The 57,671-nt window shown below is 35.6% G+C and carries 46 protein-coding genes and 2 pseudogenes (1 of these 48 running past the window's edge); 29 read left to right on the forward strand and 19 right to left on the reverse strand.

Annotation, left to right across the window (positions count from 1 at the left end; genetic code table 11):
- Positions 1 to 883 precede the first annotated feature (883 nt).
- From JCM15579_RS15405 to JCM15579_RS22020, 5 genes are all read left to right on the forward strand, one after another.
- Positions 884 to 2,440 (forward strand): acyl-CoA carboxylase subunit beta, encoded by a 1,557-nt coding sequence (locus tag JCM15579_RS15405; protein WP_054721387.1) that lies wholly within the window; start codon positions 884 to 886, stop codon positions 2,438 to 2,440.
- 41 nt (positions 2,441 to 2,481) lie between these two features.
- Positions 2,482 to 2,670, forward strand: a complete 189-nt coding sequence (locus tag JCM15579_RS15410; RefSeq protein ID WP_054721389.1) for a hypothetical protein — start codon at positions 2,482 to 2,484, stop codon at positions 2,668 to 2,670.
- A gap of 51 nt (positions 2,671 to 2,721) precedes the next feature.
- The gene (locus tag JCM15579_RS15415; protein ID WP_054721467.1) at positions 2,722 to 4,626 is read left to right on the forward strand and encodes a pyruvate carboxylase subunit B; all 1,905 of its coding nucleotides are present in this window, start codon (positions 2,722 to 2,724) and stop codon (positions 4,624 to 4,626) included.
- A 246-nt stretch (positions 4,627 to 4,872) separates the two neighbouring features.
- Positions 4,873 to 5,565: an NAD(P)/FAD-dependent oxidoreductase gene (locus tag JCM15579_RS15420; RefSeq protein ID WP_262493527.1), complete on the forward strand. Its 693-nt coding sequence runs from the start codon at positions 4,873 to 4,875 to the stop codon at positions 5,563 to 5,565.
- Positions 5,544 to 5,864 carry an NAD(P)/FAD-dependent oxidoreductase gene (locus tag JCM15579_RS22020; protein WP_262493528.1) on the forward strand — a complete coding sequence of 107 codons (321 nt, stop codon included), beginning with the start codon at positions 5,544 to 5,546 and terminating at the stop codon, positions 5,862 to 5,864. The genes JCM15579_RS15420 and JCM15579_RS22020 overlap by 22 nt, the downstream gene beginning before the upstream one ends.
- A 227-nt stretch (positions 5,865 to 6,091) precedes the next feature.
- On the opposite strand, the gene JCM15579_RS15425 is transcribed toward JCM15579_RS22020, so the two are convergent.
- Positions 6,092 to 7,342: an aminotransferase class I/II-fold pyridoxal phosphate-dependent enzyme gene (locus JCM15579_RS15425; RefSeq protein ID WP_054721391.1), complete on the reverse strand. Its 1,251-nt coding sequence runs from the start codon at positions 7,340 to 7,342 to the stop codon at positions 6,092 to 6,094.
- Between the two features lie 168 nt (positions 7,343 to 7,510).
- Between JCM15579_RS15425 and JCM15579_RS15430 the strand changes: the two genes are divergently transcribed.
- From JCM15579_RS15430 to cysN, 9 genes are all read left to right on the forward strand, one after another.
- Positions 7,511 to 8,314, forward strand: coding sequence for an outer membrane protein assembly factor BamD (locus tag JCM15579_RS15430; protein ID WP_054721393.1), 804 nt, complete (start codon positions 7,511 to 7,513; stop codon positions 8,312 to 8,314).
- 23 nt (positions 8,315 to 8,337) lie between these two features.
- A complete protein-coding gene (locus tag JCM15579_RS15435; protein WP_054721395.1) occupies positions 8,338 to 8,673 on the forward strand; it encodes a DNA-directed RNA polymerase subunit omega in 336 nt (111 codons plus the stop codon).
- A 65-nt stretch (positions 8,674 to 8,738) separates the two neighbouring features.
- Positions 8,739 to 9,296, forward strand: coding sequence for a flavoprotein (locus tag JCM15579_RS21600; protein ID WP_245625938.1), 558 nt, complete (start codon positions 8,739 to 8,741; stop codon positions 9,294 to 9,296).
- A gap of 44 nt (positions 9,297 to 9,340) precedes the next feature.
- The gene (locus JCM15579_RS21605; protein ID WP_245625940.1) at positions 9,341 to 9,943 is read left to right on the forward strand and encodes a phosphopantothenoylcysteine decarboxylase domain-containing protein; all 603 of its coding nucleotides are present in this window, start codon (positions 9,341 to 9,343) and stop codon (positions 9,941 to 9,943) included.
- 58 nt (positions 9,944 to 10,001) lie between these two features.
- A complete protein-coding gene (gene porD / locus JCM15579_RS15445; protein ID WP_054721397.1) occupies positions 10,002 to 10,901 on the forward strand; it encodes a type IX secretion system protein PorD in 900 nt (299 codons plus the stop codon).
- A 68-nt stretch (positions 10,902 to 10,969) separates the two neighbouring features.
- A complete protein-coding gene (gene recN / locus JCM15579_RS15450; RefSeq protein ID WP_054721399.1) occupies positions 10,970 to 12,625 on the forward strand; it encodes a DNA repair protein RecN in 1,656 nt (551 codons plus the stop codon).
- A gap of 117 nt (positions 12,626 to 12,742) precedes the next feature.
- The gene (locus JCM15579_RS15455) at positions 12,743 to 13,582 is read left to right on the forward strand and encodes an enoyl-ACP reductase FabI (RefSeq protein WP_054721401.1); all 840 of its coding nucleotides are present in this window, start codon (positions 12,743 to 12,745) and stop codon (positions 13,580 to 13,582) included.
- Between the two features lie 320 nt (positions 13,583 to 13,902).
- Positions 13,903 to 14,808 (forward strand): sulfate adenylyltransferase subunit CysD, encoded by a 906-nt coding sequence (gene cysD / locus JCM15579_RS15460; protein WP_054721403.1) that lies wholly within the window; start codon positions 13,903 to 13,905, stop codon positions 14,806 to 14,808.
- A gap of 64 nt (positions 14,809 to 14,872) precedes the next feature.
- Positions 14,873 to 16,144: a sulfate adenylyltransferase subunit CysN gene (cysN, locus tag JCM15579_RS15465; protein ID WP_054721405.1), complete on the forward strand. Its 1,272-nt coding sequence runs from the start codon at positions 14,873 to 14,875 to the stop codon at positions 16,142 to 16,144.
- Between the two features lie 107 nt (positions 16,145 to 16,251).
- On the opposite strand, the gene JCM15579_RS15470 is transcribed toward cysN, so the two are convergent.
- Positions 16,252 to 17,742, reverse strand: a complete 1,491-nt coding sequence (locus tag JCM15579_RS15470) for an OmpP1/FadL family transporter (protein WP_054721408.1) — start codon at positions 17,740 to 17,742, stop codon at positions 16,252 to 16,254.
- A gap of 107 nt (positions 17,743 to 17,849) precedes the next feature.
- Positions 17,850 to 19,388: a hypothetical protein gene (locus tag JCM15579_RS15475; RefSeq protein ID WP_054721410.1), complete on the reverse strand. Its 1,539-nt coding sequence runs from the start codon at positions 19,386 to 19,388 to the stop codon at positions 17,850 to 17,852.
- A gap of 100 nt (positions 19,389 to 19,488) precedes the next feature.
- Here JCM15579_RS15475 and proS point away from each other — a divergent pair, with 100 nt between their 5' ends.
- The 4 genes from proS to ahr all read left to right on the forward strand — a co-directional run bounded on the left by proS (position 19,489) and on the right by ahr (position 24,409).
- Positions 19,489 to 20,964 (forward strand): proline--tRNA ligase, encoded by a 1,476-nt coding sequence (proS, locus tag JCM15579_RS15480; protein WP_054721412.1) that lies wholly within the window; start codon positions 19,489 to 19,491, stop codon positions 20,962 to 20,964.
- A gap of 95 nt (positions 20,965 to 21,059) precedes the next feature.
- Entirely contained in the window at positions 21,060 to 21,743 is a 684-nt protein-coding gene (locus JCM15579_RS15485) for a hypothetical protein (RefSeq protein WP_054721414.1), read from the forward strand.
- 145 nt (positions 21,744 to 21,888) lie between these two features.
- A complete protein-coding gene (gene pepT / locus JCM15579_RS15490) occupies positions 21,889 to 23,115 on the forward strand; it encodes a peptidase T (protein ID WP_054721416.1) in 1,227 nt (408 codons plus the stop codon).
- Between the two features lie 289 nt (positions 23,116 to 23,404).
- On the forward strand, positions 23,405 to 24,409 hold the full coding sequence (gene ahr, locus JCM15579_RS15495; protein ID WP_054721418.1) for an NADPH-dependent aldehyde reductase Ahr: 1,005 nt from the start codon (positions 23,405 to 23,407) through the stop codon (positions 24,407 to 24,409).
- Between the two features lie 69 nt (positions 24,410 to 24,478).
- Here ahr and JCM15579_RS15500 read toward each other — a convergent pair whose 3' ends face one another.
- Positions 24,479 to 24,796: a winged helix-turn-helix transcriptional regulator gene (locus JCM15579_RS15500; protein ID WP_054721420.1), complete on the reverse strand. Its 318-nt coding sequence runs from the start codon at positions 24,794 to 24,796 to the stop codon at positions 24,479 to 24,481.
- Positions 24,797 to 24,933: 137 nt separating this feature from the next.
- On the opposite strand from JCM15579_RS15500, the gene JCM15579_RS15505 reads away from it, so the two are divergent.
- The 3 genes and pseudogenes from JCM15579_RS15505 (at position 24,934) to JCM15579_RS15515 (ending at position 27,622) form a co-directional block, all read left to right on the forward strand.
- Positions 24,934 to 25,926: a YhdH/YhfP family quinone oxidoreductase gene (locus tag JCM15579_RS15505; protein ID WP_054721422.1), complete on the forward strand. Its 993-nt coding sequence runs from the start codon at positions 24,934 to 24,936 to the stop codon at positions 25,924 to 25,926.
- A 140-nt stretch (positions 25,927 to 26,066) separates the two neighbouring features.
- Positions 26,067 to 27,152 (forward strand): annotated as a pseudogene (locus JCM15579_RS22475) (SGNH/GDSL hydrolase family protein).
- 29 nt (positions 27,153 to 27,181) lie between these two features.
- A complete protein-coding gene (locus JCM15579_RS15515; RefSeq protein ID WP_054721424.1) occupies positions 27,182 to 27,622 on the forward strand; it encodes a DUF6265 family protein in 441 nt (146 codons plus the stop codon).
- Here the strand turns inward: JCM15579_RS15515 and JCM15579_RS20305 are convergent.
- On the reverse strand, positions 27,558 to 27,887 hold the full coding sequence (locus JCM15579_RS20305; protein ID WP_157471510.1) for a hypothetical protein: 330 nt from the start codon (positions 27,885 to 27,887) through the stop codon (positions 27,558 to 27,560). The two genes, JCM15579_RS15515 and JCM15579_RS20305, sit on opposite strands and share 65 nt — an antisense overlap.
- A gap of 292 nt (positions 27,888 to 28,179) precedes the next feature.
- On the opposite strand from JCM15579_RS20305, the gene pabB reads away from it, so the two are divergent.
- The 3 genes from pabB to JCM15579_RS15535 all read left to right on the forward strand — a co-directional run bounded on the left by pabB (position 28,180) and on the right by JCM15579_RS15535 (position 32,110).
- Complete coding sequence (pabB, locus tag JCM15579_RS15525; protein WP_054721427.1) at positions 28,180 to 29,472, forward strand: aminodeoxychorismate synthase component I; 1,293 nt, start codon at positions 28,180 to 28,182, stop codon at positions 29,470 to 29,472.
- 58 nt (positions 29,473 to 29,530) lie between these two features.
- Positions 29,531 to 30,853, forward strand: coding sequence for a tRNA lysidine(34) synthetase TilS (tilS, locus tag JCM15579_RS15530; protein ID WP_083464717.1), 1,323 nt, complete (start codon positions 29,531 to 29,533; stop codon positions 30,851 to 30,853).
- Positions 30,854 to 31,027: 174 nt separating this feature from the next.
- Complete coding sequence (locus JCM15579_RS15535) at positions 31,028 to 32,110, forward strand: alpha/beta hydrolase family protein (protein WP_083464718.1); 1,083 nt, start codon at positions 31,028 to 31,030, stop codon at positions 32,108 to 32,110.
- 61 nt (positions 32,111 to 32,171) lie between these two features.
- Here JCM15579_RS15535 and JCM15579_RS15540 read toward each other — a convergent pair whose 3' ends face one another.
- The 5 genes from JCM15579_RS15540 to JCM15579_RS15560 all read right to left on the reverse strand — a co-directional run bounded on the left by JCM15579_RS15540 (position 32,172) and on the right by JCM15579_RS15560 (position 37,500).
- Positions 32,172 to 33,707, reverse strand: a complete 1,536-nt coding sequence (locus JCM15579_RS15540) for an acyl-CoA carboxylase subunit beta (RefSeq protein WP_245625939.1) — start codon at positions 33,705 to 33,707, stop codon at positions 32,172 to 32,174.
- A 58-nt stretch (positions 33,708 to 33,765) separates the two neighbouring features.
- Positions 33,766 to 34,275: a biotin/lipoyl-containing protein gene (locus JCM15579_RS15545; RefSeq protein WP_054721429.1), complete on the reverse strand. Its 510-nt coding sequence runs from the start codon at positions 34,273 to 34,275 to the stop codon at positions 33,766 to 33,768.
- 27 nt (positions 34,276 to 34,302) lie between these two features.
- Positions 34,303 to 35,826 (reverse strand): acetyl-CoA carboxylase biotin carboxylase subunit, encoded by a 1,524-nt coding sequence (gene accC / locus JCM15579_RS15550; protein WP_054721431.1) that lies wholly within the window; start codon positions 35,824 to 35,826, stop codon positions 34,303 to 34,305.
- A gap of 361 nt (positions 35,827 to 36,187) precedes the next feature.
- Positions 36,188 to 36,655: a heavy-metal-associated domain-containing protein gene (locus tag JCM15579_RS15555; RefSeq protein WP_054721433.1), complete on the reverse strand. Its 468-nt coding sequence runs from the start codon at positions 36,653 to 36,655 to the stop codon at positions 36,188 to 36,190.
- On the reverse strand, positions 36,634 to 37,500 hold the full coding sequence (locus JCM15579_RS15560; protein ID WP_054721436.1) for an SO_0444 family Cu/Zn efflux transporter: 867 nt from the start codon (positions 37,498 to 37,500) through the stop codon (positions 36,634 to 36,636). Before JCM15579_RS15560 ends, JCM15579_RS15555 begins: the two co-directional genes overlap by 22 nt.
- Positions 37,501 to 37,702: 202 nt before the next feature.
- On the opposite strand from JCM15579_RS15560, the gene JCM15579_RS15565 reads away from it, so the two are divergent.
- Together JCM15579_RS15565 and JCM15579_RS15570 are read left to right on the forward strand one after the other, a co-directional pair.
- Positions 37,703 to 38,872 carry a putative porin gene (locus JCM15579_RS15565; RefSeq protein ID WP_054721438.1) on the forward strand — a complete coding sequence of 390 codons (1,170 nt, stop codon included), beginning with the start codon at positions 37,703 to 37,705 and terminating at the stop codon, positions 38,870 to 38,872.
- An 80-nt stretch (positions 38,873 to 38,952) separates the two neighbouring features.
- Positions 38,953 to 39,492 (forward strand): FMN-binding protein, encoded by a 540-nt coding sequence (locus tag JCM15579_RS15570; RefSeq protein WP_157471511.1) that lies wholly within the window; start codon positions 38,953 to 38,955, stop codon positions 39,490 to 39,492.
- Here the strand turns inward: JCM15579_RS15570 and JCM15579_RS15575 are convergent.
- From JCM15579_RS15575 to JCM15579_RS15600, 6 genes and pseudogenes are all read right to left on the reverse strand, one after another.
- Positions 39,489 to 40,049, reverse strand: coding sequence for a manganese efflux pump MntP (locus tag JCM15579_RS15575; RefSeq protein ID WP_054721442.1), 561 nt, complete (start codon positions 40,047 to 40,049; stop codon positions 39,489 to 39,491). The genes JCM15579_RS15570 and JCM15579_RS15575 overlap by 4 nt on opposite strands.
- A gap of 98 nt (positions 40,050 to 40,147) precedes the next feature.
- Positions 40,148 to 42,202: a tetratricopeptide repeat-containing sensor histidine kinase gene (locus JCM15579_RS15580; RefSeq protein ID WP_172677450.1), complete on the reverse strand. Its 2,055-nt coding sequence runs from the start codon at positions 42,200 to 42,202 to the stop codon at positions 40,148 to 40,150.
- Positions 42,203 to 42,530: 328 nt separating this feature from the next.
- Positions 42,531 to 43,457 (reverse strand): quinolinate synthase NadA, encoded by a 927-nt coding sequence (gene nadA, locus JCM15579_RS15585; protein ID WP_054721447.1) that lies wholly within the window; start codon positions 43,455 to 43,457, stop codon positions 42,531 to 42,533.
- A gap of 25 nt (positions 43,458 to 43,482) precedes the next feature.
- Complete coding sequence (nadC, locus tag JCM15579_RS15590; RefSeq protein WP_054721448.1) at positions 43,483 to 44,331, reverse strand: carboxylating nicotinate-nucleotide diphosphorylase; 849 nt, start codon at positions 44,329 to 44,331, stop codon at positions 43,483 to 43,485.
- A gap of 15 nt (positions 44,332 to 44,346) precedes the next feature.
- Entirely contained in the window at positions 44,347 to 45,924 is a 1,578-nt protein-coding gene (nadB, locus tag JCM15579_RS15595) for an L-aspartate oxidase (protein ID WP_054721450.1), read from the reverse strand.
- Between the two features lie 222 nt (positions 45,925 to 46,146).
- Positions 46,147 to 48,278 (reverse strand): annotated as a pseudogene (locus tag JCM15579_RS15600) (bifunctional alpha,alpha-trehalose-phosphate synthase (UDP-forming)/trehalose-phosphatase).
- Between the two features lie 243 nt (positions 48,279 to 48,521).
- Here JCM15579_RS15600 and JCM15579_RS15605 point away from each other — a divergent pair.
- Positions 48,522 to 50,333 (forward strand): glycoside hydrolase family 15 protein, encoded by a 1,812-nt coding sequence (locus tag JCM15579_RS15605; protein WP_054721452.1) that lies wholly within the window; start codon positions 48,522 to 48,524, stop codon positions 50,331 to 50,333.
- An 81-nt stretch (positions 50,334 to 50,414) separates the two neighbouring features.
- Here the strand turns inward: JCM15579_RS15605 and JCM15579_RS15610 are convergent, their stop codons facing one another.
- The 3 genes from JCM15579_RS15610 to JCM15579_RS15620 form a co-directional block, all read right to left on the reverse strand.
- The gene (locus JCM15579_RS15610) at positions 50,415 to 51,461 is read right to left on the reverse strand and encodes a PKD domain-containing protein (protein WP_054721454.1); all 1,047 of its coding nucleotides are present in this window, start codon (positions 51,459 to 51,461) and stop codon (positions 50,415 to 50,417) included.
- Positions 51,386 to 53,572, reverse strand: a complete 2,187-nt coding sequence (locus tag JCM15579_RS15615; protein ID WP_054721455.1) for a beta propeller repeat protein — start codon at positions 53,570 to 53,572, stop codon at positions 51,386 to 51,388. Before JCM15579_RS15615 ends, JCM15579_RS15610 begins: the two co-directional genes overlap by 76 nt.
- Positions 53,573 to 53,704: 132 nt before the next feature.
- Positions 53,705 to 54,097: a hypothetical protein gene (locus tag JCM15579_RS15620; RefSeq protein ID WP_054721457.1), complete on the reverse strand. Its 393-nt coding sequence runs from the start codon at positions 54,095 to 54,097 to the stop codon at positions 53,705 to 53,707.
- A gap of 322 nt (positions 54,098 to 54,419) precedes the next feature.
- Between JCM15579_RS15620 and JCM15579_RS15625 the strand changes: the two genes are divergently transcribed.
- Positions 54,420 to 54,854, forward strand: a complete 435-nt coding sequence (locus JCM15579_RS15625; RefSeq protein ID WP_054721459.1) for a hypothetical protein — start codon at positions 54,420 to 54,422, stop codon at positions 54,852 to 54,854.
- Positions 54,855 to 54,902: 48 nt separating this feature from the next.
- A protein-coding gene (locus JCM15579_RS15630; RefSeq protein ID WP_054721461.1) for a T9SS type A sorting domain-containing protein crosses the window boundary here: on the forward strand, positions 54,903 to 57,671 show its 5' portion. It continues 969 nt past the right edge of the window; the window shows 2,769 of its 3,738 coding nt (coding positions 1–2,769); its start codon is at positions 54,903 to 54,905; its stop codon lies off the right edge, out of view.

Below are 57,671 nucleotides of genomic sequence, written 5' to 3' on the forward strand. Positions count from 1 at the left end.
CGCGTACTCTAACCTGGCTGAGCTACGCCCCGAATTGAGTGACAAATATAATTGATGTATTGTTACTCACAAAATGTAATGAGATAAATTAACTCTGCAATTTCATCCATCCATAGACATTATCATAGTAATCAAGTTGGTTTTTAATAAAGAAAAAATTCCTTATATAAGGGAGGTGTATTATTTAAAATTTTACAAATCCATTTTTTGTCTTATCAATCGATTTTTTCTGATTGTCATCGATCGGTTTTCAATTGCTCTATTTAAGAAATTGTGTAATCATTTTTGCCGAATATGCATATTTGAGAGATTTAAATATGTAATAAAAAAAAACAATTATTGGCAATTATATAAAAATGGGTAAATATACCTATTGACTGGTATTGTATTAATTATTAGCTGTCAATCAGCTTAAAATGTCAAAAGAGCATTTGGCAAAATGCATAGTTTTTATGAAAAAAAGAATAATCAAAATTTCTTTCTTGTGATATTGGCATTTTATTGGCGGTCTTAAATATGTTTTAGAATATTTTACGCGAATTTTTGATGATTTTTTCCAGATATTAAATAAATCGATTAATATCCTGAAATACAGATATGTAAGGGTAATGTATTGTAATGAAGATTGATATTCAAACGTTTACGAAGCTAGAATGCTGTTTTTAAACAGTTTCTTATCTACAATGAAAGTATTTATATTCGTCCATCAATATTGAAATAATTCTTTAAAAAGAGTCGAGTTTAAAACTGACACTTTATTAATTGATGTGAAGATGAATTATTCAATTAGAAGGATAAGGATTAAAAAATTGAATAGCAATTGAAGTATATATAGAAATTCCATGAGATTTTCTTAGCAAATTACTTGAAAATAAATATAAAGATGAAGGTATCTGAAAAGTTAGATCTCTTAAAAAAGAAAAGAGAAGAAGTTAAAATGATGGGCGGTGAAGCTCGTGTTGCTAAGCAGCATGAAAAGGGAAAGCTTTCCGCACGAGAGAGAATAGACTTGCTTTTTGATGAGGGAAGTTTTAGAGAATTGGATATGTTTGTGGAACACCGTTGTACAAACTTTGGCTTCGAAACAACAGAAATTCCTGCTGATGGAGTTATTATTGGCCATGGTTTAGTGAATGGACGCACAGTATTTGCTTACTCTCAGGATTTTACTTCTCGAGGAGGATCTTTAGGTGAAATGCACGCAGCAAAAATCTGCAAAGTAATGGATTTGGCTGTAAGTGCAGGAGCTCCTATTGTAGGGCTTAACGATTCTGGTGGAGCACGTGTAGAAGAAGGTGTTGATGCTTTGAAAGGTTACGGTGAAGTATTTATGCGTAACTCAAGAGCTTCTGGTGTAATTCCTCAGATTTCTGCTATTATGGGTCCTTGTGCTGGTGGAGCAGTATATTCTCCAGCTATGACTGACTTTGTATACATGGTTAAAAAGCAAAGTCACATGTTTATTACATCTCCATATGTAATTAAAACAGTAACAGGTGAAGAAACTACTTTTGAAGAACTTGGTGGAGCTATGGCACACAATACCAAAAGTGGTAATGCACATTTTGCTTGTGATACAGATGAAGAAACTATCGAAGCTATTCGTGATCTTTTAAGTTACTTACCTAATAATAATTTAGAGGAAACTCCTCTAATGCCAATGGGCGACGATCCTCAGCGTGTATGTGAGGAATTGGATACTATCATTCCTGATGATCCTAAAACACCTTACGATATGAAGGCTGTAATTGAATCAGTTCTTGATCAAGGTGAATTCTACGAGGTACACGAATACTATGCAGAGAATGCAATTATCGGTTTCGGTCGAATTGATAACCAATCAGTGGGTATTATTGCAAACCAGCCGTTAATTCAGGCAGGATGTTTGGATATTGATGCTTCTGATAAAATTTCTCGCTTCGTTCGTACTTGTGATGCTTTTAATATTCCTATGGTAACATTTGTGGATGTTCCAGGATACCTTCCAGGTGTTCAGCAAGAGCTAGGTGGTATTATTCGCCATGGAGCAAAACTACTTTGGAGTTATGCTGAGGCTACCGTACCTAAATTTACAGTTGTTACTCGTAAGGATTATGGTGGGGCTTATTTGGCAATGTGTTCTAAGCCATTGGGTGCAGATATGGTATTTGCATGGCCAACTGCTGAAATTGCAGTAATGGGTGCTAAAGGTGCTGTTGAGGTGATTTCTACCTACAAAAAGGAAATTGCTGCTGCTGATGATAAGCAAGCTAAAACTGATGAGAAGATTAAGGAGTACGAAGATGCATTTAATGTACCGTACTTGGCAGCTCAGCGCGGATATATTGATGACGTAATTCTTCCTAGCGAAACTCGTGCAAGATTAGTTGATGCATTGAGAGCGATGAAGACAAAAGCTGAAGTTTTACCAGCTAAGAAGCACGGAAATATTCCATTGTAAGAAAGACTTTGATAAAAATTAATTATTAATACCGAATAATTATGACACGAGAAGAAAAGATTAAAAAAGCAGTACTTGTAGCGGTTGCTCACTACATTGAGGAAGAGAAAGCAGAAGCATTAAAGCTTGAAAATTCAATTAATGGTTCTTGGTCGCGTACTGGCGTTAAAATGATGATGTCAAAACGTAAGATTGTACAGCTTCGCGGTCGAAGTCTAAAAAGTGCGTAATTCTATTTTCCCTTTGTGGAAAATGTATTAATTAAAAAAAAAGATAAAAAGATGATATACGATAAGCATGGGGTCTTACAAATGACCGAACTGAACTTTGACAAAGACCGTCCAAAGGCAGAAAATCCAATTAAAATTAATGATGTAAGTTTGCGTGACGGACACCAGTCACTATTTGCTACTCGCGGTCGTACAGAAGATATGTTGCCTGTTGCAGAGATGATTGATGATGCAGGTTATAACGCTGTTGAAACCTGGGGGGGAGCTACTTTTGATACTATGCACCGTTTCTTGGGTGAAGATCCATGGGAGCGTCTAAGAGTATTGAAGAAGCACATGCCTAAAACTCCATTTTCAATGCTTCTTCGTGGGCAGAATGTGGTAGGATACCGTAACTATGCTGATGATGTAGTAAGAGCTTTCGTTCAGCGTTCTATTGATAACGGTATGGATATTTTCCGTTGTTTCGATGCTTTGAACGACTTCAGAAACTTCGAAACAGCTGCTAAGGTTATCAAAGACAACAAAAAACATTTACAAGGTGTTGTGTGTTATACTTTGAACCAACCTCGTTTAGGTGGTGAAGTATACAACATGGAATACTATATCAATAAAGTAAAAGATTTGATCGAGTTTGGTGTAGATTCTATCTGTATTAAGGATATGGCTGGTTTGATCGCACCTTACGATATCTATAACTTGGTACGTGAAATCAAGAAGTTTACAGATACACCAATTAACTTGCATACTCACTTTACTTCAGGTATGGGTGACTTGGCAATTTTCAAAGCAATTGAAGCTGGTGTTGATATTGTTGATACTTGTATCGGACCTTACGCATACCGTACTTCACATGCTGCTGTTGAGCCATTAATTATGTCTTTATTGGGAACTAACCGTGATTCAGGAATGGACATTAATAAGATTAATGCAATTGCTGAAGAGATGGAGAAATACATCCCTAAATATAAGCACTTAGATAATAATCCTAAGTATGCTACAACTGATATCAACGTATTGTTGCACCAAACTCCAGGAGGAATGCTTTCTAACTTGGTGAATCAGTTGAAAGCAATGGATGCATTGGATAAACTTCCTGAAGTATTCCGTTTGCTTCCTAAAGTACGTAAGCAATTAGGTAATATTCCATTGGTTACTCCTACATCTCAAATTGTTGGTGTACAAACAGTAAACAATGTATTGTTCGATTCTTACGAAGGAGAATATGCACAGATTACAAAAGAGGTAAAAGACCTTTGCTACGGATTGTATGGTAAAACTACTCATCCAATCGATCCTGAAGTTCAGAAGAAAGCATTGAAGGATTACCCAAGAGGTGAGGAGCCTATTACAGCTCGTCCAGGTTCTATCCTTGAGCCAGAAATGGAAGGTGTTAAGGCAGAATTTGGAGATCTTGCAAAAGATATCGATGATGAAGTATTGTGCGCACTTTACCCGGTAACTGGAAAACGCTTCTTGAAATGGAAGTATGGTTTGGAAGAAGTTCCAGCTGATGTGAAAGCCAAAACAATGGCAGAAGTTGAGAAAGAGCAAGAGTTGATCAGAAAAGCGCTTTCTGGAGAATTGACTTCTAAAGGAAAAGGTAATGGTCGTGAGCTTGAGGTTACAGTTGATGGTGAAACCTTTACTGTTGAAATCAATGATCCAAACGGACCAGCGGCACCTCAATTCAAAGGTCGTAAGAAAAAAGAAGCTTCCGTTGACGAAACAGCTACAGGTAGCGTTGTTGCACCAATCCCAGGTATGATTGTTGAATGCAAAGTTAAAGTTGGCGATGAAGTTAAAATAGGAGATACATTAGTAGTACTTGAAGCTATGAAGATGATGAACAATCTTGATGCTAAAGCGGAAGGTATTGTAAAAGAGATTAAATGTGACTCTGGCGATTCTGTTGCTAAAGGAGATTTACTTTTAGTAGTAGAGCCAAAAGCCTAATGACTATTTAATTATTGAGTTTTTATGCCCCCCTGAAGATATTCAGGGGGTATTTTTTTGTCCTTTTGTAAACGTTTGGGTGGATTTCTATGTGTTTAATAATTTGAGAAAAAGAACAATAAAGATCATTAGATAAAATTGATTCTGTGATTTAATCTTTCTATTGATGAATACAGTTAATTATCTGGATATTTTTGTAGATTTGCTTGTCCAAATATTATTTAGAAACAGAATAGTTAAACATACATGGAATTTAAATCAATGAACCTAAGCGAAAATACACCTGTTATCCCTGAAGGTGATGTCGAGAAAGTTAAATGTTTAATCGTTGGTTCGGGACCAGCTGGTTATACTGCGGCAATTTATGCTGCTAGGGCAAATTTAAATCCTGTTGTGATTGAAGGTCTTCAACCAGGTGGTCAGTTGACAACTACTACTGAAGTGGATAATTTTCCAGGCTACCCGCAAGGTGTTACAGGGCCTGATATGATGGCAGATTTAAAGAAACAAGCAGAGCGATTTGGTACAGATTGTCGTTGGGGCTTGGTTACAGCTGTTGATTTTTCAGTATATCCACACAAAGTTGTGGTTGATGAGAAAAAGGTAATCGAAGCTGAATCTGTGATCTTGGCGACAGGGGCTACTGCAAAATATCTTGGCTTCCCAACAGAAGAAAAATATATGGGTTCTGGTGTTTCGGCTTGTGCTACCTGTGATGGTTTTTTCTACAGAGGAAAAGATGTAGCTGTAGTGGGTGGTGGAGATACTGCAGCTGAGGAGGCTACTTATCTTGCTGGATTGTGTAAAAAAGTATATTTAATTGTTCGTAAGCCATTTTTAAGAGCTTCAAAGGCAATGCAAGATCGTGTTTTTAAAACAGAGAATATCGAGGTTTATTCGAGCACAATACCAAGGAATTGTATGGTGATGGAGTGGTAGAAGGAGCGAAGCTTATTAAGAGAATGGGAGAGGCTGATGAAACAGAAGTAGATATCAAAATTGATGGATTCTTCGTTGCGATTGGTCACACGCCAAACTCGAAAGTATTTGCTGATTACTTAAAGACAGATGATCAGGGATATGTAATTACAGAGCCAGATTCAACCAAAACAAATGTCCCTGGTGTATTTGCTTCAGGAGACTTAAAAGATCCTCATTATCGTCAGGCCATTACATCTGCAGGCTCAGGTTGTATGGCTGCTATGGATGCTGAGAGATTTTTAGCTGAAAGAGAATAAGCTTATTTTGATAATATAGTATAAGGCCCGACTTGTAAAAGTTGGGCTTTTTTAATACCACTGAGTGTTATGATTTTTGGGAAGGATTCCCCAGCTAGCAAGGAAAGGAAATAGTTCGATCAAAGGGGTGATAATTCTTCTAGATAGTTTCGTATGTATCTCGTTAATAGGGATAAAAAAAACGACATCCTTTCGAATGTCGTTTTAATATCATTGTAATAGTAAGATTACTGCTTGAATACATCAGCAAATTTATCTTTACTATATTTTCCTTCTTTCAATTTCTGAGCTACATCTTTAAATGCATTAACAGTGTACTCAACATCTTCAAGAGAGTGCATTGCAGTTGGAATCAAACGAAGTAACAACTGTCCTTTTGGAATTACTGGGTAAACTACGATAGAACAGAAAATGTTATAATTTTCTCTTAAGTCCATAGTAACCTGAGTTCCTTCAGCTACACTACCAGAAAGATAAACTGGAGTTACTGGAGATTCAGTTACACCAATATCTAAACCAGCTTCTTTTAAACCAGTTTGTAGAGTATTTGTAACAGACCAAAGCTTTTCGCGAAGTTCTGGCATAGTTCTCAACATTTCTAAACGTTTCAATGAACCTTCAACGATAGGCATTGGAAGAGATTTCGCAAAAATTTGAGATCTCATAGTGTATCTTAGGTAAGTGCCAACTTCTTCATCACATGCAATGAATGCACCGATACCAGCCATAGCTTTAGCGAAAGTACTAAAGTGAAGGTCAACTTTGTCTTCAACACCGAAGTGTTCGATAGCACCAGCACCATTTTTACCCATTACACCGAAACCATGAGCATCATCAACCAATAGGCGGAAATTGAAATCATCTTTCAAAGCACAGATTTCATCCAACTTACCTAGGTCACCTGCCATACCAAATACACCTTCAGTAATAACAAGGATACCACCACCAGTTTTTTCAACCCATTTGGTAGCACGCTCTAATTCTTTACGAAGATTATCCATATCGTTGTGTGGATAAACGAAACGCTTACCAGGGTGAAGTCTAAGACCATCCATGATACAAGCGTGAGATTCAGAGTCGTAAACAATTACATCATGACGACCAACAAGGGCATCGATAATTGAAACCATACCTTGGTAACCGAAGTTCAAAAGAAAAGCATCTGGTTTTCCTACGAATTCAGCAAGTTTTGATTCTAATTCTTCGTGGAGACTAGTTTGTCCCGACATCATACGAGCACCCATTGGGTATGCCAATCCCCATTTTTCAGCTGCTTCTGCGTCAGCTTTTCTAATTTCCGGGTGATTTGCCAAACCAATATAGTTGTTCAAACTCCATGTTAACACCTCTTTCCCACGAAACTTCATTCTTGAGTTAATTTCACCTTCCAATTTAGGGAAAGCAAAATATCCATGAGCTTGTTTTGCGTATTGTCCGATATTCCCTTTTTGGGTTTTAATTTTGTCAAAAATATCCACGATTTATGCTTTTTTGAGTTATTTTCTATGTAACTGTGCAAAAGTAATCTTTTTTGGATTCAAAGCAATAAATTATAAAGAATTGTATAATATACACCTGAAAGTGTGCTATATTTCATATGAAAACTTTATCTTTGCAAAATGCAAAAAAATATAGTAGCAAGGCCTATGAGAAAAATTGTCTTACTGTTCGTGCTTTTCGCCTTCGTTTTGGGAGGATGTAGCGAGTATCAAAAATTGCTGAAAAGTTCCGATAACTCTCTTAAATACAAAAAAGCTGTAGAATATTATAATTCGGAAGATTATGCAAAAGCAGCCACTTTGTTTGAAGAATTGCTTCCTATTTACAGAGGAACAAGTAAAGCAGAAACCATAAGTTATTACATTGCATATTGCTCTTATGGGCAAGGGGATAACATTGGTGCTGGATATTTTTTTAGAAACTTTTTGAAAACATTTCCTGATAGTCCATATTCGGAGGAATGTTTATATATGAGTGCATATTGTTACTATAGGGAATCACCAAAACCGAGATTGGATCAGACACCAACGCAGGATGCTATAGATGCATTTCAGTTGTATATTAACCGATATCCAAACTCAACTAGGATTCCTAAGTGTAACGAATATATAGATGAAATGCAGGATAAACTGGTTTTTAAGTCTTATTTGAGTGCAAGAAACTATTACGATAGAGAGAGGTATCCTTCGGCAATTATTGCACTTCAAAATAGTCTTAAAGATTATCCTGGATCGTCACACAGAGAAGATTTAATGTTTATGCTTTTAGAATCAAAGCATCAGTTGGCTTTTAAGAGTATACCTTCTAAACAACGTGAAAGATACAACAATGCAAAAGAGGAATATTATGCATTTGTTGATGAATACCCTGAAAGTAAGTACATGAAACGTGCTGAAAAAATGCTAGATAATATCGAAGCATATTTAAGTAAGTTTAATATAAATAATTAAAATAGATCTAATTCTTACACAGTATGGATTACAAAAAAACAAATGCAGCAAGTTCTACAGTTACTCGCAATATGAACGAATTGAGCAAAGAAGTGGGTAATGTTTATGAATCTGTAATGATCATGGCAAAAAGATCAAATCAGATTGCTGTTGAGCTGAAAAGTGAGCTGAATAAGAAATTGCAGGAATTTGCTTCTTATACAGATAACTTGGAAGAGGTATTTGAAAACCGTGAACAAATTGAAATCTCGAAATACTATGAGAGATTACCAAAACCTACATTGATTGCGGTTGAGGAATTCATTAATGGAGAAATCTATTACAGAAATCCTTCTAAAGAGCAAAAATCAGAAGACTAATTAGTAATAATGGTCAAGTTCCCTTTTGAATAAAAAGGGAACTTTTTATTTTTTAGAAATAGTTTATGTTAAAGGATAAAAATATAATTTTAGGTATTACTGCAAGTATTGCAGCATATAAAGCTGCCACATTGGTTCGTTTACTTGTAAAGGAGGGGGCTAATGTCAAGGTGATCATGACTCCATATGCGAAAGAGTTCATCTCACCAGTAACCATGGCTACTTTATCTAAGAATACGGTATTGTCTGATTTTTTTAAGCATGATGATGGCTCGTGGAATAGTCATGTTGATTTGGGGCTTTGGGCGGATGTGATGGTGATTGCACCTACTACTGCAAATACAATGGCTAAAATGGCACATGGCATTTGTGATAACTTACTTCTTACAACTTATTTGTCTGCCAAATGTCCTGTTGTTCATGCTCCTGCTATGGATTTGGATATGTTTAAACATCCAGCAACCCTACGTAATATGGATATTCTTAGATCATATGGCGATACATTTATTGAGCCATCAAGTGGAGAATTGGCAAGTGGATTGTATGGAAAAGGAAGAATGGAAGAGCCTGAAATTATTGTTCAGAAATTAAGTCAATTTCTGGAAGATAAAAAAAAAAGCTAAGTGATAAAAAGATATTAATCACTACCGGCCCTACTTACGAGAAAATTGATCCAGTTAGGTTCATTGGTAATTTCTCATCAGGGAAAATGGGCTTTGCCATTGCCGAAGAACTTGCTGAGAACGGCGCAAATGTCGTTTTGGTGAGTGGGCCAACTGCTTTAAAAACAAAGCATCCAAATATCAAAAGAATTGATGTTATTACTGCAGAGGAGATGTATCAGGCATCAATTAGCAATTATCCCGATTGCAATGGTGGGATTATGACGGCAGCAGTAGCCGATTTTACTCCGCTAAATCCTGAAGATAGAAAAGTGAAACGTGGAAAAGAGAACTATTCTATCGAACTAACACCTACCAAAGATATTGCTGCATCTTTAGGAAAAATCAAAACTAAAGATCAATTTCTTATTGGTTTTGCACTTGAAACCAACGATGAGGAATTTAATGCAAAATTAAAACTGGAAAAGAAGAATTTAGATTTTATTGTGCTCAACTCTTTAAATGATACAGGAGCAGGTTTTCAGCATGATACGAATAAAATTTCGATTATCGACAGCAATGGTTCAACCAAAAAATTTGAATTAAAGCCTAAAGCAGAAGTTGCCAAAGATATCTTGGCGGAATTAATTCAGTTTTATGAGAAATAAGTTGGCATCTGTTTCGTTATAATTTTTAACTTTAGCTGTGAACTTTTGATATATAACTATGCGCAAATTCTTCCTAGTATTATTTATTACACTGTTTTCAATTCCTCTGTTTTCGCAAGAATTCAGATGTAATGTTCAAGTGGTAAGTCAGAAAATTCAAGGTACCAATAAGCAGGTGTTTAGAACCATGCAAACGGCTATTAACGAGTTTATGAATGCCCGAAGATGGACAAATCATGTTTACAGTTACGATGAGAGAATTGAATGTACTTTCATGTTCAATTTGACTGAACAAATTTCGGCAGATGAATTTCGTGGTAGTTTACAGGTTCAAGCAAGCAGACCCGTTTATAACTCTTCCTATAATACAGTGATGCTAAATTTTAAAGACGACGATGTCCAGTTTAAGTATGTTGAGTATCAGACTCTGGATTTTAACGAAACAGTTACGCCATCCGAATTAACAGGTCTTTTGGCTTACTATGCCTATCTTATTTTAGGTTTGGATTACGATACATTTGCAATGGATGGAGGGGCACCATATTTTGCTAAAGCGGAGACCATCGTAGGTAAAATGCAGAATTCAAATACTACAGGTTGGAAAGCATATGAAAGTAGGGATAATAGATATTGGTTAATTGAGAACATCCTTAACAATGCATACAGCCCGGTTCGTGAATGTTTGTATCGATACCACAGGTTGGGTTTAGATCGTATGTCTGATCACTTGACCGAAGCGAGAGCGGAAATTGCAGAAAGTTTAAGACTGCTGCAAAAAGCATATCGAGCAAAACCAGGAGCCTTTATTCTAACCATATTTTTCGATGCTAAGGCTGACGAACTGGTAAATATCTTTAGTGAATCATTTACTGATGAGAAAAAAAGGGTCTATAATATTCTTAGTGAAATAGATCCGGCTAATATTAAAAAGTACAAAAAAATTATAGGACAAAAATAGGCGAGGATTTTGATTTGGTTTTTCTCTATTCCTTATTTTTGCTGCAAATAATAATTTAGTTTGAGACTATGCTTCAATCAATATCTATACAAAACTATGCTTTAATTAATCAGCTGGAAATTGATTTCTCGGATGGTTTTTCTGTAATAACTGGGGAAACGGGATCGGGAAAATCCATTTTGCTTGGCGCTTTATCTTTGGTATTAGGTCAAAGATCCGAAGGAAATGTACTAAAGGATAAAGAGAAGAAGTGTGTTATTGAATGCTCATTCTATATTGAAAAGTACAACTTGCAAGAGTTTTTCGAAAAGAATGAATTGGATTACGAAAAAGAGGCCATTGTTCGCCGTGAGATTTTGCCTAGTGGGAAAACACGTGCTTTTGTAAATGATACTCCTGTAAGCTTGAAAACTTTGAAGGAGCTAGGAGTGTGTTTGGTAGATATACACAGTCAGAACCAAAATCTTGTTTTAGGAAGTTTTGAATATCAGGTAGGTATTGTTGATACCTATGCTCAGAATGCAGCGCTACTTGCAAAATATCAGTTATCCTTCAAGAAATATCAAGATCTAAAGAAAGAGCTGAAAAATCAGGAAGAGATAGCTGCTAAGGAAAAGGCTGATCTGGATTACTTTCAATTTCAATTGGAGCAGCTCAACGAGGCCAATCTTGTTGAAGGGGAGCAGAAAGATATGGAGGAGGAGTTAGAAACTCTAAATCATGCTGAGGAAATAAAATCAGGCCTGTATCAGGCATATGGCTTTTTGTCGGAAGGTGAATCATCTGTGATTTCTCAAATAAAGGAAGCCAGAAGTGCAATTTCTAAAATTCAAGGAGTATTTACTGAGGCAGATTCTTATTTTGAAAGATTGGATAGTTCATTGATAGAATTGCAAGATCTGTCTCAAGAGTTGGACCGAAGTAATGAATTGGTGGAATTCGATAACGGGAGAATCGACTTTTTGAACCAACGTTTGGATACAATTTACTCTTTGCAACAAAAACATCGTGTCGATTCTGTAGAAGAATTGATGCAAATTAGAGATGACCTGGAAGGAAAAGTTGGGAAAATTGAATCAAGCGATGAATTAATTGAAGATTTGAAGGAACAATTGACAGCGCAAAAAATAGAATTGCAGAAAGCTGCTGATAATCTATCAAATAGCAGGAATAAAGTGATTCCAAAAATGGAAAAAACGATTGTCAGCCAGCTTGTATTACTCGGAATTCCTAACGCTAATTTTAGAGTGCAAATTAGCAATAGCGAAGAATTTCAGCAATTAGGAGCCGATAAAGTGACCTTTTTGTTTAGTGCCAATAAGAATGGTAGTTTAGAGGAAGTACAGCGAGTTGCTTCGGGAGGGGAGTTATCTCGATTGATGTTGAGTATTAAGTATTTGATCTCTTCTTCAACAGCTTTGCCTTCTATTGTTTTCGATGAAATTGATACAGGTGTATCGGGTGAAATTGCCGACAAAATGGGCTCAATGATGAATCAAATGGCGGAAAATATTCAGGTAATAAGCATCACACACCTGCCTCAAATAGCTGGAAAAGGAAAATATCATTACAAGGTTTATAAAGCCGACGATGAGCACGAAACCTATTCAAATATTGTACTTCTGGATAAACAAAGCCGTATAGAAGAGCTAGCCAAGATGCTAAGTGGAACAGATCTTACAAAAGCGGCGTTGGAAAATGCTAAAGTGCTATTAAATAGCTAGATATTCAATTGAGATTTTAATTAAAGAATTTATTCAGTCTTAATTAATAGGCTTGTTTAGAATCATTATAAGAATTAATGGTTATCTTTACACCCTGAAAATTGAAAATTTCAAGTTATGTCGTATAATTTATTAAAAGGAAAAAAGGGGATTATTTTCGGGGCATTGAATGAAATGTCGATTGCCTGGAAAGTTGCAGAATTAGCTGTAGAAGAAGGTGCAGAAATCGTCTTGACCAACACACCTGTATCAATTCGTATGGGAACCATCGATGAATTGGCTAAAAAATGCAATGCAAAGGTAATTCCTGCCGATGCAACCAACCCTAAGGATTTGGATGAATTGTTTACCAAATCAATGGAAGTGTTGGGAGGAAGAGTGGATTTCGTATTACACTCTATCGGTATGTCTCCAAATGTTCGTAAGGGACACGCTTACGATGACTTAAATTATGAATACCTTAAGAAAACTTTAGATGTTTCAGCAACATCATTTCACAAAGTATTGCAATCAGCTAAAAAGCTAGATGCAATTAACGAATGGGGATCAGTAGTTGCTCTCTCATACGCAGCAGCACAAAGAACTATGTATGAGTATAACGATATGGCAGATGCGAAAGCAATGCTAGAATCAATCGCTCGTAGTTTTGGTTACATATATGGTCGTGAAAAACGCGTTCGTGTGAATACGATTTCTCAGTCACCAACAGTTACAACTGCAGGTAGTGGTGTAAAAGGATTCGATTCATTGATTGATTTCTCAGAAAGAATGTCTCCACTTGGTAATGCAGATGCTCAAGAGTGCGCTAACTACTGTATTACTTTGTTCTCTGATTTGACAAGGAAAGTAACCATGCAGAATCTGTTCCATGATGGAGGATTTTCTAGTATGGGTATGAGTTACAGAGCCATGAGCCAATACAACAAGAGTTTTAAAACTTGCGAAGATTGCGAGTAACAACAATATTAGAATTGTTTTAAAATCCGAGTTGTAAAACTCGGATTTTTTTTGCTCTAATGGGGAACTATATAGGTTGATTAGATTTTTTAAATCTAGTGATAATATGTACATTTGCCTTTAATTTTCTGAAGCTTGGTAAAGTTTTAAGGAAATACTGTTTTGATAGCCCAATAATAGATTAAAGCCGTTGCTAATGAAATTATTGATGTAGAGATTTTTCAAGAGTGTTAATACTCTTGTGGATATGTGAAGAGAGACTTGAACGGACTTAATAAAACCCATTGGGTAAGAAGAGAAGTAAATAAAATTATTTTCGAATGAAGGAATACAATATTAATCATTTAAGAGAACTTGAAGCGGAATCTATTTTCGTAATTCGTGAGGTTGCTGCTCAATTTGAAAATCCTGTGATGTTATTCTCAGGAGGAAAAGATTCCATCGTAATGTTTCACTTGGCACGTAAAGCATTTGCTCCAGCAAAAGTTCCATTTGCTTTAATGCATATCGATACAGGTCATAACTTTCCAGAAACTATTCAGTTTCGTGATGAATTGATGGATGAAACAGGAACTCGTTTAATCGTTCGCTATGTTCAAGATTCAATTGATCAAGGAAAAGTAGTGGAAGAAACAGGTTTTGATGCAAGTAGAAATAAATTGCAAACTGTTACTCTTCTTGATGGGATTGAAGATTTACAAGTAGATTGTGCTATGGGTGGAGGTCGTCGAGACGAGGAAAAAGCCAGAGCAAAAGAGCGTTTCTTTTCACATCGCGATGAATTTGGGCAATGGGATCCTAAAAACCAACGTCCTGAATTATGGAACCTGTTCAACGGCAAGAAGCACATGGGAGAGCACTTTAGAGTATTTCCTATTTCGAACTGGACAGAAATGGATGTATGGCAATATATCTATCTGGAAAATATTAAAATACCAAATATTTACTTCTCTCACGAACGTGAGGTATTTGTTCGTAATGGTAACCTATTGTCAGTTTCAGATTTTATTCCAATGCGTGATACCGAAACTGTTGAGAAAAGAATTGTTCGCTTTAGAACCATTGGTGATGCAACATGTACAGGTGCAGTAGAATCAGAAGCGAATAGTTTGGAAGATATTATTGAAGAAGTAGCAGCATCTAGAACTACCGAGCGAGGAACTCGTCATGATGACAAACGTTCTGAAGCAGCAATGGAAGATCGCAAAAAAGAAGGTTATTTCTAAACAGATAAGTTAATAGTTTTAAGCTTGAGGTTAACTCCAAAAGCTAACAGCTAAAAATATAGATATGTCAGATAAAACATCAGGATATTTAGATATGGAGCTTTTGCGATTCACTACCGCAGGTAGTGTAGATGATGGTAAAAGTACTCTTATCGGAAGATTATTATACGATAGTAAAGCCATTTTCGAAGATCAAATGGAAGCTATCGAAATCAGTAGTCAAAAAAGAGGTGACGAGGAAGTTGATTTAGCCTTGTTAACCGATGGATTAAGAGCAGAACGTGAGCAAGGGATTACAATTGACGTTGCTTACAGATATTTTGCTACTCCAAAGCGTAAGTTTATTATTGCGGATACTCCAGGTCATATTCAGTATACCAGAAACATGGTAACTGGGGCATCTACAGCTAATGCTGCTTTAATTTTGGTGGATTCAAGAAATGGTGTAATTGAGCAAACTTTGCGTCATTCATATATTGCGAACCTTCTGCAAATCCCTCACATTATTGTTTGTATCAATAAAATGGATTTGGTTGATTATTCAGAAGAAGTTTACAACAAAATCAAGGAAGATTACAAGAGGGTTGCTGAGAAATTGAATATTGAGGATGTCCGTTTCATTCCAATTTCAGCAAAATTTGGAGATAATGTTGTAGATGCGTCTGAATATATGGATTGGTACCAAGGATCTACTTTGTTAAATCTATTGGAGACAATCGAAATTGTTGATGATAGAAACCACCAAGATGCAAGATTCCCTGTACAATATGTAATTCGTCCTCAGTCTGATAAATATCATGATTACAGAGGTTATGCCGGTCGTGTTGCCAGTGGTGTTTTCCGCCCAGGTGATAAGGTAAAGGTATTACCTTCAGGACTAGAATCGACTGTAAAATCAATTGATACTTTCGACGGAGAGTTGGACATGGCATTTCCACCACAATCCGTAACAATTAATTTAACCGATGATATTGATGTATCAAGAGGTGATATGATTGTTTCTATAGAGAATTCTCCAAAGGTAGAGCAGGAAATTGATGCTATGATTTGTTGGATGAACGAGCGTGCTATGATGCCACGTGGCAAGTACACAATCAAACATACCTCAAATGAGGCTCGTTGTATGGTTCGCGACGTAAAATTCAAGGTTAATGTAAATACTTTGGAAGAGGTTACAGATGATAAGCTAGTAGGATTGAATGATATTGCATGTATTACTTTCAAATCTGCTAAACCACTATTTGTGGACCCATACAAAGAAAACAGAATTACTGGTAGTTTTATCATGATTGATGAAGGAACCAATGAAACTGTAGCTGCAGGTATGATTTTGTAAGCATTCAAAATTTAAATATATGAAGCTGATATCTAATGGGTATCAGCTTTTTTTATGCATAAAAAAAGGTGGCTTTATGCCACCTTTATCTTGTAGTAGTGTCAGGATTAAAACTTAAATCCAAAAGTAACTTTTACTTCATGTTTTTTATTATTCTCTTTAATTTGATCAGAAGCGAAATCAGGAGTAGAGTAGTATACAAACTGATTTTCTACATCGGCATAGCTATAAGCTAAATCCATAAAAAAGTTGTTTTGTTTGAAACCAAGACCCCCTGAAAACATGTCAAACCCATCATCAGCGCCTGAAACTTTAAAAGAGTTACCCATTTTTGCATATCCGGCACGTAGGCTTAAGTTAGGTGTTGCACGAAACTCTAAACCAGTTCGTAAATTGCCTGTGCTTTGGTAACTGGCTTTAATAATATCATTGGTGTCAGGATTTTCAGGTGTACCATTGAAATCATCTCCATCATCTCCATTGTAGAATTTTGCCTTTGAATAATCAATTAGTTCATAGTCTGCACTTAATATAAGTCTCTTCTTCAAAACCAGTGCTGCACTGAATGTTGCTTTTAATGGAGTTCTAAACTTATAAGAGTATTTACCTTGAGGCGATTGTGAGTAATAACTGGAATAACCATTTTCATCAGCCGTATTAAAGTTCGAAGCCATTGAACTATGGTAATCTTCATCAAAAGAATAGAAGGTAGGTGTATGAATAGAAGCTCCTAAACGAAGCCATTGTTCAGGCTTGTAAATCATACCTAGTTTAAAATTAGCACCTACACCTGATGACTTATAGTATTCTTCAAAAGAATAATCGTTAAAATCTGAATCGCTATTTGACAAAATACTTTCTGAAAATACTTTTGTTGATTTATAGTAAATGGATTGAATTCCCAATGAACCTCCAATGTAAAATTTGTGATTGTAATTGGCAGCAAAAGCCATAAGAAATTCGCCTGCATATCCTTTTTCATCAATGGTTTGTGCTTGATTCAATATTTCATCGGTAATCGCAATATACTGATTATTACTACCGCTAATTGTATCAATTAAATATGTATCGTAAGCTAAAAACTCTCTAAACGAATTTAAAGAATTGGGATGTCTGCCGTTCGAATTGTTGACCATTACGTCTAACAGTGAAGTTGGAGCTTCGGGTGCATTTGATCTAGCATTTTTCCTAAAAGTGTTCAATTTATTGTATCCAATTGCAAAGTTGAAGTTTTTCCAGCCTCCTTCTGATTCAATTCTAGGCTTGTTTGTTGATACATAACCTATATTTGAAATGCCAAGTGAATATTTATCTTCGTTTAAACTTGTTTTGGCTTGAATATTTAAGCTTTTAGTATCAGTATAATTAAAATTTGAAGAAAAGCTAAGTTCTGAAGTTCGGTAGACTGCTAATCCTGCTGGATTAATAGCTATACCAGTAAAGTCTCCGCCTAAGGCTCCAAAAGCTCCACCCATTGCAGCAGACCTTGCTGTGCCATTAAAATATTGCTTTGAGTAACGTAATGCATCATCGGCTGTTTGACCATAGGTAACTCCTGCAATGATTATAAATGAGATAAGAATATATATTCGTTTCATAATTTTAGGTTTTAATATTAGAACCCATATGGGAAAATATGTACTAATTAAATTAGAGTTGTTTTATTAGTATGGGGAAACTGGAGGATTGTTTCCCCATACTATTTTTATCTTCTTCTTGATCCACCCGATGATGATCGAGAACCACTTGATGATGATCTTGAAGTGCCACTTGATGAACGCACAGAGCTACCAGATGATCTTGATCCACTACTTGAAGATCTGTAAGAACTACTTTGAGATGAGCTTGATCTGGAGTTTGAGGATCTGTAAGCGTTTCCTCTGGAAGAACTTTTGGAGTTACCTCTCACTTTAGAGTATGAAGATCTTGTTGTCGATCTGTTCGAATAGCCCGAGTTTTGTGATCCTCTTGAAGAATTGTAAGTAGGTCGAGTAGCATTTCTTGTTTTATTATAGCTTGGAGCACTACTTCTTGTTGTATTCGAATATGTACTGCCAGGTCTTCTTGTCCTGTTCGTTTGTGTACCGTAACGAGTTCTTGAATTAGTAGTTGTACCACTTACACTTCTTCTGGTATTTGGATTTGTACCATTATATGTTCTACTGGTGCTGTTGTAGCGATTACCATAAGAACTTCGGTTTGCAGAACTATATCTTGAAGCTGCTCGAGTTCTTCTTATATCAGCTGCAGACGAAGAGCTTGCAGATCTTCTTGTAGCTACATTACTAGTTCTAGCGCTAGTAGTCCTGTTTGTACCTGTTCTATTAATACTAGTTCTTGCATTAGCTCTTCTGCTTACATTTGCATTCGAACTTCTGTTCGTTGCGTACGAAGAGGTTCCAACATGTGATCCTGTTGCAGTTCTTCTTCCATAATATACATTTCTTCCGTAATATCCATCATAATGACCTGCATAATGATGATGGTGTCCATAACCATAGTATCCATAATAATGATCATATGGATAGTAGTAATAACCATAGTGATAAGGGTAATGATAGTTCCATCCAAAATGAAGATCCCAATACCAAGAATCCCATCCAAATCCAATGCCCCAGCTTGGATAGTAAGATCCGTAAGGATAGTTATAAGCAAAATAATTGCCATATCTCATTGTGTGGAAATTATATGAATTATAATATCGATAATTGGTCCAGGTTGGAGTCCACCAAACTTTGTCTCCATCTACATAAACATTCCAATCAGAATCTCCTGCTAACCACATTGCTAAGCTATAACCACTACCATCGTAATAACCAAATCCTTGTGGATACATTGCCCTTAAGCGTTCAGCTTCTTCTCGGTCGTTTTCAGATCCTGTAAAACCTCCATAGTAATAACCACTTTCTTCAGCCTGATAAACCAATGTGTCAACATTGCCAATTGAATCATTCTGAAGAATTGCAGAGTATTGTTTTTGGATTTCAGAAAAATCGCGGTTGTCAGCTGGTGCGATACTTGATTTTGTTTCTGGTACCACTTTTGTTTGATTTTCTTGAGCAGGCGCAAGTGGATTGTCTTTTTTTGCAATCACAGTTTTGCTTTCAGCGTTTTGCACAATCAAAGGTGCATCGCTTGGGTCATAGTAAATATCGTCATCATAAAGGGAAGCTCCCATATATGAAGGCGAACATCCTGTTGCAAACAGGGCGGAAATTAATAGAATTTTAAAATAGGTTTTCATCGTAAGTCCTCCAATAATGAATATATAAGATAATTTTATACTTTTGTATTGAATTTTATTCAGCCTAAAAGTAGCAAATACTATACCAAAACTATATCGAATGGCAAAAGTTTTAACGAGCAGAAGCGAAAATTATTCGCAGTGGTATAATGATCTGGTAATGAAAGCAGATCTAGCAGAGAATTCTGCTGTGAGAGGATGTATGATTATTAAGCCTTACGGTTATGCAATCTGGGAAAACATGCAGGCAGAATTGGACAAGAGGTTCAAGGATACTGGTCACCAAAATGCATATTTTCCATTATTGATCCCAAAATCATTCTTGAGTAAAGAAGCAGATCATGTAGAAGGATTTGCAAAAGAATGTGCAGTTGTAACCCATTATCGTCTGAAAAATGACCCCAATGGGCGCGGTGTAGTTGTTGATCCTGATGCTAAATTAGAAGAAGAATTAATTATTCGACCTACTTCGGAAACCATTATTTGGAATACATATAAAAACTGGATTCAGTCTTATAGAGATCTTCCTATTCTTTGTAACCAATGGGCAAATGTAATGCGATGGGAAATGCGTACTCGTTTATTCTTGCGTACTGCAGAATTCTTATGGCAAGAAGGGCATACTGCTCATGCAACAAAGGAAGAAGCATTGCAGGAAACGGAGCAAATGATAAATATTTATGGCGATTTTGCTGAGAACTTTATGGCAGTTCCTGTATTAAAAGGTCGTAAAACAGAATCAGAAAGATTTGCAGGTGCTTTGGATACTTATTGTATTGAAGCATTGATGCAAGATGGAAAAGCATTACAGGCAGGAACTTCTCATTTCTTAGGACAGAATTTTGCAAAAGCATTTGATGTAAAATTTGCGAGCAAAGAAGGAAAAGAGGATTACGTTTGGGCTACATCTTGGGGCGTTTCAACTCGTTTGATGGGTGCATTAATTATGGCTCACTCTGATGATAACGGTTTGGTTTTACCTCCAAAATTGGCTCCAATTCAGGTGGTTATTGTTCCAATTTACAGAAAAGCAGAAGAGTTAGAGAAGATTGCTGCGAAGTTAGATCCTATTGTTGAGAAGCTTAAATCGATGGGAATTTCAGTGAAATTTGATGACAGTGATAACCGCAAACCAGGTTGGAAATTTGCTGAATACGAATTGAAAGGTGTACCTGTTCGTTTGGCGATCGGAAATCGTGATTTGGAAAATGGAACAATTGAATTGGCTCGTCGTGATACCTTAACGAAAGAAACCCTTCCAATAGAAGGTATAGAAGAAGTGATTGAGAAGTTACTTGAAGAAATTCAAGTTAATATTTTCCAGAAAGCACTTGATTTTAGAGCTGAAAAAACAACAAAAGTGGATTCATATGATGAATTTAAAGAGTTGTTGGAGACAAAAACTGGATTTTTCCTTGCGCACTGGGATGGAACAGCAGAAACAGAAGAGCAAATTAAAAATGAAACCAAAGCAACAATTCGCTGTATTCCTTTTGATGCAGAGGAGGAAGAAGGAGTTTGTATGGTTACTGGAAAGCCTTCAAAAAGACGTGTTGTTTTTGCAAAAGCATACTAAGAAAGTATACAATACAATCATAATAAAAAACAGTCATCGAAATATCGGTGACTGTTTTTTTGTATATTTACTCATTAACCTTAAACAACTATACAATGAACATATTAAATACAAAAGCTGCTATATTAAATACCATTCGAGATAAAGCTACTTTAAAGCAACAAGTGTATCAGAATACTAAAGAGATATTTGAAGATTTGCGAGATGTTTTGGAAGGTTTGGTGCTTGAGTATAATGCGGAGCTGCAAGGTGCAGATGAAAAAGTTCTGTTGGAATATGAAGATAGAGGCGAATTTGAATTTCAAATAAAAGTAGCTTCTGATATTTTGGTTTTTAGTTTGCACACCAATGTATTCCAATTTAATCGAGATCATAATGTTTGGGAGCAAGATTATGTAAAAACAAATCCCGATAATGCATACTCAGGAATCATAAATATTTACAATTTTCTTTACGATTCGTTTAAATATACTAGTTATGATGATCTAGGCTATCTGGTAGCTCGTATTTTTATCAATCGTGAAAAACACTATATTGTTGAAGGAAAGAGACAAATGGGACTCTTGCAAACTGATTTATCAGCCAGTAAGGCCAATAAAGAAAGTTTACGCAGAATTGTTGAAACGGCAATTAACTACTCCTTGAATTTTGATTTGTTGGTTCCACCATATGATGATGTTAAAATAATGTCGGTGGCACAAATGTTCGAGAAAATTCAGAATGCGAGAATACAAACAGGAAAACGACTGGGTTTTCAGTTTAAATCGGATGACGTTTAATATAGAATGATGAATTAAGAGTCAGGAATTACAATTATTTTCTAAATGATGAATTCAGAATTTTAGTAATATTGTAACGCTTCAAGTTTTTGGAGCGTTTTTATTTTACCTGAGGGTAAACTTATACTATTAACAATACACAACAATGAATACTGTAGTAGATAAATTTTTAAAATACGTAAAGTTCGATACCGAATCGGATACAGAAACAGGTTTGACACCGAGTACACCAGGTCAGATGGTTCTTGCAAAAGAGTTGGCCAAAGAATTGGAAGAAATTGGCTTGGAAAATGTAAGTGTAGATGAGAATGGATACGTAATGGGGGTTCTTCCTTCGAATATTGATAGAGAAGTTCCTAAAGTGGGCTTTGTTTCTCATATGGATACAAGTCCTGATTTTTCAGGAAAGCATGTAAAGCCTCAAATTTTGGAAGATTACAACGGAATGGATATCGTCCTAAATAAGGAGCAGAATATTGTAATGAAAGTTTCGGATTTTCCTGAACTGATTAAATATAAAGGTCAAACCTTAATCACAACAGATGGAACAACACTACTAGGTGCCGATGATAAAGCAGGAGTTGCCGAAATTATTACTGCAGTGGAATATTTGGCTAAAAATCCTGAGATTAAACATGGTCCGGTACATGTTGGTTTTACTCCGGATGAAGAAATTGGAAAAGGAGCAGACTTTTTTGATGTTAAGAAGTTTGGAGCGGATTTCGCATATACTTTAGACGGAGGAGAAATTGGGGAGTTGCAATACGAAAATTTCAATGCAGCCTTCGCCAAAATCACCTTTAAAGGACGTAATGTTCATCCTGGAATGGCAAAAGACAAGATGATTAATTCTATGACCATTGCGAATGAATTTGCTGCTCGTTTGCCGAAGGATGAGGTTCCTGAAAAGACAGAAGGATATCAAGGGTTTTATCATTTAATTGCTATCAATGGCGGAGTTGAGAGCACTTCTCTTCAGTATATCATTCGTGATTTTGACATGACCAATTATGAAGCTCGCAAGAAGTTCATTGAAGATTTGTGTTCAGATTACAATGCGAAGTATGGCGAAGGTACTGTTACTCTTGAAATGACCAACCAGTATTATAACATGCGAGAAAAGGTTGAGCCAGTAAAATATATCGTGGATATTGCCGAAGAAGCAATGAAAGAAGTAGGCGTTACACCTATGGTTATTCCAATTCGAGGAGGAACTGATGGTAGTAGATTATCATACATGGGCTTGCCTTGCCCTAATATTTTTGCAGGAGGACATAATTTCCATGGTAGATTCGAATATGTTCCGGTTCAATCTATGGAAAAAGCAGTTGATGTAATTCTGAAAATTGTTGACCTTATTGCTAAGAAATAATCGTATTCAATTTATATTACAAAAGGTAGCTTTATGGCTGCCTTTTTTTGTTTCCAAAAACCGCTTTGAAGTGATGAATTTTAAGATTTTACTCCTATTTGGTGCTCTTGTAAGGTGAAGTGGATTAGGTATTTATAATAGATGTTTTATGAATATTCCTTAACTTTAATAGACCTGATTGATGTGATTTGAGATTATATTTAATAGGTAAAGCATCTACATCAAAATTAGTACCGAATTGATGTAGAATAAATATCCCAATGGAAACAACCTTTAAATAAATTGAAGTATGGATGTAAAAGCTTTTGCAGCCTTCGAGGCTGGTGGTAAGTTAGAAGAATATCATTATCAGCTTCCTAATTTGGAAGACGAACAGGTTGATATTAAAGTGGAATATTGTGGCATTTGTCACTCAGATTTGAGCATGTTAAATAATGAATGGGGGATGACTCAGTATCCTTTCGTTCCTGGGCATGAAATTGTCGGAGAGATAATTGCCATTGGAAAGGCAGTTAATAATTTAAAAGTTGGTGATAAGGTAGGCTTAGGATGGATGTCAGGCTCTTGCATGCACTGTAATGAGTGTATGGATGGTAGTCACCATTTGTGTTCTGCACTAGAGCAAACCATTGTCGGAAGACATGGAGGATTTGCCGATAAGGTCAGGGCACATTGGTCCTGGGCAATTCCAATTCCTGCAGAAATGGATGTAAGTAAGGTCGGTCCGCTGTTGTGTGGTGGCATAACCGTATTTAATCCTATTGTTTTATCAGGTGTAAAACCAACCGATAAAGTTGGTGTAATTGGCATAGGAGGTTTAGGACATATGGCACTAAAATTCCTTAAATATTGGGGGTGCGAAGTGTATGCCTTTAGTTCGAATCCATCTAAAAAAGATGCCATTTTAAAAATGGGTGCCAGTAAGGTGATCAACTCGCGTAAACCTGAAGATTTGGAAAGTATTAGAGGGAAATTGGATTTTATTCTCAATACAGCCAATGTAACACTCGATTGGGATTCATATCTTTCTACCCTTGCTCCAAAAGGTAAGCTACATACGGTAGGTGCAGTGTTAGAACCAATGCAAATCCCCGCATTTAGTTTAATCATGGGCGAAAAATCAGTAGGTGGGAGTCCGCTGGGAAGTCCTGCATTGACCAGAACCATGCTTGATTTTTGTGTGAGGCATGAAATTTATCCTACCGTTGAAGAATTTCCGATGTCACAGGTCAATCAAGCATTGCAACATCTTGAAGAAGGGAAGGCACGATACAGAATTGTATTAAAAAATTAGAGAATTTTGATTTCAATAAAAGGCAGTCGATTGGCTGTCTTTTTGGTTTAAACTGATTTACACAGAATTTCATTTATTTAGTTTTTTCTCCAATATCTTTCCTCCTCGATACATCGAAACCAATACCGGATGTATTTCATTTCCCAATTGGCTTAGGCTATATTCTACTTTTGGTGGGACTTCCGGGTATATTTTCTTAAGGATAAAGCCAGATTCCTCTAATTCTTTCAGGTTTTTACTAAGCATTCGATCGCTAACATCAGGAATCAATTTCACCAATTCGGAGTATCGTTTTGTGCCTTGTTTCAGGTGTAAAATGATCGTTGCCTTACGCTTTCCTTTTACGTAATTAATAAATGTATCGATGGGACAAACTCCTTTTTCCAATGTTTATAGATTTTTTATGGCTTGATAATCAGTAAATCAGAACAAAATGTTAGTATGTGATGCAAATGTAAGTTCTTGATTTGTAGATTAAATGCTTGTAATTTTGTTGCAAGATAAGAATAAATAACAGAACCGTTATGGATAAAGAATTTAAAGCACTTCGTATTAGCGAAGAGAATGGAGAATACAAAAGAGAGATTGTAAGCAGAAAGATTGAGGATTTACCTGAAGGGGAAGTTTTAATTCGTGTAGGTTACTCCTCGTTAAACTATAAAGATGCCTTGTCGGTATCGGGAAATAAGGGAGTAACCAGAAACTATCCTCACACTCCTGGAATTGATGCTGCCGGTATAGTAGAGGAATCATCAAGTGATAAATTTAAAGTGGGTGATGAGGTTATTGTTACCAGCTATGATTTGGGAATGAATACCGATGGAGGATTTGCTGAATACATTCGAGTTCCTGCCTGTTGGGTTGTGGCTTTGCCAAAAGAACTAAGCTTTCGGGATGCGATGATTTATGGAACAGCAGGTTTTACGGCTGCACTTTCTGTGTATAAACTATTAGCATCAGGTCAAACACCAGAAATGGGACCGGTTGTAGTTACTGGGGCTTTAGGTGGTGTAGGTAGCATTGCCATTAGTATTTTATCATCATTAGGTTTCGAAGTGGTTGCGGCAACTTCTGAACCTACTGGAGGGGAAGATGTATTGCACGAACTAGGAGCCAGCAGTCGAATTTCAAAAGAGATTACTGATGATCAGTCGGGAAGACCATTGTTACGACCGCTTTGGGCTGGTGCCATTGATGTAATCGGTGGAAATACCTTGCATACCTTATTGAAAGCTTGTAAGCCTATGGGAACCGTAACATGTTGCGGAAACATAGGATCAGGAGATTTACCCATGACTGTTTACCCATTTATTCTTAATGGTATCAGCTTGATTGGTATCGATTCTCAAAATTGTCCAATGGAATTAAGACAAAAAGTTTGGGATAAATTGGCTGCTGATTGGAATGTATACAAACATAAGGAACAGGTAATTGAATCTTCTCTAGAAGAATTGGATACTTATATCGATTTAATGTTACAAAAGAAAAGTAGAGGAAGAGTAATTGTGAAACTCTAAGGTTTCATTAGATGTTTATTGATTAAGGCAGCCATTGGGCTGTCTTTTTTGTTACTATTTATTAGTATTTGGGAAAAGAGCATCAATTTTTAATTAAAATAATAAGTAGTTTTGATACTCCTTACTATAAAATCCATATCATGAAAAATACCTATTATCTCCTAATTGTTTTGACTGCAATTTTTGCAGGTTTTTCAAAACAACAAAGTTTGTTTGTTCCATTCTCAAACTCAGAAATTAAATATTCAGGAAGAATTGATACTGCAAGTGTTGATCATGCCGAGCTGTATTGGTCAGGTAGCTCAATAAAAATAAACTTTGAAGGAGAATCTCTTAGTGCTTTAATGAAGGATGAATAAGGCGATAATTATTATAATATTATCATCGATAAGGATAGTATTGTTTTGTTTCGCCCTGATACCATCAAGGGCTATCATGAATTGGTTACAAATTTATCGCCCGGGAAACATATTATTGAGTTGTTTAAACGTACAGAGTGGGATAGGGGAACAACAGATTTCTATGGGTTTAAGATTGATGGAAAAGCGAAGTTGTTACCTAATGCGGATGTGGCAAAAAGAAAGATAGAGTTTTATGGGAATTCCATCACAGCTGGATACGCAGTGGAAGATACTTCAGGGAAAGACTCTCCAGACAGTACTTTTACAAACAATTATTTAAGCTATGCCGCAATAACTGCAAGACATTTTGATGCGGATTACCATTGTATTTGTAAAAGCGGTATTGGAATTACAATTAGTTGGTTCCCTTTTGAAATGCCAGATATTTACGATCGATTAAACCCTGCAGATTCAACCAGTAAGTGGAATTTTTCCTTGTATGCACCTGATGTGGTGGTGGTAAATTTATTTCAGAATGATTCATGGTTGGTAAATATGCCCAAAAGAGATGAGTTCAAGAAGAATTTTGGTAAAAACTCTCCTAGCGAAGAATATTTGATTCATGCATACCAGCAGTTTGTTGCTGGGATTCGAAATCACTACCCTAATGCAGAAATCATATGCATGCTTGGGAATATGGATGCTACGAAGGAAGGTTCTAAATGGCCAGAATATATTAAAAAGGCAGTTGTTGGATTAAAAGATGATAAAATCTACACGCATTTTGTTCCATTCAAAGAAACAAGAGGACATCCATCGGTTAAGGAGCAGGAGGAAATGGCCAATAGCCTGATTAAATTTATCGATGAAAATATTAATTGGTAAATTGGAAGAAATAAATATCTCTTCACTTTATGAAGTATCTGATTTTAATTCTTTTCTCGATTTCTACCTACTCCTGTTCTACTCAGGATATTCAATCCTTCCACTTTTTGGAAGGAAATTGGCAGGTGGAAGGCAAACAACAATTCGAAAAGTGGGAGGTAAAAAGTGATGAATTGATTGGAATTGGATATAAGCTGAAGGATGGCAAGCAGAAGGTTTTGGAACATTTAGCTATTAAGCTGATTGAAGGAAAGTTGGTTTATCAGGCAACTGTATTCAATCAAAACCAGGGAGCTACAATTTCTTTTCCTTTAAATGAGTCCATTTCTGACTATTATTCATTTGAGAATCCTAAGCACGATTTTCCCAAGAAAATTCAATACTTCAAACTAAGAGAGAATAGAGTTAAAGTAAATGTTTTGGGTGATAATGATGAGGGATTTTCTTTTGTGATGATACGGATGCGATAGCTGCTTTACATACAGAGATATAAGCTATTTTTCCTTCTTTAATTGCAGGAGGTCTGATTTCTACTGATTCAACTATCAGACTTGTTACCATCTTTCCTCCCTTATTTGTAACTTTTTGCGACATGTTGTTCTTAGCCAAAGGCTCGTCGCCCTTAGCCAGAGGCTTGTCGCCCTTAGCCAAAGGCTTGTTGTCCTTAGCCAAAGGCTTGTTGTCCTTAGCCAAAGGCTTGTTGTCCTTAGCCAAAGGCTTGTTGTCCTTAGCCAAAGGCTTGTTGTCCTTAGCCAGAGGTTTGTCGTCTCTCTTTTATATTTTTCCCACAGTGCAGTATTGTAAAATACCTGCGACAAGAGCTAAAGGAATGGCAGCAAGTTACAAAAAAATGATAACAGGATATAAAGTAGCAGCAACAATTCATAAAGTAGCAATTTCAAACTATAGCCTTCTTCCTAACTAAAATAAAGTACCATCGTATTAGAGTAGAACAGGGATGTTGTCACACAAAAAGTTTTATCTAAAGCAGAAAGTATCTTGTGTATCTTTTGCCTAAATTTGCGGCATGCGAAAACAGCTTACATTTCATATCACTAATCCGCGCAGGTTTAAGGAACAACTGCTATTCTGGAGCAAGAAGTTCGAGTATGTTAGTATACTTGATAGTCATGAGGTGAATCAGAAAGTAAATTCGAAGGCCGAATACAATACCTACGAAATGGTTGCCGGTATTGATGCGCTTCAGATTGTTGAACCAAAACAGGATTGTTTTCATCATTTGAAAGAGTCCATTGAAAAATCGAATGATTGGTGGTTTGGTTATTTGGGGTATGATTTAAAGAATGAAATTGAAGAGCTGAAGTCTGAAAATCATGATGGATTGGATTTTCCAGAAATGAATTTTTTCCAACCACGCTGGGTGTTTCTTTTGGATGTAGATACGCTGATTGTTCATTACTATGATGAAGAATTTACGGAAGATGAGGTGCTCTCTTTGGTTCAGAATCTTCAAGACATGGAATTGCCTGGAGAGAACTCTATTTCTGTAAATCAAATTCATTCTAGAATTTCTCGTGACAAGTATTTGGAGGCTGTTAATCAACTGAAAGATCATATTCGAAGAGGAGATATTTACGAGGTGAATTTCTGTCAGGAATTTTATGCCGAAGATTGCTACATTAAGCCTCGTGGCACCTATCAGAAACTAACCGAAGTTTCGCCTACTCCGTACTCGGGTTTTTACCAAATGGGCGAGCAATATTTATTGTCGGCCAGTCCGGAGCGATTTATCAAGAAGGTAGGAAAGAAAATCATTTCTCAGCCTATAAAAGGAACCGCCAAGCGTGGAGCCACCGAAGAAGAAGACAAGCAAATAAAGGAGACTTTATTTAATGATCCTAAAGAGAGAGCTGAGAATATCATGATTGTGGATTTGGTAAGAAATGACTTATCAAGAACTGCAGAAAAAGGATCAGTAATCGTAGAGGAATTGTGTGGGATTTATTCCTTCCCGCAGGTGCACCAAATGATTTCGACGGTTGTTTCAGAGCTTAAGGATGGTGTGCACTTTATTGAAGCGATTCGTCAGTGTTTTCCCATGGGATCGATGACCGGCGCTCCCAAGGTTCGAGCTATGAAGCTGATTGAAAAGTACGAATCGACCAAAAGAGGATTGTTTTCTGGAGCTGTAGGATACATTACTCCTGAAGGTAATTTTGATTTTAATGTGGTAATTCGCAGCATACTTTATAATGCAAGAAATCATTATCTTTCGTTTATGGTTGGAGGGGCAATTACCATGCAGGCAGAGGCAGAGAAAGAATATGAAGAGTGTTTGTTAAAGGCCCAAGCATTATGAAAGTTCTAAAAAATGAGTAAAATTGATTAGACTTAATTACTAATTATAAATTGCTATCGTGTTTCGTAAGTTAGTTCGCTTTGTAGAAGAAGAAAATCTGTTTTATCGTGATGAAAAAATTTTGGTTGCGGTAAGCGGAGGAATCGATTCGGTTGTTCTGCTTCATTTTTTAATAAAGATGGAGGTGAATTGTGGAATTGCACATTGCAATTTTCATTTGCGAGGCGAAGAGTCGGATGGCGATTTTGAATTTGTAAAAAATCTGGCCAAGCAATACAATCTTCCTTTCTATTTTAAAGATTTTGATACAAAAGCTTATGCAGAAAAGAATAAGCTATCTATTGAAATGGCAGCTCGGGAGTTGAGGTACGAGTGGTTCAATCAAATTCTTGAATTGGAGAATTACCAATACATTGCGGTTGGTCATCATGCCGATGATGTTGCAGAAACTGTATTGATTAACTTGGTAAGAGGTACGGGAATTCATGGCTTAACAGGCATTAAATCAAAGTTGGGCAAGATCATTAGACCATTGCTTCCTTTCACTCGAAAAGAGTTGGAAGAGTTTGCTGAGAAAGAAGGCTTAAATTACCGTGAAGATTCAACCAACAGGGAAACCGACTTTATAAGAAATAAAATTCGTCACCAGGTGATTCCGGTTTTAGAACAAATTAATCCGGCCATTAGAAAAACCATGAGTGAAAATGTTCAACGATTTAAGGAAGTTGAACAGATTTATAATGATGTAATCGAAGAGAATCGCTTGCATCTGGTATTTCAAAGAGAAAATCAGTTGTTAATCTCCATTGCACGATTACAAGAATTGTCTTCTCCATCATCTCATTTGTTCGAAATTTTATCTCCTTACGGATTTCACCACCGCGATGTGAAAATGATTGCCAAATCATTGGGTACCATTTCCGGCAAAAGATTCTATTCGTCCACACACCAGATATTAAGAGATAGAAAGTATTTAATTTTATCTGAGCTGGGAGAGAATGATTCCAAGGAATATTTGTTAGAAGAAAAATCTGGAATGATAGAATTTCCAATTGAAATGGAGGCATCATTTATTAATAGAACAACGGGTTTTAAGTTTCCAACCAACTCGGAAATTGCATGTCTGGATGCCAGTAAGTTGAAGTTTCCGCTTAAACTGCGTAAATGGCAAATTGGAGATAGTTTCCGTCCGATAGGGATGAAGGGGAACAAGAAAATATCTGATTTTTTTATCGATCAAAAGTTTTCTTTACAGGATAAGGAAAATACATGGTTATTACTTTCGGGTGATAGAATAGCTTGGGTTGTTGGTCATCGTTTGGACGATCGATTTAAGATTACCTCGACAACTACTAAGATATTTAAATTAGAATTGAAGTAGGAATAGTTCTTCATGTTAAGGTACTCTGCAGTTTTAAAACCAATTGCATTTAGGGGGCTTGTGAAGAAGTTGGTAAGGATAACAGATGATATTTCGTAATCCTCATATAATCTGCCTTATAATTTTTATAACTTAGTCGAAGTTTATTACAACCAACCATTAATAACTCACAAAATGATAAAACTAAAACACAGCTTAGCCATTCTCTTGTTAGGCTTGCTTTCACTTTCAGGATTTTCTCAATCTCAAGAAATAAAAAGTGAAATCGAAGAACTTAAAAATTACAACGAAAATTTAGATCATCGATTGGATCGTCTTCAAAAAATGGTAGATGATATCATTTGGTTCGAAAGAGTAGGAGATGTAGCCCATGTTGACAAATTATATATTTATGGACCGCCAAAATGGAAGGAAAAAAATCCTACAGCAAAAGGGGCAGGTAATCCTGTAAAATTTTGGACCTATGCCTTTTTTCCAAAAAATTTAGATGTAAATAAGAAATATCCTTTAATGGTGTTGCCACATGGTGGAGTACATGGCGATTTTACAACCTATTATACCCATATTGTACGAGAGTTAATTGCGCAGGAATACATTGTGGTTGCCGCAGAATACAGAGGAAGTACTGGATATGGAAAAGGTCATTACGAGAAAATAGATTACGGTGGATTAGAGAATGAAGATGTTTATGCCAGCCGCAATTACATGATTGAAAATTACGATTTTGTTGACGAGAACCGAGTTGGAATCATGGGGTGGAGCCATGGAGGTATGATTACACTCTTTAATTTATTTAATCATCCAAATGATTACAAAGTTGGGTTTGCAGGAGTTCCTGTAAGTGATTTGGTTGCTCGAATGGGATACATGACTCAATCTTATCGTGATTTATACTCGGCAGACTACCACATTGGCAAAACAGCCAATGATAATTTGGCTGAATATCGAAGACGATCACCAGCCTGGAACACTCATAAATTCCAGAATACACCATTGTTGATACATACCAATACCAACGACGATGATGTAAATGTTTTGGAGGTAGAGCATTTAATTAAATCGCTAAAAGCGGATGGTAAAACATTTGAATATGAAATTTATCAAGCAGTTCCGGGAGGACACTCTTTTGATAGAATGGATACCAAGAAGGCAAAGGAAATTCGCGTAAAGATTTATAAGTTTTTAGCAAAGCAATTAAAACCCAACAAACCAATAAGTACTTTTAAAGATATTCAGAAGGCTGGTTATCAATTTTAAAAGTAACAAAATACAAAAGAAGCATGACTTTTAAGCCATGCTTCTTTTGTATTTAATCTGATTATAAAGGAATATTTCCGTGTTTTTTAGGAGGATTTTGCTCGCTCTTATTGGCACACATTTCCAAGGCCTGAATTAATTTGTATCTACTTTCTTTAGGTTGTATAACCTCGTCTACATATCCTAATTCTGCAGCTTTGTACGGGTGAGCAAATTTATCTCTGTAATCGTCAATGGCATCAGCTCTTTCAGATTCAGTTAAACCTTTGTGCATAATATTTACTGCACCTTCAGCACCCATTACTGCGATTTCGCCTGTTGGGAACGAATAGTTAATATCTGCACCAATGTGTTTCGATGCCATTACATCGTAAGCACCACCATAAGCCTTACGTGTAATTAATGTAATTTTAGGCACTGTAGCTTCTGCAAAGGCATACAACAATTTGGCACCATGTTTAATAATGCCACCATATTCTTGCGCCGTACCTGGTAAGAAACCAGGAACATCAACAAAAGTTACTAATGGAATATTAAATGCATCACAGAAACGAACAAAGCGCGCAGCTTTAATAGAGCTGTTGATATCTAAAACACCAGCGAGGAAAGCTGGGTTATTAGCTACAATTCCTACAGGCCTACCTGCCAGTCGTGCAAAGCCAATGGTTATATTCTGTGCATACAAAGGCATCACCTCAAAGAAATTTTGATCATCGACCACCGTTTCAATGATTTCTTTCATATCATATGGCTTGTTTGGATCTACAGGAACCATGTTCTGTAGCTTTTCATCTTCTCGATGAATGTTATCAGTACATGGTTTTACAGGTGGATCTTCCATATTATTTGATGGCAAGAAGCTAATCAATTCTCTTAGCATCATCATGGCTTGCTCATCATTATCGGCAGTAAAATGAGCTACTCCACTTTTCGAATTGTGGGTAATGGCACCACCCAGTTCTTCTTTTGTTACCTCTTCGTGGGTAACAGTTTTAATAACATCCGGACCAGTTACAAACATATAGCTTGTATCTTTTACCATCATGATGAAATCGGTTAGGGCAGGAGAATATACAGCACCACCAGCACAAGGTCCCATAATTGCTGAAATTTGAGGAATTACCCCTGATCCACGAACATTTTGATAGAATATATCGGCATAACCAGCTAAACTTTGAACTCCTTCTTGAATTCTAGCTCCACCGGAATCATTCAAACCAATGATTGGAGCTCCCATTTTCATTGCCAATTTGGTAATTTTTACAATTTTATCAGCATTGGCCCTGCTTAAGGAACCACCAAAAACAGTAAAGTCCTGCGCAAAGACATACACCAAACGACCATCCACTTTTCCATATCCACAGACAACTCCATCACCCGGAATTTTGTTCTTTTCCATTCCAAAATCCGTTGATCTATGTGTTACCATCTTGTCAACCTCAACAAATGTTTCAGGGTCTAGCAGATCATTAATTCTTTCACGAGCCGTTTTTTTTCCGGCTGCATGATGTTTGTCAATTCTTTCTTGTCCGCCGCCAAGTTCAGCAGCTTTATTTAGTTCTTGAAACTTTTTGATTTTATCTTCTATTGTCAACATGTCTTATTTTATTACAAATTATTAATTGCGAACTTCAAATTGTGTATACAATCTGATTTTAATCAATGAATACAAGAGGTTGATTGCCATCAATGGTGTCATCTTCTTTTACAAAGATTTCTTTCACAACGCCATCTTTCATTGCTTTGTATTCGCTTTCCATTTTCATTGCTGAAATAATGATTACAGTATCTCCCTTTTTCACTTCCGAGCCTAGTTCAACGGGAATTTTAACAACCTTTCCAGGCATAGGAGATATTATTGTACTTTCTGCTGCTTCAAGATTACCTGCATTTCTCGTTTGCAAATACTTTGTTTCAGCATCAATTATTTCAGCATTGTATGAGTGATAAAATGTGTTGACAGTGTATTTTTTAGGGCTTCCATTTTCAATTAACTCAACATTGAATGAACGTCCTTTGTACATTACGGAGTAAACTCCATTTTCAACTTGCTGCATGTCCAAGTCATATTCCCTGTCATCTACTATGATTTTAACATTGTTGCCGTCTTCAGCAAGAAGTTCAACCTTAGCAACTCGGTCATCTAATTTAATTTCTAATGCCATAATTATTTTTTTTGAAGTTGAACCATTTTAATTTTCACTTGCTCTGTATACACCTCTACGTCTACCGAAATCTTTCCATCGGCTTGATTTAGAAATCTCATGACTTACTTGAGCATTCTTTAATTTTTGATGATAATCTAAAAAGGCAGTAACTATGGCTAGATCTTCAAATTGTTGCTTGGCTTCATCATCGGCAAGCAAAAACTCTTCATTGTTCTGTATAAAGTGAGTATCGTAATTTCCTTCTCTAAAATCGCGGCATTCCATGATTCTTTCCAAGAATTTAATGGAAGTTTTTACTCCAGTAATTTTGTATTCGTATAGCGCACGACGCATTCTTTCAATAGCTTCTTCACGAGTACGGGCCCAAATAATTAACTTGGAGATCATCGGATCGTAATGAATAGGAATTTCATATCCCTCATAAACGTATCCATCGGTTCTAACACCTAAGCCCATTGGTTCTGTAATGTGTGTTATTAAACCAGGACTTGGCATGAAGTTATTATCAGTATCTTCCGCATAAATTCTACACTCAATTGCATGTCCAAACTGAAATACTTCTTCTTGTTTGATGTTCAACTTTTGTCCTTCAGCGATAAGAATTTGCTGTTTAACAAGGTCGTAACCTGTGGTTCTTTCAGTAATTGGATGTTCCACTTGTAAGCGAGTATTCATTTCCAGGAAGTAGAAATTGTGATCATTATCAGCTAAGAATTCTATGGTTCCAGCGCCATAATAATTTACCGCTTTTGCTGCTGCTACTGCAGCATTTCCCATTTTTTCTCTAAGTTCAGGGGTTAAAAGTGGTGATGGTGTTTCCTCAACAACTTTCTGATGTCGACGTTGAACGGAACATTCACGTTCGCAAAGGTGAATTACATTTCCATGCTGATCACCTAAGATTTGGAACTCGATATGATGAGGAGAAGAGATGTATTTTTCTACATAAACTGAGTCATCTCCAAATGCTGATTTGGCTTCGGATTTGGCAGCTCTTAATGCACTAAGAATATTTTCTTCTTTATCAACCATTCGCATTCCTTTCCCGCCACCGCCAGCAGAAGCTTTAATCATTACGGGAAGACCTATTTCTCTAATCACTTTAAGGGCGTTTTCATCATTGTTAAGGTTCTCCTTTGTGCCAGGAACTACGGGAACCCCGCCATCTATCATGGTCTGTCGAGCCGTAATTTTATCCCCCATTGTTGAAATTACTTCTGGAGTAGGCCCAATAAATATGATGCCTTCTTCCTGACATCTTTTCGAGAATTCTGCATTTTCGCTTAAAAATCCATATCCTGGATGAATGGCGTCGGCTTTGGATTTTTTAGCTACTTCAATAATTTTTTCGATGTTTAGGTAACTTTCAGCAGATGCTGCGGGACCAATATGATATGCCTGATCGGCATATCGAACATGCATTGATGCTCTATCGACATCTGAATATACCGCAACGGATTGAATCCCTAACTCTCTGCACGATCTCATTACACGCAGAGCAATTTCTCCTCGATTCGCAACAAGGACTTTTGAAATCTTCGTAATCATAGTTTTGGTTAATTGTTAATTAGGTCTTGTAAGGACCTTGTTTTAAGTCAATTATTTACCATTAGATTAGGAATAGTTTCCCAAAAAAAAGATAATATACAGCATGAATATGTTGTACAGCATGTCAAAAATAATTAAAAAATCGAAGTTTCCAAGTAATTAAATATGAAGATGTATCAATGTGATTTGACATAAAAACATGATAAAAATCATGCAAAATGCCTGATTTAGAAAGATTCTTAATAAATATAAAAGCTTGTTTATATAGCTTATTTAGGGTAGTTTAATTATATTCAAATAGGGCGAAACTGTCAGTGTATGAGTTTGTTGTTTGTGTTAATTGTGTTGAAATATATTTTTTTTAGTTTTTTACATTTTCATCAAATTCAAAACCCAAACTTTCTATTTCTTTTTTAATTTGAGATAAGTTAATGGATGTACCTACCATTCGTAAAATTTTCTGTTCAAGGTTAACTTCTGCAACATCAATATTTTGCAAAGCCCCAATGTGTTTTTCAACACTATTTTTACAATGGTTACAGCTCATGCCATAAACCATTACTAATTTTTCCTCTTTTTGAACTTCAACATCTTTGGTTTTGACCTCCTTTTTAGAAGATAAATACTTTTGAAGGTAACCATTAATAATTAGTAAGGATAAACTTATACTGCTTCCCCATTTTAGCCAATTGGGAAGTTCCCAATGTCCTTCATGTCCTGTCATGTGATGATGCAATCCACCAAATGCAAACCATTCTCTTGGAAGAAAGTTATCGATTAGTAGCCCGAAAACAATGGCACCGCTAATTATTGATAGAAGGTATGCCACATTGTTTTTTTGCCAAGTACTTTATTCAGTACGGTTATGGTTGCTGCATTGGTAGCTGGTCCGGCCATTAAAAATACCAGGACAGCTCCCGGTGATAAACCTTTCATCATTAAAACTGCAGCAACTGGAACAGATGATGTTGCACAGATATATAAAGGGATTGAAGCAATTAATATTACAAACATTCCAATTAAATCATTGCCAATAAAGCTGCTAAAAAAATCATCTGGAATTAGAACAGAAATTACTGCAGCCAAAACCAAACCAATGATTAGCCACTTCGAAATATCCTGCAGGAATTCTACAAAGGCATAATGGAAAAGCGTATATAATTTTGATTTTTGTTTTGTGTTATTTGTTTCACAACCACAGTTGTTTTTTTCTTCACTAGTACAGCAAGTATCAGAATCTTTAATAGTTGCAATTTTATCTGAATCATCTATTTTATTGGTTAAAATACCACCCAAAAATCCAGTTGCCAAAGCAATGAAAGGTCGAATGATAGCAAAGGGTAATCCCAATAAGGAATAGGTTACCAAAATGGAATCAACACCTGTTTGAGGAGTTGAAATTAGAAAAGAAACAGAAGAACCTTTTGTTGCTCCACTTTTATAAAATGAAATTCCCGTTGGGATCACTCCACATGAGCATAGGGGTAATGGGATCCCAATTAAAGAAGCATTGAATACTGATTTGCTATTTTTTTGTCCTAAGTATTTATCTATATAACGTTGTGGAAAAGCAACTTTTAGTATTCCGGCAAATAAAAATCCCAGCATTAAATAGGGAGACATTTCATTTAGTATCTCAATAAAATCTATTATGAATTGGTTCAGGTATTCCATTTTTTTCTGTCTGTTTGCGTAAATTATTTTGATTCAAAAGTATTAAAATATCTGCATGCTTTAATGTCTATATACGATGAATTCTGCACTGAAGTTAAAAAATACCAACATGTAGGTATTTTTATTTATTAAGACTGAATCTAATTTTGTCGCAGATAATCACACTAACGATTATCAGAATTAAAACCTAAGAAAAAACGAAATGAAAAAAGTATTACTTCTATTAGCAATCTGTTTTGCATTTGGTGTTACTAATGCACAAGATCAGAAAGAACCACAAAGTATTGGATCAACTATTTTGGAGAAAATTAAGAGTGAAAAACTAAGTATTGGTGGTTACGGTGAGGTTCATTACAATCAGCAAATTAGCGGTAAAGAAAGATATAATGGAAATATGGATGTACACAGAATGGTTTTATTTTTTGGATACCAGTTCAACGATAAAACATCTTTTGTGACTGAGATTGAGTACGAACACGTTAAAGAGTTGTATGTAGAACAGGCATTTTTAAACTACAATATCAAGCCAAACACAAGTATCCGAGGTGGTTTAATGTTGGTACCAATGGGTATTACTAATGAATATCATGAGCCAACTACTTTTAACGGAGTTGAGCGTCCTAGCGTTGACAAGTACATTGTACCTACAACATGGAGAGAAATTGGGGTAGGTATTACCGGTAGATTGGCAAATGCTCCTTTAAAGTATCAATTGTACGTTATGAATGGATTTAACGGATTTGATGGCAGCGGTAAATTAAGAGGATCAGATGGATTCAGAAAAGGTCGTCAAAAAGGTGCTGAATCTACATTTACTTCTCCTTCATTATCAGCAAAAGTTGATTACTATGGAATAAAAGGCCTTAATCTTGGTTTATCGGGTTACTTCGGCAAAACACAATCGTCAGAATTTAATGGTTTAGATAAGGATGATGATTTTGCAGAAGAGGTTGCAGATTCAACTCGTGTTGGTATTAGCATGTTAGGTCTTGACTTGCGTTACAAGCTTGATGCATTCCAGGTTAAAGGACAATATATTCATTCATATATTAACGATGTAAAAGAGTATAACGATAAGACAGGTAAAGATTTAGGAAAGCAGATGAGAGGCTATTATCTTGAAGCAGGTTACGACTTGTTACATGGTAAAGAACAATCTTTAGTTCCTTTTGTACGTTACGAAAACTATAACACTCATCACAAAGTTGATGGTATCACAGCTAACAAAGCTTATGATCGTGAAGATTGGTTTGTTGGATTGAGCTATCACTTGGCAAAAGGTGCTGTTGTAAAAGTAGATTACCAAAGATTTAAAGATGGTAATGATGTGAAGAAGAACTTTATCAATTGCGGATTTGGAGTTTGGTTCTAATCTGGAATAGATAACAAAATATATACTGCAGAGTGGGTGTAAAAACTTGCTTTGCAGTTTTCTGTTATTTAAAGCTTACTATGAAGAGATTATTACGAGTATTAATTATTGCATCAATTGTGTTGATTTGCGGTGATGTAAATGCTAAAAATTATCCCAAACCAATTCAAAAAAGAATTGATAAAGCAGTAAAAACTGCGTTTGGTGCTGAGGATGTACAGTTTGTTGATTTACCTGAAGTGTCGTATGATTTAGACAGCTTTCCAGGCATTGAGAAAGTGTCCATTAGTAAATTAGTGAATGAAGGAAAGGCAATTGGTACTGCTGGTTTTGCCAGTTCAAAAGGTAAAAACGATCTGTTTGATTATTTGGTACTTTTTGATGAATCAATGACCATTAAAAAAGTTGTAATTCTTGTGTATCGCTCATCATATGGTGGTGAAATAATGGCCAAATATTGGTTAAAGCAATTCGAGGGAAAGCATAATGGAGAGCAACTTGAATTCAATAAAGACATTGATTCAATTTCAGGCGCAACAATATCTGCTCCAGCCATTACAACAGGAATAAAATCTCTTAGTTTATTAATGGTGTATTTAAAAGAAGCAGGAAGGATTTAAAAGAGCAAGTGTTCAATTAAGATTCGAAGACCAATTAGAATTAATACAATTCCACCAAAAACTTCGAATCTTTTGCTGGTTTGACTTCCAATTTTTTTACCAAGTAGCATCCCAAGCATTGATGCAATAAAGGTTACACCCCCAATTATTACTGCAGGCCACCAAATAATAACATCAATTAGTGCCATACTAAAACCGATAACAAGAGCATCAATGCTTGTTGCAATAGATATACCAATTAGGACTGTTAATTTAAGAGGATTAAAGGAGCAATCTTCCTCCTGCTTGGTTAAGCTTTCATAAATCATTTTGCTACCAAGACCAGCTAAAAGAATAAAAGCAATCCAATGATCAAAATCTTTAATGAACTCATTGATTTCCCATCCAATAAACCAACCAATAACAGGCATTCCTCCTTGGAATAAAGCTAGAAAAAAGGCAATTTTAACAGCCTGAAGAAATCTAATACCTTTAATTGCCAAACCACTGCATACCGAAGCAGCAAATGAATCTACCGAAAGCCCTGTGGCGATAAGAAAAATACTAATTAGTTCCATGTTTTATTAGATTGGATCGCAAATATAAAAGTTAATTTTGAAGCTGAAAAAAAAGCGATTCTTTTTTGAGAATCGCTTGGTATATATTTCGACTTTGCCTATGCTATTTTTAAACTTAGAATAAATTCACTTCCTTTATTTTCTTCGCTTTCTACCCAAATATCACCACCATTTCGTTCGGCGAATTCTTTACAAAGAATTAATCCCAGTCCACTACCAGTTTCATCTGCTGTACCTACTGTTGTATAATTACAATCTAGTTTAAATAGTTTCTCCTGGTTTTCCTTACTGATCCCTATTCCCGAATCCTTAATTTTTAGAAATACAAATTCATCGTGAACATCGGCTGATATTGTTATTTCTCCATTTTGTTCAGTAAACTTTAGAGCATTACTAATTAGATTTCGAAGAATTGTACTCACCATATTAATGTCGCCATATGCTTCTGTATGAGGAGGAATATCAGAACTTAATTTAATTGCTTTATCAGTAGCTTTCAGTTTGAAAATAATAAGATTTGATTGAACCAAGTGATGAAGGTCAAATTCAACCGGATTAAATTCTAGTTCACCTCTTTGACTTTTAGCCCACTGTAATAAGTTTTCAAGCAATGTAAATAAGCTGTGCGAAGACTCATTAATATTAGAATTGTATTCTTCAATTAAATTAAGGTTCTTGCCCTCATTTAATTCGTTTTTGATCAATTCGGAGAATCCTAGAATGGAATTGAATGGAGAACGCAAGTCATGAGCAATAATGGAAAAAAATCTATCCTTTGTAGCATTTGTAATTTTTAGCTTTTGATTTGATTCCTCAAGCATATCATTTACCTTTTTAATTCTCTGATTGATTTTTGCTTTCGATTTATATAAAAAGTAAACCAGAATTAATAATGACATTGTTATAACAAAAAATACAATCAGGTAATTGGTAAGTGCCTTTTCTTTATCTAGTTTTTCTTGAGTTAATTCATTCTTTACTCTGAGTATTTCGTTTTCTTTTTGTTTTTTTTCAGTTTCAAATTGAGTTTGGAGATGAGCAATTTTATCAGATTTACTTACTTCAATTAGACTGTCTTTTAGTTTGTTATAGTTTTCGTAAGTCTTGTAAGCTTTTTTGTAATACCCTGCGGAATAGTAGTATTCTGATTTAAGTTGCAAAAAACTACGCTCCATAGATTTTATTTTAAGTTTTCTGCATAATTGTAAGCCTTCATCAATAATATCACAGGCTTTTTGTAATTTACCGATAAATAAATAGACCTTGGATAGGGATTCCAAATTGTATACGATATCAGTTTCTAAGTTTAATTTTCTGTTTATGGCAAGAGAATTATCGATATAAAATATAGCTTCTCGGATATTTCCAGTCTTGAAATAGTTTTCTCCAATATTATTCATGGCTAGAGCTTCTCCAGCTTCATTTCCAATTTTGCTATTGATGTTCAGGCTTTTTTTAAAGAATTCTAAAGCTTTTGCATAATCTTTGCGTTCTTGGTATATAGTCGCTATGTTATTATATACAATAGCTTGAGAATCTAAATCTTTGTCTTTGATTGCCAAATCAAGAATTTTCTGGTAGTATTCAAGTGCGACATCATTTCTACTTTCATCGGCATATATATTGGCTATGTTGAGCAGTAAAACCAATTGTAAATTGATATCTTTTAGCTCCTCAGAGATGTCATATGCTTCCAAGTATTTTTTTAAGGCAATTTCTGAATTGCCACGTTCCCAGTAGATGATTCCTAATCCATTTAGAATGCTGGCAAGAATTTTATCGCTTTTTGATATTTTACAATATTCAATTGCCGTATTAAAGTTTTCAATGGCCTTATCATATTCACTATTATCAGAAAAGTAATAGCCAAAATCATGGTAGACTCTACCTAATAAAGCAGTATCTTTTAAAGCATGAGCTAGATCTTTTGCTTCTAAAAGATATTTATAGGATTTTTCGGATTGTCCAAGTTGGGAATATCTATTAGCCAAATTTAAACCAGCTCTGATTAGAAACGATTTTTCCTGATTGCTTTTGGCAAAATTGTAAGCTTTATTGGCATATAGAAATGCACTGTCGAGGTTGGTAGAGGCGTATTTTCCAGAAATATTAATTAATAATAAAGTTTTGCTACTATCTGGTTCTATTTTCAACTGTTTTTTTAGTTGATCAATTTTAGTTTGAGCAAAAATGGAATAGGGGAAAAGACAGAAAATTAATAATACAAGTTTAAGGGGAAATTGCATTTTGTAAAAGATCGTTCGTTAACAATAGCTGTTTGGTGTAAGGTGTACGTTATAAAAAAGAATTTGTTATTTGATTTTGGTCTATTAGATTGTTTATTTCTAGAATATTCTATGGCTTTATTAATGATTGCTAAATATACCATATTTTTATAATTTGCAAGTTATTAACATTAAAAAAGCTAAAGAGAGTCATAAAAAAAAACCTTTCTGTCATTCAGAAAGGTTTTAAATTTTTTTAGCCAATTTCAAGCATTCTTTGAATGGATGTTATTGCTTTTCTTGATATTTCTTCAGGAACTTTTACTTCATATTTTTCTTCCTGTAATGCTTCCAGTACCCCTTGAAGTTTTACCCTTTTCATAGAACCACAGATGGTTTTTGGATGAATAAGAATAAATTCTTTATCAGGATTTGCTTTCTGCAATTGGTGCAGGGTACCTAATTCTGTTGCAATAATAAACTGCTTTTTATTTGATTCTGCTGCATGTTTAATAATTCCAGCTGTAGAATAAAAGAATGCATTTGGCATGTTTAAAATTTCATCATCATTGGCACAATTGCTCTCTGGATGAATCAGGATATCTGCTTCTGGATATTGATTAGCCATATCAACAATCATATTGCTATTAATTCTTTCATGAACGCAACAATCACCATCCCACAAATCCATCTCAATTCCGGTTTTCTTTATAATGTAAGCACCAAGATTCTTATCAGGAGTAAAGAAGATTTTTTTGTCTTTTCCTAAGTGTTCTACTACCTGAATTGCATTAGATGAGGTACAGCAATAATCGGTTTCAGCCTTTACTTCAGCAGTTGTGTTTACATATGAAACGACCAATCCGTTAGGGTTTTTAGCTTTCCAATCTTGAATGTCTTTACCAGTAATGCTTTCAGCAAGTGAACATCCACACTTTTGAGCTGGAATTAGAACTTTCTTATTGGGAGATATTACAGAAGCTGTTTCTGCCATAAAATGTACTCCGCAAAATACAATAATATCGGCTGTAGTATTTCCTGCCTCACGGGCCAAGCCCAATGAATCACCAATATAATCTGCTATATCTTGTACTTCAGGATGTGTATAATAATGAGCAAGAACAATTGCATTCTTTGCCTTTTTCAACTCCTCTATCTGTCTTATAATTTCTTTATTTTCCATTTTAGGAAACTTCTTTCTAATTAAACTATAGAATAATATTTTGACTGATATCCAGTGCTTTTACTGAGTGTGTCAGTGCTCCAATAGATATAAAATCTACACCTGTTTCAGCAACACCTTTTAATCTTTCCAAATTCATATTTCCAGAAGCTTCTGTTTTGGCTTTACCATTTACAAGTTGTACGGCTTCTGTTATGGCTTCATTGCTCATATTGTCTAGCATGATAATGTCAGCACCTGCACTTAAAGCTTCTTGTACCTCCTTAATATTGGTAGTTTCTACTTCTACTTTAATATGATTTGGTATTGACTTTCTAATTTGTTCAACCGCAGGAGCAATTCCTCCAGCTACTTTAATATGATTGTCTTTGATCATTACCAAATCGTACAATCCGATTCTGTGATTGGTTCCACCACCTGTTTTTACAGAATATTTGTCTAAGGTTCGAAGTCCTGGTACCGTTTTTCGAGTATCTAAAATCTGTACATTGGTGTGCTTTACTTCGGCAACGTACTTTGCTGTTTCGCTAGCAATGCCCGACATTCTTTGCATCAAGTTCAGAGCTAATCTTTCACCTGTAAGCAATGCTCTAAAACTTCCTTGCATCTCAACAATCACCTGTCCTTTTTCAATGGTATCACCATCTTGTACCAATGGTTTCCAAATTAAGTTTGGGTCTAATTTTTTGAAAACTTTTTCAGCGATTGGTAATCCTGCAATTACACCATCCGCTTTTGCAGTCATACTTGCCTTTGCAACCGAATTCTCGGGTATCAAATTATTGGTTGTGATATCGCCATCGCCAATATCTTCGCGAAAAGCATGTTCGATTATATATTCTAATTCCTGAATATTCAATCCTGTTTCTTCCATTTGAATGAAATGATATTATTCTGATTTTATTTCTACTGGCACAAAAGTAAGCTCTTTATTTAATTGTTGCACCGAGTGAGCAAGAAAGTCTTCATTTTCGTTACTAAAATCTTCACGATAATGACCTCCACGACTTTCTTTACGAGCCAAAGCAGCATTTGTGACTAAAGAACAAACATTGATAAGATTTTGCATACGAATGCTGTAATATTCATTAGTTTTAAATGGGAATGTAGATTTTATTTCATCTAGTAAATCTAAAACTTCTTGTAAATGTTGAGCTGTCCTAACGATTCCCACCTTAGTATTCATAGCTATGGCTATTGCATTAACATGGTTTAAAAACAAATCAGATAAGTCATCATTAACAGATATACCTTTTTGATTTGAATTTGATGGAGTAAAGTGGGGTTGTTTTTGAGCGTGTTGAATGGCTCGTTTTCCAAAAACCAAACATTCCAAAAGCGAATTTGATGCCAATCGATTGGCACCCATTACTCCTGTAGATGCTAACTCCCCACAGGCATAAAGATTATTAATATTAGTTTTTCCGTTATTATCGGTTTTAACTCCACCAACTGTATAATGCGCTGCGGGAGCAATTGGAATTTTATCTAAAAAATCAGCTCCTGATTCTTTACATTTTGCATATATCGAAGGGAATCGTTTCTTCAGTTTTTCACCATTTAAGTGTTTTAAACTAAGAGTTACATAATTATCTCCAAATTTCTGCATTTCATTAAAAATGGAACGTGCCACGATATCGCGGGGAGCCAGTTCTGCCAATTCATGAATCTTAGGCATAAATCTTTCTCCTTTAGAATTGACTAAATAAGCACCTTCACCTCTAACAGCTTCACTAATTAAAAAAGTGTGGCCACTTTGAGAATAAAACGAACTTGGATGAAACTGAATGAATTCCATATCAGTAATTTCTGCACCCGCATTATAAGCTAAAGCAATTCCATCTCCAACTGTTGTTTCCGGGTTGGTAGTACGCTGATATACTGCTGAAGCTCCTCCTAATGTTAATATGGTTGATTTTGCGTGAATGCAGAGATTGGAATTTTCATTTGGGTTAAAACTTTTCGCCCCCAAACATTGTTGTTTTTCAACCAAAAGTTCATAAACCATTTGGTTTTCGAAGATTTTAATCGAAGAAGTGTGTAATACTTTCTGGATCAGAAACCTTACCAATTCTTTTCCAGTAGAATCTCCACCTGCGTGCAATACTCTTCTTCTGTGATGTCCACCTTCTAAAGCTAAAGATAGTTCACCATCTTCTGTATCGAACTGCATTCCAAGATCAATTAAATCCTTGATTCGTTCCGGACCTTCATTCACCAATATATCAACAGGGGTATAATCACACAAACCTCTCCCTGCGGTAAGCGTATCCTGTAAATGCAATTGAGGATAATCGTCAGAATTGGTTACGGCAGCTATACCTCCTTGAGCATAGTATGAATTACTAACATCTATTTTTGATTTGGTTACTATCGCAACAGAGCCGTATTGTGAGGCTTCGAATGCTGAATACAATCCTGCAAGTCCACTTCCAATTACTAAGAAATCGAATTGTTTGTGTAACATTTTAGAAAAATCTTGGTTCGTGCGAAAATAGCTATTTTCCTGCTATCAGTTATAAAATTGGAGAAAAAATACTGCGAGAATATTAATTCTAGTTGAATTTCAGAAAAAAAGGTGACAATATTGCCACCTTTATTCTAACCTATATTGGTAATTAATTCAGTTCGGAAAGCAAACTGCGAACCTTAGATACAGAATCTACTTTATACTTGGCTGCAGTATGTTTTAAGCTACTTTAATTGTAACGGATGATTCGGGTAATTCTCTAAACATGTATTCATCTGTCCAATCATCGCCAATAGCCAAAACAAAGTCAAAGTTCTGATTTTGTAGGAACTGTAGAGATGCCATTCCCTTATTGATCCCACCACTTTTCACTTCAATAACTTTGTTGCCTTCTAATATTTCAAGATTGTGATTGGCAATCATGGTTGTTAATTCATCTTTCAGCTCATTAGCTCTAAGTTCACCTTGTTCAGGTTCAGCTTTTCTAAAATGCCATACCAACGAATAATTTTTCTCCTCAATAAAAGAACCAGGAGTTCGATCAACAAAAGTTTCAAGAATAGGGCGAATACTAGGTTTCCAGGTATCATTGGCATTGGCGAGCATTTTCCAATCCTTACCATGTTTTTTTATCCACACACCATGTTCAACAATCAAATTGATGTTGTGTCCTGCGAACCAAGATTCCAAACTTTCTCTATCGCGTCCGCTAATAATCGTTATTACATTTTTAGGATCTTCTTCTAGCTTATACAGAATGTTGTGTAATTCTTCATCAGGTTTTGCATCGTTAGGATTTTTCTTGAATCCGGTTAATGTTCCATCGTAGTCAAGGAAAATAGATCTTTTTTTCGCATCTGCGTATTCAGTTTTAATGCTCTCTAAAATGGAAGAGCTTACCTTTTTTGCATATATTGAACTTTGTAGTTTCTCAACTTTTCGTAACGATTTTACAAATTCAGATGACCATTTGAAAACATCATAACGTTTGATTCTGTCTTGCAAATAAATCATTCGTTCACGTTGTTCATCAAGAGGCATGGTTAAAGCCTGATATATACTTTGAGCAATTTCGCCTGTATTGTTCGGATTGATCATTAGAGCTTCTCCCATTTCTTTGGATACGCCCGCCATTTCACTCAAAATAATAACACCTGTTCTGTTTGTTCTGGATGCCACATATTCCTTGGCTACCAAATTCATTCCATCCCTTACAGGAGTAACCAGTGCTACATCACAAGAGCTATAAAGCTCAATAAGATTTTCGAATGGCATAGAGCGATAAAAATACCAAACAGGCGTATAATTAATACTACCAAATCTACCATTTACATTGCCCACCAATTCGTCAACCTCACGTTTTAGGTTGATGTAATGTTCTACAGTACCTCTGGAAGGTACAGCCAACATGATTAAAGTTACTTTTCCAATAAACTCAGGGTACTCTTCCAAAAATTTAGCAAATGCCTGCAGGCGATTGGGAATTCCTTTCGAATAATCCAGTCGATCAATTGACAAAATCAGCTTTCTGTCCGGAGAAACAAGGAAATATTTCTCTAGTTCGCGATGTAGTTTCGATTTTTCCTGTAATGGTTTTTGAAAAGTTTGTGTGGCAGCATCTCTAAATTTGTCATAGTCGATTCCCATTGGAAAAGAATCAACAATGATGATTCTATCTTCAATATGAATTTCATTAAAAGATATTTCATAACCCATTAGTCTTCGAACGCTGCTAAAGAAGTGTCTTTGATAATCGAATGTGTGAAAACCAATTAAATCGGCCCCCAGCATTCCATGAATCAATTCTTTTCGCCACGGAAGAATTCTGAATACTTCGAAAGATGGGAACGGAATATGCAAAAAGAATCCAACTGTTACTCCAGGTTTTTTAGACTTAATCATTTCCGGAACCAAAAGAAGTTGGTAATCATGAATCCAAATGGTGTCCCCTTCTTCAAGAGTTTCAAGTGCTTTGTCTGCAAATTTCTGATTCACCTTTACAAATGCCTCCCAAAGCTTTGATCATAATCGATGTATTGAGCAAAGTAGTGGAACAATGGCCAAATGGTACGGTTGCTAAAACCATCGTAGTATAAGTCTATTTCTTCTTTTGATAGGTGAACAGATATACAATCTTCTCCCTTAAGTTTTTCATCAATATTGGCCTTTAATTCATCGTTTAAATCATCATTTGGCAATCCAGGCCATCCAATCCACTTGCCATTATATTCTTTATATACCGATCTCATGCCAGTAGCCAGGCCACCTACGCTGGGTATGAGATCAATATTGTCGTTTTCTACGTTAATACTTACAGGAAGCCTGTTGGAGACAATGTGAATTCTATTCATAAAATGTGGTTTTTATTTTGGTAGAAATGTTATAAATATTCGTGAAAAATCTCTATTTTCCGAATCATATCTAACGCAAACAATTAAAATTTAACAATTACTTAATCTTGATATTATTTCTATGATATCAATTTTATTTCCTTAAGTATTTGATTGTTTGTGTGTTTTGTGTCGTTGTGGATTTGTCAATCTCAAATGAATAGACAAATCATATATTGTTAAGCTCTAAAATAGTGATTTTTTATGAAGAATTTAAATTATGGAGTAATTGGTAACTGTCGAAGTGCAGCTTTAATATCAGAAAAAGGATCATTGGATTGGGTTTGTTTGCCTCAATTCGACTCTTCATCGGCATTTGCTAAGATTTTGGATCAGGAGATAGGAGGGAGTTTTGAAATTATCCCAGAAAATTTGTTAGAAATAAAACAAGAATACGGATCTAAAACCAATATATTAAAAACAAGGTTTGAATGTGTAGATGGTGTATTTGAGGTATTGGATTTTATGCCAAGATTTCTGACCGATAATAAAGAATATTACGCACCACCTGATGTGATACGTTTTTTTAGATTAGTATATGGAAAGCCAACTTTTAGACTAAAATATGATCCTAAATTGGATTATGCGCGAAATCACACGGAGAACATTATTTCAGAGGAAGGATTTATAAAATCTTTTACTACAAAAGGCAATTATGATTCGCTTTATCTGTATTCCAGTTTTAAGAATAAAGATATACTGGATAGGGAATTGATTTGCTTAGAGAAAAATGAATTTTGCCTGATCAGTTATAATCAAAAACTTTTAGAGCAAGACATTGAGCGTGTTTATGTAAAATTACAACGTACAAAAACCTATTGGCTGAACTGGAGTGAGAAAACAAAAATATTACCGGAATACAATGAACAGGTTACCAGAAGCGCATTGGTTTTAAAGTTGCTAAGTTATCAGAAAAGTGGGGCGGTATTGGCTGCTCTTACAACTTCGCTTCCGGAAACCATTGGAGAGATTCGGAATTGGGATTATCGCTTTTGCTGGATTCGTGACGGTTCCATGATGGTGAAAATATTAACTCAGCTAGGACATTATAATGTTGCCAAACGTTATTTAAATTTCATAATGGATATTATTCCTGAAAAAAATGAAAAGATTCAAATTATGTATGGCATTAATGGGGAAAAGAAACTCTCCGAATTTGAATTAGATCATTTATCAGGTTATGAGGGATCTAAGCCAGTTAGAGTTGGAAATGCGGCATACAAACAGAAGCAAAATGACATTTACGGTATTCTTTTGGATCTGATTCATCAGCATTTTGAAATGTTCGAAACATCGCTGGAGCATAGCGAGGAGTTGTGGACTATTGTAAGAAGCATTGTTAAGGTGGTTGAAGAAAACTGGAAAAAACCAGATAGAGGTATTTGGGAGATTCGAGGGAGAAGCCTGCATTTTACATTTAGCAAGGTAATGTGTTGGGTGGCTTTCGATCGTGCTGTTAAAATTGCCAGTTTATTGCAGCGAGATTATTATGTGACTAAATGGAAGGTGTTAAGACACTCGGTTAAAGATGATATTATGAAGAAAGCCTGGAGCGAAAAGAAACAGGCATTTACACAGTATTATGGATCAGAAGATATGGATGCTTCGGTTTTATTAATGGAAACCTATGGATTTATTGATGCCAAGGATGAGAAGTTTAAGTCTACCGTTTTGACCATTCAAAAAGAGTTGGAGCACGATGGGTTAATGTATCGATATAAGAACCAGGATGATTTTGGAACACCTAAATCGGCTTTTACCATTTGTTCATTTTGGCTGATCAATAGTTTGTTTAAAATTGGTAAGAAAAAAGAAGCAAAGGAAAAATTCGAGAAACTTCTGGCTTATTCGAACCACTTAGGCTTATTTGCTGAAGACATTGATTTTGCGAGCAAACGCTTGTTAGGAAACTTTCCCCAGGCATATTCACATTTGGCTATTATAGAAACGGCTCTCAATTTTTCAAATTTTAAAGTTGATGATGACGAGAATTTGCTTGATCAGTTGACAAGTTAGATAGAGTAATTTATAGAAAAACAGCATCCTGTCAGAGTAATGACTTGATGCTGTTTATTTTTTCGTCTTTAGTCTGTTTTTCTACTTCACCAAAAGCTTTCCTTTATAAATTTTCTCGCCTGAAAGATTAATGATATGAACTCCTGGCTTCAATTGTTCTCTGTTTATAATTACGTTATTTCCGGTTATGTTTTCAATAATACGCACTATTTTACCAGTGGCATCAATAACAATTAATCTGTATTTTTGGTTGTCTTTATTAGGAAATTCTAGTTTGCTTTTTTCTACCATGGGGTTAGGATAGATTAGAAGATCTTCATTTGAATTATTAGCAATGTCATTATCAATACCAACCGGCTGAGCACCAACTATTATAGCTGTTGTGATGGTTTGTGTATCTTCTCCAATAGGATTTGCAACTGTTAGGCTAACACTATAAGTTCCTTCTTGATTGTACTTTATATTTGTCGGATTCTTCGCTGTTGAATTTGCGGGTGTTCCTCCTTCAAAACTCCAATTCCAACTATTAATTCCATCACCAATTGATCGGCTAATAAAATTGGTGGATTCGTTTACTTGTAGTTGAGTTTTTTCGATGCCGATGAGGGCTTTTGGGGTAGAATTACTAAAATCAATATTTCCGGTAAAAGCACCATTTCCATGCGTTCCTATAGCTATAAAACCATCTCGCCTGCTTTTAACCATTGCCGAGATAGTTGTTCCTATTAAATTCTCAGCTTCTTGGTTCCAAATGGTTGAATTAGAATTTAAGTTATCAGTTTTGTACAGGCCTGTGCTTGTGCCTGCAAAATAAAGAGTCGCAGTAGGTGTTGGCATAGTGGATACGGAACGAATCGAAGGGCCATCACCTTGAGGATTTCCATTTTCTTCCAAATTTCCACTAACCGCTGTCCAACTAGCGCCTTTATCGGTAGAGTGATATATGCTTTCTATTTTGTAATTGGAGAATGCCACCATCACTTCATCTCCATTTAAAGGATTTACAGCTATCGATATCACATTACCTTCTGGCATGTTGGAACCTGTGATTTCTATTCTTTCTGCATTACTTGAGTTGGCGTTGTCAATTCTGAATACTTTCCCATCGCTGGTTCCATAGTAGAGCATGTTGGCAGGTAGGTAGATGTAGTAAGTGCACTAATTGTTCCTGTAACCTCTGAAAATGTTAATTTTTCCCAATTTACAGTAGCTTTATCGTTGCTAAATTTTGGAATTTCAAAAATGTCAAGGTTTCTCCAGATAAATTGACCTGCTGCATAATACATCAGTTTGTAGTTGTTGGCATCAATCACAAAAGGATTGATAAACAGTTGTCCTTCTGCATTATCAGGATCTATCCTTGTATAGTAATAGTTATTTTCATCGTATACATTATCCTCTAAATAGGTTGTTCCATTTTGGGATGAGGATATAATTGTATTGCCATTATTCGTAATGCTACAAAAACTTCCATCTCCTGATCCCCAACTTATCCAATCAGTTGTTGCATTGGCATTATCGGCCACCCAGGTTCCGTTGTCCTGAAATCCTGAAATAAGGGTGGTTCTGTCAACATTATCATGATCAATTGCAATGGTATAAGATTGTGTAGTTAAATATCCATTGTTTAGATATTCCCAATCTACAGGCTTATTGTTTTCTGGTGTATTTTCATTGTCATCTTCAATTCCAGAATCATTGGTCTGCATAAAATTATTGGTAATGCTAATGCCTCCATCGTGACCACATAATAAAGTATTGGCATCAATGAATGTTAAGGCGTGCAAATCAGCATGATGATTGTCGTATTGACTCACATCATTTTCAGTTGCGTATCCACCAATCCAATACGTGTTAGAATTGTTGGTAATCCCATCGCTAACGGGTGACGCCTTAGTAGCAAATGCATCGTTAGAGCGAAACAGATTAGTTCCACCGATAAATACAACATTTTCATCTGATGGTGACACTTTAATCAGCATATTGTACGAGTTTTGAGAATTGTAACCATTTACGTCACGATCACCATCACCTCTTATTGGTAGGTTTTGTGAACGATCTTCCCAATTTGCAGGAATTGTTTCAGTGGCATCATAAGTCAATTTCCAAAAACTATGGTCTTGAAATCCATCACCGCTTGTTCTTGCCAGTAAATAAACAATATCCTTGCTTGTATTGCTGGGGGCATGCGCCAAAACAATTCGGTCATAAGATGCAGGAAAATTATCGGGGCTTACGTTTTCCCAGCTTATAGACCCACTAGCTTTTCGCCAGATACCTCCATTTTTATCTCCTCCAGAACTAATACTTGCATATTTTGTACCATCAGGCGTGCAAATCACATCAGTGTATGGAGCGTAGTTAGGATCAGCAGTATTAAATGACTCCAGTTCACGAGTCCATGTTGTACCACCGTTCTTCGAAATATAAATTGCACCATATGTAGCAGCATATACATCTCCATTATTAGGGTCTACACATATATTCCAACAGATGTCGAAAAAACGATCGAATGAAGCAAAAGTATTTTCGGCCGTATTTGGTAAAAGTTCCCAACTATCGCCATTATTTGTAGATTTAAATATTCCGTTTCCAGCGTAGAATGCTCCATCTTTGCTCGCACTGCCTAAATATTCTCCTGTTGTATAGTACCAAATGTTTTGAGAACCTATTCTTGGGTCCTGCGCGATTGCAGTAACGCTTGGGTGTTCATCCAAGTCAGTTGTCCTAATCCAGGAAACACCTCTATCTGTCGATTTCCACATTCCTCCAGTGACGCCGCCTGCCAATATTGTATTTCCAGATGCATCGCTGATATCAATCGCCAAAGCTCTTGTTCTACCTCCAACATTACGTGGTCCACTAGTTTGATAAATAACTTCATCAGCTTTTAACTTGCTTTGTAATTTTGATTTGGCAGAAAGCACATATCTTTTTTCCAAGAGTTTGATGTTGTTTGGAATTTTCCCTGTTAAAGGGTTTTTGAGTTGATTAAATTCAAACTCTTTTCTTCTTATAGGATCATCTGCAAAATTATATTTCCCAGCTTTACGATCAGCAATTTTTGATAATTTGCTTTTGTTTACACTTCTGTTGGTAAGATTTTGGAATGTTGTCTCCGTGATGATTAGATTTTTAACTTCTGATATTACTTTCTCTTCTGACGGTTTCAGGTTGTTTTGAGCGTGTAAAGTACAACAGAATATAGAGATCGTTATAACGATTAATAAATTCTTCATTTTATGTAGTGTTTATTCTGTACTCAAAGAACTAGGTGAAGTTCAACTATCAAATATTAGTATTACTTAGCAAAAACAGTTTGTCAGTGAAAGTATAAGAGGAATAGGAAGAAGTCTTAGTTAGTAGAATTTTTATTTAATTTCAATAAGTTTCAAGTATAAATTATTATTCATTGTAGTCACTTGCGAAATGACACATGACATTGTTTTGTGATTTTTAATTTCTTTTAATTGTTTGTCGGATAATTTCAATACAATTTCTTGATTTACATGAAAAGAGGGGGTGAATCCAGCACCATATCCGTGTACTTTAAGAACTTTTGTTTTAATTGTATTGGTATTCAAGGAATCATCTGTTATTGTAACAGTTAAGAAACAAGTAGAAGGTGCAATTTGTTGAACCTTTTTGTCTTTTTTTTCATGATTAGATACTGGGACTGGAGTTTTAGGATCTGATGTTTGTTTAGCAGTATTACATCCTAAAAGAATAATTGCAAATAAAAAAATAAGATATAAGTTCTTCATGATCTATTTTTTAACAGAATGGATATAAGTTACAAAAAAGATTGCATTTTCTGGAATGGTAATTTTAAATGTTGATTTATATGAATTTAAGATGGGGAATTGCCTGATGTATTTATTTGATTAAATAGAGAGAAGGAGTAGGTTTAAACGATGAATGAAAGAATAATTCAATTGTACAATATTTATATTGCTTATATATTCTTTATTGAAATTTTATATATCCTGTATTGTTATTATATTTATTTCCTCTTAAAAAAAAGATTTAATGCAATTATTATAATATTAATATTTAGTTGAATTTGAAACTTATTAAAATACATCTATGAAAACTCTAATCGTAAATTTAGTATTAATAATGCTACTCTTTGGATGTGCAACAAAAAACAAGTTGAATGGGAATGTATCCGAAAGTGATCAAGTTACTTATCAACAGGTTGCTAAAGATAAGTTTGGAGAAGAAGTTGAGTTTAAATTTAATTCTAACAAAAACTATGTGATTTGTGAGAAAGTAAATTCGAAATCACAACCTAATCCAAATCAAATAAAAGAGTTTTTTGTATACGATATTATCAATGGAGTTACTATTTATGAAGATAAAGTTGCCAATGCAAAGATCGAATGGTATAACGAAACACAACTTTTAATTACCAAGCAAAGAGGATACATTACAAATGAAGAAGATACAGGTAGATGGACCTATATATTTGATTTGATAACAAAGAAAAAAATAACCGAAACAGTTAAGACAAAGAAATAGCTATTTAACCAATTAATTAACCAAATCACTAACTAACTTTAAAAGTTTATGAAAAAATTTTATTATCTACTTACGGGTGGACTAGTTATTTTATCGATGCTTGTGGTAACCAATTATATCAAGCAGGATAAAAAACAATTTTCCAGTAATGATTTTACACCTAAAGAGTTTTGGCAAAAACAATTTCAGAAAAAAAAGGAAAAAAGGAAAGTAGGCTATAGCAAGGCAGATAAACCTGATATGTATAGTAAGTACTTTAAAGCTATTACAACTCGAATTGGTGAAGAGAAGTCTGGCTATGAAATGAATTACAAAACAAAAGAACTTCAAAAAGCGCGTAAATATAGATTGAAAGTTAAGAGCTCTGAAGCTCCTTTAAATTTTGTATCAAGAGGTCCAGCTAATGTAGGAGGACGTACGCGAGCTATAATAGTTGATCCTGATGATTCAAATAAAAATACTTGGTTTGCAGGGAGTGCAACAGGTGGCATTTGGAAAACTACAGATGCAGCTGAAAATTGGACTAACTTATCGAATGATTTGACAAATTTATCAGTCAATGCATTGGCAATGGCTGAGTCAAACCATAATATTATATATGCAGGTACAGGAGAAAGTTTTCCGGGAAGTGCTCAGAATTTGGGAAATGGAATTTGGAAATCAGAAGATAGAGGAGAAAGCTGGAGCCAGTTAGCAAGTACTGCAGCGGATGAGAAATTTGGATACATTAACCGTCTATTTGTGAATCCAATTAATGCTAACATTGTTATTGCAGCAACTGAAAAGGGAATTTTCAAATCGGTTGATGGAGGTACTGCTTGGACCCAGGTTTATGAGAGTGTAAACGGTGTTGAGGACTTATCTGCATTTCCTGCAGCGAGGGATACAATTTTTGCAGGAGAAAATGGAAAAGGAGTTTTACGAACTATTGATGGAGGAGAAAATTGGCAAGTATTATCAAAAGGGCTAGCTACTGGTGATCGTTATGAAGTTGCGGTTTCTCCGGTTAATAGAGATTTTGTTTATGTAAGTGTGGATATTTCAGATAAAGAATCTCATGTTTACTTTTCGCAAGATAATGCAAACAACTGGTCTAAATTCAATGATGGCCAAAACTTTCTGGGAGGTCAGGGAGGATATGACAATACTATAGCGGCTCATCCATTTATTGATAGTGTTGTATTTGTTGCTGGTGTTGATATGTGGCAACTTGCTTTTAACAAGACTCCATCGGAATTAAATGCAGCTGTTAAATCTGCCTATAATGAAAATGCAAACTTTCTGTCATTTGTTGATTTTGGTGGAAGTCATTTAGACGGTGGTTTAAAAACGGATGCAGGATCCAATGTGCTAGCTACAGATTGGACTTCTGTAGAGGTTAGATTTGGTCCAGGACTAAGTCAGAAAGCACATCGTTTTACTGTTCCAGATAAAGAAACTTCAGGAGTTGCAGATGCAGAATATACTTATGCAGATTACGTTGATGTACCTTTTGAGGTATGGGATATTACCCACAATAAGCAGTTGATGGTTTCTTTTCGAGATCAAGAGAAAGATGGCAAGTTTAATCTGTACACTCGAAATGGCGAAAGTGATGCTTATGGTGATTTAGGTAGAGAGTACATATATATTAATGCTATAGAGTACAATGCAAATGCAGCTAATGCAAGTGTTGCAGTAAATGGAGGTCATGTACAAAAGGCTCTTTATATGATTTGGGCAGAGCTAAAAGCTGGTTCAACTTGGGATGATAAAAATCTTCCTAATTCGAAAATTATAATCGAGTATGGAGGAATAGAAGTGTATGATGGGAAGAAAACCAGTGTTGCGGATGCGTATGGAAATTATGGCGGATCAAATGGATATGATCAAGGTGCTGGATTTGGAGAAACAAAGATTCCAGGTTTACATCCCGACCATCATAATATCACTATAATTCCAATGGATGGTGAGAGTTTCCGAATTGTAAATGGTAATGATGGTGGTATTGGAGTATCAGAAGATAATGGTAAAACTTTTACCCAAAAGCCAAATAATTATATTACCACTCAGTTTTATGGTGTAGCTAAAAATCCTAATGCAAATGAGTATATTGGAGGGATGCAGGATAATGGAACATGGCAGTCAAAATCTGGAGAAGATGCTTCTTCAAATACGAAATACAATTTCCGTTTGGGAGGAGATGGTTTTGAATGTTTATGGCATAGTGAAGATCCAAAAAAATTATTAGGAAGTATTTACTATAATGCCATCTATAAATCATTAAATGGAGGTGAAAGTTGGGCTTCAGTAAACGGAATTACTGAAGATGATGGTCCGTTTTTAACAAAGCTATCAGCTTCTAAAGGAAATCCTGACGTTGTTTTCGCTGTAGCTAAAAATGGAGTTTATAAGTCAACTGACTTTGGAGCGAATTGGACTCTTAAGAATATTGATGATGCATGGCAAGGTGTAACCAGTCAACACAATGTCGAGGTATCACTAGCTGATCCAAAGATTGTTTGGGGAGGTGCAGCAATGTTACGAAGTGGTAGTTATAAAATCTTTGTTTCAGAAGATGAGGGAGAAACTTTTAAAGGTGTAAATGCATATTCTGAGAGAGATATGCTAGCTTATATTAGCGGTATTTCTACGCATCCAAGTGAACCAAATACAGCTTATTTAATGTTTTCTATCAGTAAGTCTCCAAAAATACTTAGAACAAAGGATCTTGGTCAAACTTGGGAAGATATTACAGGATTTGGAGCATTAGGTACTGTAAGTTCAAACGGATTTCCTGATGTAGTAACTCATTGTATGTTGGTTATGCCGCATGAT

It is taken from the genome of Marinifilum fragile JCM 15579, assembly GCF_001310955.1.
Classification (GTDB): Bacteria; Bacteroidota; Bacteroidia; order Bacteroidales; family Marinifilaceae; genus Marinifilum; species Marinifilum fragile.

Excerpts from the sequence above, each read along its gene's own strand:
- JCM15579_RS15405 (WP_054721387.1), top strand. The coding sequence starts at position 884 with ATGAAGGTATCTGAAAAGTTAGATCTCTTAAAAAAGAAAAGAGAAGAA.
- JCM15579_RS15410 (WP_054721389.1), top strand. The coding sequence starts at position 2,482 with ATGACACGAGAAGAAAAGATTAAAAAAGCAGTACTTGTAGCGGTTGCT.
- JCM15579_RS15415 (WP_054721467.1), top strand. The coding sequence starts at position 2,722 with ATGATATACGATAAGCATGGGGTCTTACAAATGACCGAACTGAACTTT.
- JCM15579_RS15420 (WP_262493527.1), top strand. The coding sequence starts at position 4,873 with ATGGAATTTAAATCAATGAACCTAAGCGAAAATACACCTGTTATCCCT.
- JCM15579_RS15430 (WP_054721393.1), top strand. The coding sequence starts at position 7,511 with ATGAGAAAAATTGTCTTACTGTTCGTGCTTTTCGCCTTCGTTTTGGGA.
- JCM15579_RS15435 (WP_054721395.1), top strand. The coding sequence starts at position 8,338 with ATGGATTACAAAAAAACAAATGCAGCAAGTTCTACAGTTACTCGCAAT.
- JCM15579_RS21600 (WP_245625938.1), top strand. The coding sequence starts at position 8,739 with ATGTTAAAGGATAAAAATATAATTTTAGGTATTACTGCAAGTATTGCA.
- porD (WP_054721397.1), top strand. The coding sequence starts at position 10,002 with ATGCGCAAATTCTTCCTAGTATTATTTATTACACTGTTTTCAATTCCT.
- recN (WP_054721399.1), top strand. The coding sequence starts at position 10,970 with ATGCTTCAATCAATATCTATACAAAACTATGCTTTAATTAATCAGCTG.
- JCM15579_RS15455 (WP_054721401.1), top strand. The coding sequence starts at position 12,743 with ATGTCGTATAATTTATTAAAAGGAAAAAAGGGGATTATTTTCGGGGCA.
- cysD (WP_054721403.1), top strand. The coding sequence starts at position 13,903 with ATGAAGGAATACAATATTAATCATTTAAGAGAACTTGAAGCGGAATCT.
- cysN (WP_054721405.1), top strand. The coding sequence starts at position 14,873 with ATGTCAGATAAAACATCAGGATATTTAGATATGGAGCTTTTGCGATTC.
- JCM15579_RS15470 (WP_054721408.1), bottom strand. The coding sequence starts at position 17,742 with ATGAAACGAATATATATTCTTATCTCATTTATAATCATTGCAGGAGTT.
- JCM15579_RS15475 (WP_054721410.1), bottom strand. The coding sequence starts at position 19,388 with ATGAAAACCTATTTTAAAATTCTATTAATTTCCGCCCTGTTTGCAACA.
- proS (WP_054721412.1), top strand. The coding sequence starts at position 19,489 with ATGGCAAAAGTTTTAACGAGCAGAAGCGAAAATTATTCGCAGTGGTAT.
- JCM15579_RS15485 (WP_054721414.1), top strand. The coding sequence starts at position 21,060 with ATGAACATATTAAATACAAAAGCTGCTATATTAAATACCATTCGAGAT.
- pepT (WP_054721416.1), top strand. The coding sequence starts at position 21,889 with ATGAATACTGTAGTAGATAAATTTTTAAAATACGTAAAGTTCGATACC.
- ahr (WP_054721418.1), top strand. The coding sequence starts at position 23,405 with ATGGATGTAAAAGCTTTTGCAGCCTTCGAGGCTGGTGGTAAGTTAGAA.
- JCM15579_RS15505 (WP_054721422.1), top strand. The coding sequence starts at position 24,934 with ATGGATAAAGAATTTAAAGCACTTCGTATTAGCGAAGAGAATGGAGAA.
- JCM15579_RS15515 (WP_054721424.1), top strand. The coding sequence starts at position 27,182 with ATGAAGTATCTGATTTTAATTCTTTTCTCGATTTCTACCTACTCCTGT.
- pabB (WP_054721427.1), top strand. The coding sequence starts at position 28,180 with ATGCGAAAACAGCTTACATTTCATATCACTAATCCGCGCAGGTTTAAG.
- JCM15579_RS15535 (WP_083464718.1), top strand. The coding sequence starts at position 31,028 with ATGATAAAACTAAAACACAGCTTAGCCATTCTCTTGTTAGGCTTGCTT.
- JCM15579_RS15540 (WP_245625939.1), bottom strand. The coding sequence starts at position 33,707 with ATGTTGACAATAGAAGATAAAATCAAAAAGTTTCAAGAACTAAATAAA.
- JCM15579_RS15545 (WP_054721429.1), bottom strand. The coding sequence starts at position 34,275 with ATGGCATTAGAAATTAAATTAGATGACCGAGTTGCTAAGGTTGAACTT.
- accC (WP_054721431.1), bottom strand. The coding sequence starts at position 35,826 with ATGATTACGAAGATTTCAAAAGTCCTTGTTGCGAATCGAGGAGAAATT.
- JCM15579_RS15560 (WP_054721436.1), bottom strand. The coding sequence starts at position 37,500 with ATGGAATACCTGAACCAATTCATAATAGATTTTATTGAGATACTAAAT.
- JCM15579_RS15565 (WP_054721438.1), top strand. The coding sequence starts at position 37,703 with ATGAAAAAAGTATTACTTCTATTAGCAATCTGTTTTGCATTTGGTGTT.
- JCM15579_RS15570 (WP_157471511.1), top strand. The coding sequence starts at position 38,953 with ATGAAGAGATTATTACGAGTATTAATTATTGCATCAATTGTGTTGATT.
- JCM15579_RS15575 (WP_054721442.1), bottom strand. The coding sequence starts at position 40,049 with ATGGAACTAATTAGTATTTTTCTTATCGCCACAGGGCTTTCGGTAGAT.
- nadA (WP_054721447.1), bottom strand. The coding sequence starts at position 43,457 with ATGGAAAATAAAGAAATTATAAGACAGATAGAGGAGTTGAAAAAGGCA.
- nadC (WP_054721448.1), bottom strand. The coding sequence starts at position 44,331 with ATGGAAGAAACAGGATTGAATATTCAGGAATTAGAATATATAATCGAA.
- nadB (WP_054721450.1), bottom strand. The coding sequence starts at position 45,924 with ATGTTACACAAACAATTCGATTTCTTAGTAATTGGAAGTGGACTTGCA.
- JCM15579_RS15605 (WP_054721452.1), top strand. The coding sequence starts at position 48,522 with ATGAAGAATTTAAATTATGGAGTAATTGGTAACTGTCGAAGTGCAGCT.
- JCM15579_RS15610 (WP_054721454.1), bottom strand. The coding sequence starts at position 51,461 with ATGCTCTACTATGGAACCAGCGATGGGAAAGTATTCAGAATTGACAAC.
- JCM15579_RS15615 (WP_054721455.1), bottom strand. The coding sequence starts at position 53,572 with ATGAAGAATTTATTAATCGTTATAACGATCTCTATATTCTGTTGTACT.
- JCM15579_RS15620 (WP_054721457.1), bottom strand. The coding sequence starts at position 54,097 with ATGAAGAACTTATATCTTATTTTTTTATTTGCAATTATTCTTTTAGGA.
- JCM15579_RS15625 (WP_054721459.1), top strand. The coding sequence starts at position 54,420 with ATGAAAACTCTAATCGTAAATTTAGTATTAATAATGCTACTCTTTGGA.